General features: G+C 67.3%; 56 protein-coding genes, 1 tRNA gene, 1 rRNA gene and 2 pseudogenes (1 of these 60 cut by a window edge). 37 read left to right on the forward strand and 23 right to left on the reverse strand.

Features of this window, described 5'->3' with window-relative positions:
* Positions 1-108: ribosomal RNA gene (gene rrf / locus ACUYTF_RS08105) — 5S ribosomal RNA — on the forward strand; the annotation flags it as partial.
* 244 nt (positions 109-352) lie between these two features.
* Here rrf and ACUYTF_RS08110 read toward each other — a convergent pair.
* Positions 353-1,198 (reverse strand): hypothetical protein, encoded by an 846-nt coding sequence (locus ACUYTF_RS08110; RefSeq protein WP_449279594.1) that lies wholly within the window; start codon positions 1,196-1,198, stop codon positions 353-355.
* Here ACUYTF_RS08110 and ACUYTF_RS08115 point away from each other — a divergent pair.
* The 21 genes and pseudogenes from ACUYTF_RS08115 to ACUYTF_RS08215 all read left to right on the forward strand — a co-directional run bounded on the left by ACUYTF_RS08115 (position 1,184) and on the right by ACUYTF_RS08215 (position 23,825).
* Positions 1,184-2,233, forward strand: a complete 1,050-nt coding sequence (locus tag ACUYTF_RS08115) for a hypothetical protein (RefSeq protein WP_449279595.1) — start codon at positions 1,184-1,186, stop codon at positions 2,231-2,233. The genes ACUYTF_RS08110 and ACUYTF_RS08115 overlap by 15 nt on opposite strands.
* Entirely contained in the window at positions 2,233-3,273 is a 1,041-nt protein-coding gene (locus ACUYTF_RS08120; RefSeq protein WP_434142214.1) for an HAD-IIA family hydrolase, read from the forward strand. The genes ACUYTF_RS08115 and ACUYTF_RS08120 overlap by 1 nt, the downstream gene beginning before the upstream one ends.
* 4 nt (positions 3,274-3,277) lie before the next feature.
* The gene (locus ACUYTF_RS08125; protein ID WP_434142216.1) at positions 3,278-3,484 is read left to right on the forward strand and encodes a hypothetical protein; all 207 of its coding nucleotides are present in this window, start codon (positions 3,278-3,280) and stop codon (positions 3,482-3,484) included.
* Positions 3,477-4,352, forward strand: coding sequence for an SAM-dependent methyltransferase (locus ACUYTF_RS08130; RefSeq protein WP_434142217.1), 876 nt, complete (start codon positions 3,477-3,479; stop codon positions 4,350-4,352). Before ACUYTF_RS08125 ends, ACUYTF_RS08130 begins: the two co-directional genes overlap by 8 nt.
* Before the next feature lie 123 nt (positions 4,353-4,475).
* Positions 4,476-5,372 (forward strand): NAD kinase, encoded by an 897-nt coding sequence (locus tag ACUYTF_RS08135; RefSeq protein ID WP_434142763.1) that lies wholly within the window; start codon positions 4,476-4,478, stop codon positions 5,370-5,372.
* Positions 5,369-7,060: a DNA repair protein RecN gene (gene recN, locus ACUYTF_RS08140; RefSeq protein WP_434142220.1), complete on the forward strand. Its 1,692-nt coding sequence runs from the start codon at positions 5,369-5,371 to the stop codon at positions 7,058-7,060. The genes ACUYTF_RS08135 and recN overlap by 4 nt, the downstream gene beginning before the upstream one ends.
* Before the next feature lie 50 nt (positions 7,061-7,110).
* Positions 7,111-8,391: an AI-2E family transporter gene (locus ACUYTF_RS08145; RefSeq protein WP_434142222.1), complete on the forward strand. Its 1,281-nt coding sequence runs from the start codon at positions 7,111-7,113 to the stop codon at positions 8,389-8,391.
* A 54-nt stretch (positions 8,392-8,445) separates the two neighbouring features.
* Positions 8,446-10,140: a CTP synthase gene (locus tag ACUYTF_RS08150; RefSeq protein WP_434142225.1), complete on the forward strand. Its 1,695-nt coding sequence runs from the start codon at positions 8,446-8,448 to the stop codon at positions 10,138-10,140.
* A 4-nt stretch (positions 10,141-10,144) separates the two neighbouring features.
* Positions 10,145-10,807: an NUDIX domain-containing protein gene (locus ACUYTF_RS08155; protein WP_449279596.1), complete on the forward strand. Its 663-nt coding sequence runs from the start codon at positions 10,145-10,147 to the stop codon at positions 10,805-10,807.
* Positions 10,807-11,775 carry a tyrosine recombinase gene (locus ACUYTF_RS08160; RefSeq protein ID WP_434142228.1) on the forward strand — a complete coding sequence of 323 codons (969 nt, stop codon included), beginning with the start codon at positions 10,807-10,809 and terminating at the stop codon, positions 11,773-11,775. Before ACUYTF_RS08155 ends, ACUYTF_RS08160 begins: the two co-directional genes overlap by 1 nt.
* A gap of 296 nt (positions 11,776-12,071) precedes the next feature.
* Positions 12,072-13,166, forward strand: a complete 1,095-nt coding sequence (locus ACUYTF_RS08165) for a DUF1648 domain-containing protein (RefSeq protein ID WP_434142231.1) — start codon at positions 12,072-12,074, stop codon at positions 13,164-13,166.
* Positions 13,167-13,171: 5 nt separating this feature from the next.
* Positions 13,172-14,581, forward strand: coding sequence for an FAD-linked oxidase C-terminal domain-containing protein (locus tag ACUYTF_RS08170; RefSeq protein ID WP_434142233.1), 1,410 nt, complete (start codon positions 13,172-13,174; stop codon positions 14,579-14,581).
* A 266-nt stretch (positions 14,582-14,847) separates the two neighbouring features.
* On the forward strand, positions 14,848-15,702 hold the full coding sequence (locus tag ACUYTF_RS08175; protein WP_434142236.1) for an AAA family ATPase: 855 nt from the start codon (positions 14,848-14,850) through the stop codon (positions 15,700-15,702).
* 24 nt (positions 15,703-15,726) lie between these two features.
* Positions 15,727-16,551, forward strand: a complete 825-nt coding sequence (locus tag ACUYTF_RS08180) for a segregation/condensation protein A (protein ID WP_434142238.1) — start codon at positions 15,727-15,729, stop codon at positions 16,549-16,551.
* Positions 16,544-17,260: an SMC-Scp complex subunit ScpB gene (gene scpB / locus ACUYTF_RS08185; RefSeq protein WP_434142764.1), complete on the forward strand. Its 717-nt coding sequence runs from the start codon at positions 16,544-16,546 to the stop codon at positions 17,258-17,260. Before ACUYTF_RS08180 ends, scpB begins: the two co-directional genes overlap by 8 nt.
* Before the next feature lie 106 nt (positions 17,261-17,366).
* Positions 17,367-18,194 (forward strand): annotated as a pseudogene (locus ACUYTF_RS08190) (pseudouridine synthase); the annotation flags it as partial.
* 489 nt (positions 18,195-18,683) lie between these two features.
* Positions 18,684-19,172 carry an Lrp/AsnC ligand binding domain-containing protein gene (locus ACUYTF_RS08195; RefSeq protein WP_434142240.1) on the forward strand — a complete coding sequence of 163 codons (489 nt, stop codon included), beginning with the start codon at positions 18,684-18,686 and terminating at the stop codon, positions 19,170-19,172.
* Positions 19,173-19,197: 25 nt separating this feature from the next.
* Entirely contained in the window at positions 19,198-20,286 is a 1,089-nt protein-coding gene (locus ACUYTF_RS08200) for a prephenate dehydrogenase (RefSeq protein ID WP_449279597.1), read from the forward strand.
* On the forward strand, positions 20,271-21,029 hold the full coding sequence (gene cmk / locus ACUYTF_RS08205) for a (d)CMP kinase (RefSeq protein ID WP_434142245.1): 759 nt from the start codon (positions 20,271-20,273) through the stop codon (positions 21,027-21,029). Before ACUYTF_RS08200 ends, cmk begins: the two co-directional genes overlap by 16 nt.
* Entirely contained in the window at positions 21,026-22,555 is a 1,530-nt protein-coding gene (gene der / locus ACUYTF_RS08210) for a ribosome biogenesis GTPase Der (protein WP_434142247.1), read from the forward strand. The genes cmk and der overlap by 4 nt, the downstream gene beginning before the upstream one ends.
* Before the next feature lie 373 nt (positions 22,556-22,928).
* A complete protein-coding gene (locus ACUYTF_RS08215; RefSeq protein ID WP_434142249.1) occupies positions 22,929-23,825 on the forward strand; it encodes a DUF817 domain-containing protein in 897 nt (298 codons plus the stop codon).
* 49 nt (positions 23,826-23,874) lie between these two features.
* Here ACUYTF_RS08215 and ACUYTF_RS08220 read toward each other — a convergent pair whose 3' ends face one another.
* From ACUYTF_RS08220 to ACUYTF_RS08230, 3 genes are all read right to left on the reverse strand, one after another.
* Positions 23,875-24,276 (reverse strand): DUF4190 domain-containing protein, encoded by a 402-nt coding sequence (locus ACUYTF_RS08220; protein ID WP_434142252.1) that lies wholly within the window; start codon positions 24,274-24,276, stop codon positions 23,875-23,877.
* A 130-nt stretch (positions 24,277-24,406) separates the two neighbouring features.
* Entirely contained in the window at positions 24,407-25,978 is a 1,572-nt protein-coding gene (locus tag ACUYTF_RS08225) for an MFS transporter (protein WP_434142254.1), read from the reverse strand.
* Entirely contained in the window at positions 25,975-26,664 is a 690-nt protein-coding gene (locus ACUYTF_RS08230) for a TetR family transcriptional regulator (RefSeq protein WP_434142256.1), read from the reverse strand. Before ACUYTF_RS08230 ends, ACUYTF_RS08225 begins: the two co-directional genes overlap by 4 nt.
* A 187-nt stretch (positions 26,665-26,851) precedes the next feature.
* Here ACUYTF_RS08230 and rraA point away from each other — a divergent pair, with 187 nt between their 5' ends.
* Entirely contained in the window at positions 26,852-27,331 is a 480-nt protein-coding gene (gene rraA, locus ACUYTF_RS08235) for a ribonuclease E activity regulator RraA (RefSeq protein WP_434142259.1), read from the forward strand.
* 74 nt (positions 27,332-27,405) lie between these two features.
* Here the strand turns inward: rraA and ACUYTF_RS08240 are convergent, their stop codons facing one another.
* Positions 27,406-28,305: an NUDIX domain-containing protein gene (locus ACUYTF_RS08240; RefSeq protein WP_434142260.1), complete on the reverse strand. Its 900-nt coding sequence runs from the start codon at positions 28,303-28,305 to the stop codon at positions 27,406-27,408.
* A gap of 209 nt (positions 28,306-28,514) precedes the next feature.
* Here ACUYTF_RS08240 and ACUYTF_RS08245 point away from each other — a divergent pair.
* Together ACUYTF_RS08245 and ACUYTF_RS08250 are read left to right on the forward strand one after the other, a co-directional pair.
* Positions 28,515-28,588: transfer RNA gene (locus ACUYTF_RS08245), tRNA-Pro, on the forward strand.
* Between the two features lie 608 nt (positions 28,589-29,196).
* Positions 29,197-29,319, forward strand: coding sequence for a hypothetical protein (locus ACUYTF_RS08250; RefSeq protein ID WP_449279598.1), 123 nt, complete (start codon positions 29,197-29,199; stop codon positions 29,317-29,319).
* Positions 29,320-29,561: 242 nt separating this feature from the next.
* Here the strand turns inward: ACUYTF_RS08250 and ACUYTF_RS08255 are convergent, their stop codons facing one another.
* From ACUYTF_RS08255 to ACUYTF_RS08265, 3 genes are all read right to left on the reverse strand, one after another.
* Positions 29,562-31,643: a HelD family protein gene (locus ACUYTF_RS08255; protein ID WP_449279599.1), complete on the reverse strand. Its 2,082-nt coding sequence runs from the start codon at positions 31,641-31,643 to the stop codon at positions 29,562-29,564.
* 275 nt (positions 31,644-31,918) lie between these two features.
* Positions 31,919-32,740, reverse strand: coding sequence for an ABC transporter permease (locus ACUYTF_RS08260; protein WP_449279600.1), 822 nt, complete (start codon positions 32,738-32,740; stop codon positions 31,919-31,921).
* A gap of 2 nt (positions 32,741-32,742) precedes the next feature.
* Complete coding sequence (locus tag ACUYTF_RS08265; protein ID WP_449279601.1) at positions 32,743-33,672, reverse strand: ATP-binding cassette domain-containing protein; 930 nt, start codon at positions 33,670-33,672, stop codon at positions 32,743-32,745.
* A gap of 143 nt (positions 33,673-33,815) precedes the next feature.
* On the opposite strand from ACUYTF_RS08265, the gene ACUYTF_RS08270 reads away from it, so the two are divergent.
* Positions 33,816-34,571, forward strand: a complete 756-nt coding sequence (locus ACUYTF_RS08270) for a TetR/AcrR family transcriptional regulator (RefSeq protein ID WP_449279602.1) — start codon at positions 33,816-33,818, stop codon at positions 34,569-34,571.
* A gap of 1,031 nt (positions 34,572-35,602) precedes the next feature.
* Here the strand turns inward: ACUYTF_RS08270 and ACUYTF_RS08275 are convergent.
* From ACUYTF_RS08275 to ACUYTF_RS08285, 3 genes are read right to left on the reverse strand one after another with little or no spacing between them, the layout of a single operon-like run.
* Complete coding sequence (locus ACUYTF_RS08275; RefSeq protein WP_449279603.1) at positions 35,603-36,013, reverse strand: DUF3224 domain-containing protein; 411 nt, start codon at positions 36,011-36,013, stop codon at positions 35,603-35,605.
* Positions 36,014-36,043: 30 nt separating this feature from the next.
* A complete protein-coding gene (locus ACUYTF_RS08280; protein ID WP_449279604.1) occupies positions 36,044-36,787 on the reverse strand; it encodes a phosphotransferase in 744 nt (247 codons plus the stop codon).
* A 13-nt stretch (positions 36,788-36,800) separates the two neighbouring features.
* Complete coding sequence (locus ACUYTF_RS08285) at positions 36,801-37,352, reverse strand: helix-turn-helix domain-containing protein (RefSeq protein ID WP_449279605.1); 552 nt, start codon at positions 37,350-37,352, stop codon at positions 36,801-36,803.
* A gap of 57 nt (positions 37,353-37,409) precedes the next feature.
* Between ACUYTF_RS08285 and ACUYTF_RS08290 the strand changes: the two genes are divergently transcribed.
* Positions 37,410-37,769, forward strand: coding sequence for a hypothetical protein (locus ACUYTF_RS08290; protein ID WP_449279606.1), 360 nt, complete (start codon positions 37,410-37,412; stop codon positions 37,767-37,769).
* Positions 37,766-38,083, forward strand: a complete 318-nt coding sequence (locus tag ACUYTF_RS08295; protein WP_449279607.1) for an ATP-binding cassette domain-containing protein — start codon at positions 37,766-37,768, stop codon at positions 38,081-38,083. Before ACUYTF_RS08290 ends, ACUYTF_RS08295 begins: the two co-directional genes overlap by 4 nt.
* Before the next feature lie 24 nt (positions 38,084-38,107).
* Here the strand turns inward: ACUYTF_RS08295 and ACUYTF_RS08300 are convergent, their stop codons facing one another.
* Genes ACUYTF_RS08300 through ACUYTF_RS08315 form a run of 4 tightly spaced genes read right to left on the reverse strand, consistent with a single transcriptional unit; the run spans position 38,108 to position 40,848 of the window.
* On the reverse strand, positions 38,108-38,443 hold the full coding sequence (locus ACUYTF_RS08300) for an integrase core domain-containing protein (RefSeq protein ID WP_449279608.1): 336 nt from the start codon (positions 38,441-38,443) through the stop codon (positions 38,108-38,110).
* Positions 38,424-39,773, reverse strand: coding sequence for an IS30 family transposase (locus ACUYTF_RS08305; RefSeq protein ID WP_449279836.1), 1,350 nt, complete (start codon positions 39,771-39,773; stop codon positions 38,424-38,426). The genes ACUYTF_RS08300 and ACUYTF_RS08305 overlap by 20 nt, the downstream gene beginning before the upstream one ends.
* A complete protein-coding gene (locus ACUYTF_RS08310) occupies positions 39,713-40,522 on the reverse strand; it encodes an IS3 family transposase (RefSeq protein WP_449279609.1) in 810 nt (269 codons plus the stop codon). The genes ACUYTF_RS08305 and ACUYTF_RS08310 overlap by 61 nt, the downstream gene beginning before the upstream one ends.
* Before the next feature lie 11 nt (positions 40,523-40,533).
* A complete protein-coding gene (locus ACUYTF_RS08315; RefSeq protein ID WP_449279610.1) occupies positions 40,534-40,848 on the reverse strand; it encodes a transposase in 315 nt (104 codons plus the stop codon).
* Positions 40,849-40,913: 65 nt separating this feature from the next.
* Here ACUYTF_RS08315 and ACUYTF_RS08320 point away from each other — a divergent pair, with 65 nt between their 5' ends.
* The 5 genes and pseudogenes from ACUYTF_RS08320 to ACUYTF_RS08340 form a co-directional block, all read left to right on the forward strand.
* Positions 40,914-41,204, forward strand: a complete 291-nt coding sequence (locus ACUYTF_RS08320; protein WP_449279611.1) for a hypothetical protein — start codon at positions 40,914-40,916, stop codon at positions 41,202-41,204.
* Positions 41,205-41,477: 273 nt separating this feature from the next.
* Entirely contained in the window at positions 41,478-42,509 is a 1,032-nt protein-coding gene (locus tag ACUYTF_RS08325; protein ID WP_449279612.1) for a DUF4238 domain-containing protein, read from the forward strand.
* A gap of 67 nt (positions 42,510-42,576) precedes the next feature.
* A complete protein-coding gene (locus tag ACUYTF_RS08330) occupies positions 42,577-44,688 on the forward strand; it encodes a restriction endonuclease (RefSeq protein WP_449279613.1) in 2,112 nt (703 codons plus the stop codon).
* 389 nt (positions 44,689-45,077) lie between these two features.
* Positions 45,078-45,965, forward strand: a complete 888-nt coding sequence (sigJ, locus tag ACUYTF_RS08335; RefSeq protein WP_434142337.1) for an RNA polymerase sigma factor SigJ — start codon at positions 45,078-45,080, stop codon at positions 45,963-45,965.
* Positions 45,966-46,065: 100 nt separating this feature from the next.
* Positions 46,066-46,305: pseudogene (locus tag ACUYTF_RS08340) on the forward strand (alcohol dehydrogenase catalytic domain-containing protein); the annotation flags it as partial.
* A 54-nt stretch (positions 46,306-46,359) separates the two neighbouring features.
* Here ACUYTF_RS08340 and ACUYTF_RS08345 read toward each other — a convergent pair.
* Positions 46,360-46,632 (reverse strand): hypothetical protein, encoded by a 273-nt coding sequence (locus tag ACUYTF_RS08345; RefSeq protein ID WP_434142338.1) that lies wholly within the window; start codon positions 46,630-46,632, stop codon positions 46,360-46,362.
* A 77-nt stretch (positions 46,633-46,709) separates the two neighbouring features.
* Between ACUYTF_RS08345 and ACUYTF_RS08350 the strand changes: the two genes are divergently transcribed.
* The 3 genes from ACUYTF_RS08350 to ACUYTF_RS08360 all read left to right on the forward strand — a co-directional run bounded on the left by ACUYTF_RS08350 (position 46,710) and on the right by ACUYTF_RS08360 (position 48,038).
* Entirely contained in the window at positions 46,710-46,937 is a 228-nt protein-coding gene (locus tag ACUYTF_RS08350) for a zinc-binding dehydrogenase (protein ID WP_434142339.1), read from the forward strand.
* 62 nt (positions 46,938-46,999) lie between these two features.
* Positions 47,000-47,437, forward strand: coding sequence for a carboxymuconolactone decarboxylase family protein (locus tag ACUYTF_RS08355; protein WP_434142340.1), 438 nt, complete (start codon positions 47,000-47,002; stop codon positions 47,435-47,437).
* A 148-nt stretch (positions 47,438-47,585) separates the two neighbouring features.
* On the forward strand, positions 47,586-48,038 hold the full coding sequence (locus ACUYTF_RS08360; RefSeq protein ID WP_434142341.1) for an SRPBCC domain-containing protein: 453 nt from the start codon (positions 47,586-47,588) through the stop codon (positions 48,036-48,038).
* 9 nt (positions 48,039-48,047) lie between these two features.
* On the opposite strand, the gene ACUYTF_RS08365 is transcribed toward ACUYTF_RS08360, so the two are convergent.
* Positions 48,048-48,404 carry a DUF2200 domain-containing protein gene (locus tag ACUYTF_RS08365; protein WP_434142342.1) on the reverse strand — a complete coding sequence of 119 codons (357 nt, stop codon included), beginning with the start codon at positions 48,402-48,404 and terminating at the stop codon, positions 48,048-48,050.
* A gap of 101 nt (positions 48,405-48,505) precedes the next feature.
* On the opposite strand from ACUYTF_RS08365, the gene ACUYTF_RS08370 reads away from it, so the two are divergent.
* Complete coding sequence (locus ACUYTF_RS08370) at positions 48,506-49,492, forward strand: diaminopimelate dehydrogenase (protein ID WP_434142344.1); 987 nt, start codon at positions 48,506-48,508, stop codon at positions 49,490-49,492.
* Between the two features lie 258 nt (positions 49,493-49,750).
* On the opposite strand, the gene yczE is transcribed toward ACUYTF_RS08370, so the two are convergent.
* The 6 genes from yczE to ACUYTF_RS08400 form a co-directional block, all read right to left on the reverse strand.
* Complete coding sequence (gene yczE, locus ACUYTF_RS08375) at positions 49,751-50,356, reverse strand: membrane protein YczE (protein ID WP_434142345.1); 606 nt, start codon at positions 50,354-50,356, stop codon at positions 49,751-49,753.
* Entirely contained in the window at positions 50,353-51,093 is a 741-nt protein-coding gene (locus tag ACUYTF_RS08380; protein ID WP_434142346.1) for an aspartate/glutamate racemase family protein, read from the reverse strand. The genes yczE and ACUYTF_RS08380 overlap by 4 nt, the downstream gene beginning before the upstream one ends.
* Positions 51,094-51,198: 105 nt before the next feature.
* Positions 51,199-52,662: an NCS1 family nucleobase:cation symporter-1 gene (locus tag ACUYTF_RS08385; RefSeq protein ID WP_434142348.1), complete on the reverse strand. Its 1,464-nt coding sequence runs from the start codon at positions 52,660-52,662 to the stop codon at positions 51,199-51,201.
* 58 nt (positions 52,663-52,720) lie between these two features.
* Positions 52,721-53,959, reverse strand: a complete 1,239-nt coding sequence (locus ACUYTF_RS08390; protein WP_434142350.1) for a hydantoinase/carbamoylase family amidase — start codon at positions 53,957-53,959, stop codon at positions 52,721-52,723.
* An 11-nt stretch (positions 53,960-53,970) separates the two neighbouring features.
* Positions 53,971-55,353: a dihydropyrimidinase gene (hydA, locus tag ACUYTF_RS08395; RefSeq protein WP_434142351.1), complete on the reverse strand. Its 1,383-nt coding sequence runs from the start codon at positions 55,351-55,353 to the stop codon at positions 53,971-53,973.
* Between the two features lie 28 nt (positions 55,354-55,381).
* Positions 55,382-55,573 carry the 3' portion of an N-carbamoyl-D-amino-acid hydrolase gene (locus ACUYTF_RS08400; protein ID WP_449279614.1) on the reverse strand. It continues 753 nt past the right edge of the window, so 192 of the gene's 945 nt are visible here — the last part of the coding sequence; its start codon lies off the right edge, out of view — the gene reads right to left on this strand; the stop codon is at positions 55,382-55,384.

Here is a 55,573-nt window from a genome sequence, read left to right on the forward strand (position 1 = left end):
TATAGCGTCAGGGAAACGCCCGGTCACATTCCGAACCCGGAAGCTAAGGCTGACTGCGCTGATGGTACTGCGAGGGGGACCTCGTGGGAGAGTAAGACACCGCCGAACTCCTTTTGAAGAGAGGGGTCGTATCTACGGGACGCCAGTGATGGCAGCTCGTATGGTACGGCCCCTCTCGCATTTCCGCCCTCACTTATATGAACAGCGATAGAATTCCGAAGCGTATGCCCGGTCATACGCTCGAACGCCACGGGCCCTGGAGGCAATTAGTATGAACGAACGCTCATCGCGCGATTACTCGTCGGATCGCGGACCCCGCCAGGGCGGTCACGGACCCCAGGACCGCAGCGGATCAGGCCGAGGCAGCTACCGCCCCGAGAACGAGCGCCGGGATCGGGAGCAAGGCCGTGACCGCGGCTATCGCAGCGGCGATCGTTACGACCGCGGCCAGCGCGGCGACGGCGGCACCCGCGGCGACCGCGAGCAGAACCGCGATGGCGGTTACCGCGGCGATCGAAACCGCGGTGACTTCCGTAGTGATCGTCCGCGCAAGCAGTACGGCCGCGACGATCGTCAGCGGCCGGCTTCCGAGGGCCGCGAGGATCGGGGCGCCCGTCGCCCCTACGAATCCCGCGACGACCGTCCGCGGAAGAACACCGGCGCAGGCCGTGAAGGGCGTGCCGGCTCCGGCGAGCGCACCGGTGGCCTCCGCAAGCCCTACGCCAATAGGAATGATCGCTCCGCGGGGCGGGGAGCCGGTGACCGCGATGAGCGTCCGGGCAAGCGCTACGACGACCGCGCCGACGGCGCGCAGCGCCGCGGCTTCGGCGGTCGCGATGACCGCGAGCGCCGTCCGTACTCCGGCCGCGACGACCGCGCTGGTCGCGGTGAGCGCGACGATCGGCCGCGCCGCAGCTCCGGCGACCGTTACGAACGCGATGGCGGCCGCGGCTCGTACGGCGACCGCCGGGGCAGCGACGATCGCGGCTCCGGTGGACGCCAGCAGCGCGACGAGCGCGGCTCGAACGGCCGCGGCTCCTACGATCGCCGCTCGAACGATCGCGGCGCGCAGGATCGCGGCCCCCAGGGGCGCGGCGGCACCCGCGGGGGAGGCCGGAGCGACCGCGGCGGCGCAGGTCGCACGTTCACCGAGGCCGAACGGCTGCAGCACGAACTGCGCCCGGTGCGCTCGGAGCATCAGGATCCCTGGATCCCTGAGGAGATCGAGCCCAAAGATCTGTACCCCGCAGCCCGCAACGAGCTCAAGACGCTGCAGACCGACGTACAGGAGCGCGTCGCACGTCACCTCGCGACGGCCCTGATGCTCCTCGACGAGGATCCGGCGCTCGCGCACGAGCACGCGCTGTCGGCCAGCCGCCGCGCGGGCAGGATCCCGGTCGCTCGCGAGTTCCTCGCGATGACCGCGTACCGCACCGGCGACTTCGCGCTCGCCCTGCGCGAGCTGCGCACCTACCGCCGTCTCAGCGGCCGCGACAACCACGTCGCCCTCATGGTCGAGTGCGAGCGCGGCCTCGCGCGGCCCGAGAAGGCCGTCGAGACCGGCCTCGAGATCGACGCGTCGAAGCTCGAGACCGAGCAGCGGGTGCACCTCGCCATCGCGATGTCGGGCGCGCGCCTCGACCTCGGCCAGACGCAGCAGGCGCTCTTCGAACTCGAGATCCCCGAACTGAACCCCGACCGCGGGTTCTCGTGGAGCCCCGAGCTCTTCGCCGCGTACGCAGCCGTGCTCGAGGAGCTCGGCCGGGCCGACGAAGCCGCCGTATGGACGGAGCACGCGCTGCGCGCCGAGCGTGCGCTCGAGCAGCACTTCGGCGGCTCCGACGAGATCGACGTGATCGAGATCGTCGAATACGAGTCGGCGACCGAGAGCGAGTACGGCGGTGGACCCGACGCCCCAGAACCGTCCGAGAAAGCGGAAGGTGCGAGCGGATCCGCTGAACCGGCCGAAGCGGTCGCCAGCGAGGCCGGTGCAGACGAGGCGCCTGCGGAGGGCGCGGAAACCGTCGCGACCGTACCCGACACGCTGGCGGAGCCCGCTGGCGCGCCCGTGACCGGGGCCGCGACCCCGCCCGAGGGCGATACCGCGGAGGAGCCCCAGTCGTTCGACGCCGCGATCGCCGCGGAGGTCGACGAGCTGCTCGCCGAGGCCGGTATCACCGACGACGGCTCCGACGATGGGCGCACGGACGCGGAGGAAGGGAAAGCGGACTGATGGGTCTCTTCGGGAGGAAGCGCGATGAGACCGGGCCCGCGCCCATCGACGGTCGCGAGCTCGTGCTCGCCGACCTCGACGGCGTGGTGTACCGGGGCGAAGGGGCGATCCCTGGAGCCATCGAATCGTTGAATCTCGCGGCCGAGAGCCTGCGGGTGGCCTATCTCACCAATAACGCGTCGCGCACCGATCATACGGTCGCCGAGCACCTGCAGCAGCTCGGGCTGCGCCCGACGGCGGAGGACATCGTGACCTCGCCGCAGGCGGCGGTCGCGCTGCTCGCGGAGTTCGCGCCCGCGGGATCGAAGGTGCTCGTCGTCGGCGGCGACGGTCTCATCGACGAACTCGAGAAGGCCGGCTACTCGTGGACGCGCACCGCGGAAGACGGCTTGGCGGCCGTGCTGCAGGGATTCGCGCCGCACGTCGGCTGGGAAGACCTGGCGGAGGCGTCGTACGCGCTCGCCGAGGGGCCGAACGGCGAGCAGCTGCCCTGGATCGCAACGAACACTGACTGGACGATTCCGCGGGCGCGCGGCATCGCCCCGGGCAACGGCACGCTCGTGTCGGCCGTGCATACCGCCGTGCAGCGCCTCCCGGTGTTCGCGGGCAAGCCCGAAACGCCGATCTACGAGGCCGCGTTCGACCGCTTCGGCACGCGCAACGCGCTGATGGTCGGCGACCGCCTCGACACCGACATCAAGGGCGCCGTCGCAGCCGGCATCCCGTCGCTGCAGGTGCTCACGGGCGTCGATCGCCCGAAGCAGCTCCTCGCGGCGTCGAAGGACATGCGGCCCGACTTCATCGTGCCGACGCTCGCCGAGATGCACGAGCCGTACCCGGTCGCCGAGACGCTGCGCGATGGCACCGTGCGAGTGGGGTCGGCGAAGGTGCGCATGGACGGGCATATCGTCGTCGTGGTCGCCGAGGGCGAATCTCCCCTCGACCTGCTGCGCGCCGGCTGCCTCGCGATCTGGGCATCCGGGCTGGCGATCTACGGGCTGAAGGTGCCCGAGATCCTCATCGAGGACCACTGGCGCTGAGACCATGGGCGAGACGCAGATGAACGACGACCGGGCCGATAACGGTGCGCAGGCCGACAGCGGCGCACGGGCCGACGGGCGCGGCGAGGGCGAGCTGCTCGGCCGCATCGAGCTCATCGAGTCGCAGCCGCTCGCGCAGCGCGCCGCCGGCTTCGAACAGGTGCACGACGAGCTGCTCGCCGAGCTGCAGCGCAGCGATCACGATGGCTGACAGTGCCGCGGGCGCGGCACCGGCCGTGCGATGGCAGGGATCGCCGGAGCGCCTCGACCGGGTCGTCGCCGAGACGGGGCTCGCGCGTTCGCGCAGCCGCGCCGCCGAGCTCATCGCGGCAGGCGAGGTGCGCGTCGACGGCCGGCCCGTCACGAAGGCCGGAACGAAGGTGCCGAGCGGCGCGCTCGTCGAGGTCGCCGTCGCCGACCGCTACGTCGGCCGCGCCGCGGGAAAGCTCGTCGCAGGGCTCGACCGCTTCGGCATCGACCCCGCGGGCCGGCTCGCCCTCGACCTCGGGGCGTCGACCGGCGGCTTCACGCAGGTGCTGCTCGAGCGCGGCGCACGAGCGGTGCAGGCGATCGACGTCGGCCACGACCAGATGGTGCCCGAGCTCGCCGCGGACCCGCGCGTGCACCTCGTGGAAGGCTGCAATGCGCGCGAGCTCGACCGGACCCTGCTCGAAGCGCGTACCGGCGAGACCGAGGCTCCGAGCCTCGTCGTCGCCGATCTCTCGTTCATCTCGCTCACGCTCGTGCTCCCCGCGATCGCGCGCTCCGCGGCCGCCGATGCCGACCTGGTGCTGCTGATCAAGCCGCAGTTCGAGGTCGGTCGGGTGAAGGACGGGGTCGTCACCTCGCCCGAGCAGCGGGCGGAGGCGATGCGCAGGGTACTGGCGGCGGCGGCGGCCCACGGGTACGACTGCCGGGGCCTCGAAGCCTCACCGGTCGTGGGCGGCGCGGGCAATCGCGAGGTTCTTGCGCACTTCGCGCGCGGCGCATCGCCGGATCCGACACAATGGGAGGGGCGGATCGCTGAACTGCGCGGGCCCGACGGCATCGTCGGCCCGACCGCGAACCGCACGACCTGACGGAGGAGACGCATGAGCGACGTGCACGACGCAGACGGCAGCGAAGAACGCGCAGCGCTCGACCGGCCCGCGGTCGCCGATGCAGCGGAGCCCTGCGCCGCGCGGGAGCCGTCTTGCAGGCGCATGCTCGTCGTCTCGCACGCGCACCGTCCGGAGGCGATCGCCGCGACCGTCGAGGTGGTGCGCGCCCTCACCGAGGCCGGTGTCGTGCCGGTGCTCGACGCGGAGGACCGCACGGCTTTCGAACCGCACTTCGACATCACGCGAACCGAGACGCTCGGGCGCGACATCGCGGTGGTCGACCTCGAGGTCGCGTTCGTACTCGGCGGCGACGGCACCATTCTGCGTGCTGCCGAGATGCTGCGCGGCTCGGAATGCCCCATCGTGGGCGTGAATCTCGGCCATGTCGGCTTCCTCGCCGAGATGGAGAGCCACGACCTCAGCGCCACGATCGAGCGCGTCCTCGCCCGCGACTACACGGTCGAGGAGCGGCTCACGGTCGACGTGCAGGCGATCTCGGCGGAGGGCGAGACCATCGCCGACACCTGGGCGCTCAACGAGGCGAGCGTCGAGAAGGGGCGGCGCATGCTCGAGGTCTCCGTCGGCGTCGACGGGCGGCCCCTCACCAACTTCGCCTGCGACGGCGTCGTGCTCGCGACTCCGACCGGCTCCACGGCGTACGCGTTCTCGGCCGGCGGGCCCGTCGTCTGGCCGGGCGTGCAGGCCATGCTCATGGTGCCCATCGCGGCGCATGCGCTCTTCGACCGGCCGATCGTCGTCGATCCCGAATCCGAGCTCACCGTCACGATCCTGCCCGAGAACATCGGCCCGGGGGTCTTGTGGTGCGACGGCCGCCGGCGCACCGAGCTGCCGGCCGGCTCCGTGGTGCAGGTGCGCCGCTCGGCGCTCACAGTGCGGCTCGCTCGACTCGACCGGGCCGTCTTCTCGGAGCGCCTGGTGCGCAAATTCAAGCTGCCGACCACGGGGTGGCGCGGGGAGCGCGGCGGAGGCATCGCGTGATCGAAGAACTCCGGATCAGGGACCTCGGGGTCATCGCCGACACGACGCTGCCGCTCGGGCCGGGGTTCACCGCGATCACGGGCGAGACCGGCGCCGGCAAGACGATGGTCGTGAGCGCGCTCGGCCTGCTCATGGGCGAGCGCAGCGACGCGGGCGCGGTGCGCGGCGGGGCGGCGCAGGCACGCGTCAACGGCATCGTGCAGACCGCCGACGCCGAGGTCGCCGAGATCGTCGCCGATGCAGGCGGTGACATCGAAGACGGCGAGCTCGTGCTCGGGCGCACCGTGAGCGCCGAGGGGCGCAGCCGCGCGATCGTCGGGGGAGCGAGCGCTCCGGTCGGCACGCTCGGGCGGCTCGCGGGCCGTCTGTTCGCAGTGCACGGCCAGGCCGATCAGCTGCGGCTGCGGTCGGCGGGCGAGCAGCGCGATACGCTCGATCGTTTCGGCGGCCCCGCCCTCGCGGAGGTGCTGACCGAGTACCGGGCCTGTCACGCGGAGCGCGGGGCGCTCGCCACCCGGGTGGCGGAGCTGACCGCCGCGCTCGATGAGCGCGCCGCCGAGGCGGTGCGCCTGCGCGCCGAGCTCGAGGAGATCGCCGCGGTCGACCCGCAGCCCGGTGAGGAAGCCGAGCTGCAGCAGCGCATCGAACTGCTCGGCAACCTCGAGGCGCTGCGATCGGCGACGTCGACGGCGCACGACGCGCTCGAGAGCGAATCGGACGACCCGTTCAGCCGGGACGCGACCGGCCTCGTCGATGCGGCGCTGCAGGAGCTCGATCGGGTGAGCGGCTATGACGCGCGGCTGGCAGGGATCGCCGACGTGCTGCGCGCCGCCGCCTTGCAGCTCGCCGAGGCCGCGCGCGAGCTCGCGGTCTACGCGGGCGACCTCGATGAAGACGGCCCGGGCGAGCTCGCCGCCGCCAATGAGCGTCTCGCCGCGCTCGCTCAGCTCTTCCGGGTGCACGGCGGAGACGCGGAGAGCGTCCAGGCGTACGCCGAGCAGGGGGCGAGGCGCCTCACCGAACTCGACGGCGACGATGACACCGTCGCCGCACTCGCCGACCGGCTCGATGGGCTCACGGCCCGCGAAGCGGACCTCGCCGCGCAGCTGTCGCAGCTGCGGCATGAGGCGGCCGCCGAGCTCTCGCGCCTCGTGACCGTCGAACTGCGCCAGCTGGCGCTGCCCGATGCGGAGTTCGTCGTGCAGGTGACGCCGCTGGACGCGCTCGGTTCGAGCGGGGGAGACGAGGTGCAGCTGCTTCTGAGCCCGCACCCCGGTTCGGCGCCGCGCCCCATCGCGAAGAGCGCCTCCGGCGGCGAGCTGTCGCGCGTCATGCTGGCACTCGAGGTCGTGGTCGCGGGCGTCGACCCGGTGCCGACCTTCGTGTTCGACGAGGTCGACGCCGGCGTCGGCGGCGCGGCCGCCATCGAGATCGGCCGACGGCTGGCGCGGCTGGCGCGCACCTCGCAGGTGATCGTCGTCACCCACCTGGCGCAGGTCGCGGCCTTCGCCGGCAACCACGTGCGCGTGCTGAAGGACACGGCGGGGGGCTTCACCGAGTCGAGCTGCGTCGTGCTCGACGGCGATGACCGTCTCGCCGAGATGGCGCGGCTGCTGTCGGGTCTCAGCGACTCGGGGAGCGCTCTCGAGCACGCCGCCGAACTGCTGGCGCTGCGCGAGACCGCATAGCCGGTGCGCCGCCGTTCCCCGTGTCGGGGGCGAGTGCTACTCTCGCCAGCATGGCGAAGATTTTCGGGCGCAGGCGGTCCGCCGCCGACGGCGCCGTGACGACCGGCGAAGTGCCGGCCCTCGATGACAGCCCGACGGTGAAAGCCGCGTACCTCGAGGCGCATCCCGACGTCGTGCACGCCGACCTCGAGCAGATGGACGCCGAGACGCGCCAGATGTACCGGGACGCCCGCGAGGCCGCCCAGGACGCGGCGGAGGAGCGGTCGCAGTCGCGGGCACGGGAGTTCGTCGTGCAGCATCCGTTCCAGCTCGGCTTCACGGTCACGCTGGGCGTGCTGACCGCCGTGCTCGTCGGGGCGATGATCGACCAGCTGAGCACCATCATCATGTACGTCGTGGCGGCGCTGTTCGTCGCGCTCGGCCTCGACCCCGTCGTGCGCATGCTCGAGCGCAAGGGGCTGAAGCGGCCGCTCGGCATCGGCGTCGTCTTCGGCGGATTCGTGCTGCTCATCGCGACGCTGCTCGCCATCATCATCCCGATGCTCACGAACCAGATCGCGCAGCTCGTGCGCAGTGCCCCGATGCTCTTCAGAGACATCACCCATCAGGACTGGTTCATCGATGTCAATTCGCGCTTCGGCCAGTTCGTCGACTTCGACGGCCTGCTGAAGACCGGGCAGGAGCTCGTGGGCAATCCCGAGAACTGGGCATCGGTCGCGGGCGGCGTCTGGCAGGCGGGCGTGGGCATCGCGAACGGGCTCACTGCGGCGCTCATCGTGCTCATCCTCAGCCTGTACTTCCTCTCCGCGCTGAAGACGATCAAGCGGGCGTTCTACTCGCTCGTGCCGCGCTCGGGGCGCGCGAAGGTGATGGACATCACCGAGCAGGTCACGAAGTCGGTCGGCGGCTACGTCAACGGTATGGTCGTGCTCGCGTTCATCAACGCGGTGCTCGGCTTCATCATGATGTCGATCGTGGGGGTGCCGTTCGCGGGCCTCGTCGCCGTCGGCGTCTTCCTGCTGGCCCTGATCCCGCTCATCGGATCGGTGCTGGCCACCGTGCTGGTCGGCTTCGTCGCCCTCTTCGACTCCCCGATGACCGCGGTGATCGCGGTGGGCTACTACCTGATCTACATGCAGATCGAGTCGTATCTGCTCACCCCGCGCATCATGAACCGCGTCGTCTCCGTTCCGGGCGCGCTCGTGGTGATCGGCGCGCTCGCGGGCGGCACCCTGCTCGGCCTGCTCGGCGCGCTGATCTCGATCCCTGTGACCGCCATGGTGCTCATGATCATCAAGCAGGTGTGGGTGCCCCGGCAGGAGCTGCGCTGAGCCGCCCGCCGAAGCCTCGACGTCGACGAATGGCACCTGATAGGATTGAAGCCCGTGGGAATAGAGCAGAGCGCCGATACGTCAGGCACGACCAAGCACATCTTCGTCACGGGGGGCGTCGTCTCCTCTCTGGGTAAGGGGCTGACCGCCGCGAGCCTCGGAAACCTGCTGACCGCGCGGGGCCTCCGCGTCGTCATGCAGAAGCTGGATCCGTACCTCAACATCGATCCGGGCACCATGAACCCGTTCGAGCACGGCGAGGTCTTCGTTACCGACGATGGCGCCGAAACCGATCTCGACATCGGTCACTACGAGCGCTTCCTCGGCATCAACCTGTCGCAGGCCGCGAACGTCACCACGGGCCAGATCTACTCGGAGGTGCTGCAGAAGGAGCGCCGCGGCGACTACCTCGGCGCCACCGTGCAGGTCATCCCGCACATCACCAACGAGATCAAGCGCCGCATGCGCCTGCAGGCCGAAGAGGATCCGCGCCCCGACGTGATCATCACCGAGATCGGCGGCACCGTCGGCGATATCGAGTCGCAGCCCTTCCTCGAGGCCGCCCGCCAGGTGCGCCACGAGTACGGCCGCGACAACGTCTTCTTCGTGCACGTCTCGCTCGTGCCATACATGGGCGCCTCGGGCGAGCAGAAGACCAAGCCGACCCAGCACTCGGTCGCCGCCCTCCGCTCCATCGGCATCCAGCCCGACGCGCTCGTGCTGCGCAGCGACCGGCCCGTCACCGAGGACAACCTGCGCAAGATCGCGCTCATGTGCGACGTCGACGAGGATGCGGTCGTGAACGCCGTGGATGTGAAGAGCATCTACGATCTGCCGCGCCTGCTCAGCGACCAGGGCCTCGACCGCGCGATCCTCGACCGCCTGCGCATGGAAGGCCGCGCCGGCGAGATCGACTGGAGCGGCTGGCAGCCCGTGCTCGACGCCGTGCACGAGCCGAAGGGCGAGGTCACGATCGCGCTCGTCGGCAAGTACATCGACCTGCCCGACGCGTACCTCTCGGTCACCGAGGCGCTGCGCGCCGGCGGCTTCGCCCACGCGACCAAGGTCAACATCAAGTGGGTGCCCTCCGACTCCTGCGAGACCCCCGAGGGCGCACGTGCGCAGCTCGGCGAGGTCGATGGCATCTGCGTGCCCGGCGGCTTCGGCATCCGCGGCATCGAGGGCAAGCTCGGCGCGCTGCGCTTCGCCCGCGAGAACGGCCTGCCGACGCTCGGCCTCTGCCTCGGCATGCAGTGCATGGTCATCGAATACGCACGCAATGTCGCCGGGCTCGCATCGGCGTCGTCGACCGAGTTCGACCCCGAGACCGCGCAGCCGGTCATCGCGACCATGGCCGAGCAGGTCGACATCATCGACGGCGGCGACCTCGGCGGCACCATGCGCCTCGGCCTGTACGAGGCGAAGCTCGCCGACGGATCGCTCGCCGCGGAGCTCTACGGCGCCCCTTCGGCCTCCGAGCGCCACCGCCACCGCTACGAGGTCAACAACCGCTACCGCGACCAGATCGCGGCCGCCGGGCTGAGCTTCTCGGGCACGAGCCCAGACGGCGAGCTCGTCGAGTACGTCGAGCTGCCCCGCGAGCGGCACCCGTTCTACATCGCGACCCAGGCGCACCCCGAGCTGCGCTCGCGCCCGGGCACGCCCCATCCGCTGTTCGCCGGTCTCGCCGCTGCCGCGATCGAGCGCCGCGACGCCGCGCACCTGTTCGAGGTCGAGGAGGCCGAGTAGCGCCATGACGCTCGGGCATCAGGCGGTTCCGGGGCGGCTCGCCGACGAGGTCGCAGACGATGTGCGGGTGATCGAGAACGAGAAGCTCGTCACCGGGCGGGTCTGGGATATCAGGCGCGATCGGTTCGAGCTGGGCGGGCACGAGATTGTGCGCGACTACGTGGATCACACCGGCGCGGTCGCCGTGCTCGCGCTCGACGAGGCGGGGCGCGTGCTGCTCATCAAGCAGTACCGCCATCCCGTCGCGCACCGCGACTGGGAGATCCCTGCCGGCCTCATGGATGCGCCCGGCGAGAGCGGCCTGGTGTCGGCGCAGCGCGAGCTCGCCGAGGAGACCGACCTGCAGGCCGCGCGCTGGGACCTGCTGCTCGACCTGTTCCTGTCGCCCGGCGGTTCGAGCGAGGCCATGCGCATCTTCCTTGCCAGGGATCTCTCGCCCCTCGAGCACGACTACGTGCGCACCGAGGAAGAGGCCGAGATCGAGCCCCGCTGGGTCGACCTCGACGAGGTCGTGGCCGCCGTGCTCGACGGCCGGGTGCAGAACGCCGTCACCGCCGGCGCGGTGCTCGGCGCTGCGGCCGCACAGGCGCGGGGCTGGGACACGCTGCGCGACCCGCTGCTGCCCTGGACGGGGCGGGAGGCCGTGCGCGGCGAACGGTCGCGCTGATGGCCCTCGCGCCCGCGGCCGGCATCGAACGGTACCTCCGCCACGTCGCTCTCGAACTCGGACTGTCGCAGAACAGCCAGGACGCCTACCGGCGCGATCTGGGCGCGTACGCCGCCTGGCTCGAGCAGCGCGGACTCGAGGCACTCGACGACATCGTGCCCGGCACCCTCGCCGAGTACGTCGCCGGCCTCGGGGGCGCGGACGGCGAGACCGCCCGGCTCGCCCCCGCCTCGATCGCCCGGCGCCTGTCGACCGTGCGCAGCATGCACCGCTTCCTCTACGACGAGGGGCTGCTGGCCTCGAACGCCGGTAGCGCCGTGCGCACCCCGAAGCGGGCGCAGCGGTTGCCGAAGGCGCTGCCCATTGCAGACGTCGAAGCGCTGCTCGCTTCCGCCAGCGGCGACGACCCCGTGTCGCTCAGGGATCGCGCCCTGCTCGAACTGCTCTACGCCAGCGGCGCGCGCGTCAGCGAGGTCACCGCCCTCGACCTCGACGACCTCGTCAGCGGCACCGAGCACGGCGACGCCCTGCAGCACCCGCTGGAGGCGCTCGGCGAGGGCGGGTTCCTCCGCGTGCTCGGCAAGGGATCGAAGCAGCGCTTCGCCCCGTACGGCAGTTACGCGGGCCGCGCTCTCGCCGCCTATCTCGTGCGCGCGCGTCCCGGCATGGTCGCACGCGGTAGGGGCACTCCGGCGCTCTTCGTCGGCCCGCGAGGCGCCCGGATGTCGCGCCAGAGCGTGTGGCTCGTGATCCGCGCCGCCGCCGAGCGTGCCGAGATCACGGCGGAGGTGTCGCCGCACACGCTGCGCCACTCCTTCGCCACCCACCTGCTCGCGGGCGGCGCTGACGTGCGCACTGTGCAGGAGCTGCTCGGTCACTCCTCGGTCACCACCACCCAGATCTACACCCAGGTCACCGCCGACACGCTGCGCGAGCACTACCTGACGGCGCATCCCCGGGCCCGCTGAGATCCGCAGTGGTGCGGCGGTACGGCGGTGCGCCCGTGCGGCTCCGCGGCGGTGCGCCCGCGCGGTGCGTTGCGCTCTCGTGCCGCGGATCGTGCGAGGTGTGGAGTCGTATGCACCATCAGCCCGACCCGGGTGGTGCATTCGGCTCCACGCCAGCGGGTATGTGAGGCGGGGCGGAGAAAAGATCGAGCGCGATGAGTTCCTGGCGAGAGACGTGCCGGGTTGTGCGAGTCGTGAGGCCGCCCCGATAGCTTGGAAGGGCACATGCAGTCCAAAAGCGAGGAGCTTCGCCCGACATGACCCCGATTCAGCCACTGCCGGCACCGGTGCTCACCGAGGTGCAACGGGCGGATCTCGCCCGTGCGAAGCGTGCCGCGAGGTGGCTCGGAATCATCGGGCCGCTCGGGGTGATTACGATCGGCGTCATCGTGCTTCTGGCGTGGCTGCCGCGGATGCCCGACCCGGCGGGTACCCACTGGGGGTTCAGCGGCGGCCCCGACGGCTTCGGCGCGCCCGCGACCTTCGTGTGGTTGCAGGCAGGCGTCGGCTACGTCGTCGTGCTGCTCATGGGAGCGATGGCGGCCGTCGGCCCGATGAAATCCGGGCAGCCCGTGTGGGGCGGCTACCAGCGCTTTCTGGCGGCCTTCGGCGCGGGGTTTGCCGTCTTCACCACGATCAATAACCTCACGAGCGCGGGCGTGCAGCTCGATGTGGCGGATGCGGCGAAGGCCCCTGGCATCGGCGGCATGATGGCCGTGAGCTTCGTATCGTGGGTGGTCGTGGGCGCGATCGTGTGGTTTGCGCAGCCGGGCGTCACCGTGCACCCTGCGCGCACCGCAGCGCAGTCGGCGGCACAGTCGGTCGATGCGGTTGATGCAGGGGCGCATCCCAGCGCAGAAGCTGGCGCGGTCGATGCCGCCTGGCAGGGCAGGGTGAATCCCAGCCGAGGCTACCTGTGGCTTGTCGGAGGCACAGTGGCGCTGCTTGCGGCCGTCACGGTGCTCGTGGTCGTTCTGCCGGGCAGTGAACGCGTGGCCATGGCGATCTCCGCGGCCGTGCTCGTGATCGTGGTGGCGCTGCTCGCAACGATGTCGTGGTTCACGGTGCGCATCGACGCCTCGGGGCTCGAGGCGCGCTCGAGGCTCGGCTGGCCGGTGTTCAGGCTGCCCGCGGACGGCATCGCGAAGGTCGAAACGCAGCACATCTCGCCGTTCGCCGAGCTTGGCGGGTGGGGCGTGCGCGTGGCTCCCGGCCGCTTCGGTATCGTGATGCGCGACGGGGCGGGCATCGTCGTCACCCGCGAGAACGGCAAACTCTTCTTCATCACGCTCGACGACGCAGCGGCCAGGCTCGCAGAGGCTGCTGCGGCGGCGCACCACGAGAAGGGCTGACGCACATGGCGCACCGAACGGCGATCAACACCGCGATGAACACCTCGCTGAACAGCGCGCTCCGAGAAGCGCTGTCGGGCGACACCTCGCGGCTGGTCATCGAGGCCGAGGCGCTGCGCGCGCACGAGAGCGACCGGTCGCTCCAACGACAGGGCTCAGCGGCAGCGCTGGTCGTACCGCTCACGACAGCAGAGGTGCAGGCCGTCGTGCGCGCGGCCAGCGCCCACGCGGTGCCGATCGTGGCGCAGGGCGCTCGCACCGGCCTCGCCGGCGCAGCCTCGGCCGCCGCAGGCGCGATCCTCATCGACTTCTCGCGCATGAACCGCATTCTGCGCATCGACCCCCTCGAGCGGCTCGCCGTCGTGCAGCCCGGCGTGATCGTCTCGGACCTCGCGGCGGCCGTGGAGGAGGAGGGGCTCTTCTACGCGCCCGACCCCGTGTCGGCGCAGTGGGCGACGGTCGGCGGCACCATCGCCACGAACGCGGGCGGCATGCGCTGCATCAAGTACGGGGTGACGCGCGATTCGGTACGATCCCTCGAGATCGTGCTCGCCGACGGCAGCGTCGAGCGCACCCGCCGCGACACCGTCAAATCGGTGACCGGCCTCGACCTCACCTCGCTCATCGTCGGCTCGGAGGGCACGCTCGCGCTCGTCACCGAGATCACCGTGAGCCTGCGCTCGGCGCCCGGACCCGCACGCGGAGTCGCGGCCATGTTCCCCGACCCAGAGTCGGCGCTCGCCGCAGCGAACACCATCGCGGCGGGCGCCGCACTGCCCGCCGTGCTCGAAATGCTCGACGATGTGGCCCTCGACAGCATCCGCCGCACCGCCCCCGAGGCCTCGGCACCCGCGGCAGCGCGCGCCTGGCTGCTCGCCGTCACCGATGCCCGGGTCGGCGCCGACGACGAACTCGACGCGTTCGAGCGGGCGTTCGCCGATCACGGCGCGATCTCCACGAGCCGCGCCGACACACCCGATGCGCTCGAAGAGCTCTTCGCACTGCGCCGTCTGCTGCAGCCCGCCATGCAGGCCTACCGCGGCGACGCCCACCACGGCGACATCGCGGTACCCCGCGCGGCCCTCGGCGAAGTAGTGCGCCGTGCCGACGAGATCGCGCGGCGCCTGGACGTCATCATCTCGATCGGCGGTCACGTCGGCGACGGCAACCTGCACCCCATCATCGCGTTCGATCCGCACGATGCCGAGCAGGTGCGTCGCGCGCACGAGGCGCACGACGAACTGCTCGCCGCCGTGCAGCAGCTCGGCGGCACCGTCTCGGGGGAGCACGGCATCGGCACCGAGAAGCTCGCGGCCCTCGACGGCGAACTCACCCCGCGGGTGCGCGAACTGCAACGGGCGATCAAGACCGCCTTCGACCCGCAGGGCATTCTGAACCCCGGCCGCAAGCTGTAGGTGACCGGGGCCCGGCCCCGCGCTCGGGGCCCGGCCCGAGCTTCGACCTCGCGCCCGCCCGAACTTCGACCTCGCGCTCACCCGAACTTCGGCTCTCACCCGAACTTCGGATGGAAAACGCGGTTCTGCTCCGAACGACGGGTGAGAGCCGAAAATCGGGTCGCGAGGTCGGCTTCGCGATGGTGCGGATCGAGGAGCTCCGCTCCTCTCCTGCCGCACGCGCGATAGGATGGGGCGTTAGCGACGGCGAGCGGTAAGGAGCGGGAATGGCGGACACTCTCTTCGAGTTGGGCCCGACCGGGCGACCCGAGCGCATCATTCCGGCGCCGAAGAAGCTCGACCGGCACGGCCCGGCGCGCATCATCGCGATGTGCAACCAGAAGGGCGGCGTCGGCAAGACGACTTCGACGATCAACCTCGCGGCGGCGCTCGCGCGCTACGGGCGCCGGGTGCTCGCCGTCGACTTCGACCCGCAGGGCGCGCTCTCGGCCGGCCTCGGCGTCACGGCGCACGACGTGCCCACCATCTACGACCTCATGCTCGGCAAGGTGAAGGATCCGCAGGAGGCGATCCAGAAGACCGAGACCGACGGGCTCGACGTGATCCCTGCCAATATCGATCTCTCGGCCGCCGAGGTGCACCTCGTCACCGAGGTCGCCCGCGAGCAGATTCTCGCCGGCGTGCTGCGCAAGGTCTCGGGCGACTACGACGTCATCCTCGTCGACTGCCAGCCGTCGCTCGGCCTGCTGACCGTGAACGCCCTCACCGCCAGCCACGGCGTGCTCATCCCGCTCGCCTGCGAGTACTTCGCGCTGCGCGGCGTCGCCCTGCTCGTCGAGACCATCGACAAGGTGAAGGATCGTCTGAACCCGGCGCTCGAGCTCGACGGCATCCTCGCCACCATGTACGACGCCCGCACCCTGCACGCGCGCGAGGTGCTCGAGCGCGTCGTCGACACCTTCGGCGACAAGGTCTTCGACACCGTCATCGGCCGCACCGTGAAGCTGCCCGACGCGCAGATCGCCGCGAAGCCGATTCTCGACTACGCGCCGGCGAACCCGGCGTCGGAGGCCTACCTGAAGCTGGCCCGCGAGCTGGTGCAGCGCGGTTCGGTCGCCTGATGAACGGCCCGGAGCGCGAGAGCCATGGCCACCGCGACTGACCCGGCACCGGAAGCACCCGAGAACAGCGGGTTCCATGTCTCGCTCGACATGTTCGACGGGCCGTTCGACCTGCTGCTGAACCTCATCGGCAAGCACGAGCTCGACATCACCGAGGTGTCGCTCAGCCTCGTCACCGACGAGTTCATCTCGTACCTCGACACGCTCGAAGGGGAGGGCATCGGCCTGCTCGACCGCGCCTCCGAGTTCCTCGTCGTGGCGGCGACGCTGCTCGACCTCAAGATCGCGAGCCTGCTGCCCCAGGGCGAGGCCGTCGACGCCGAGGACATCGCGCTGCTCGAGGCGCGCGACCTGCTCTTCGCCAGACTGCTGCAGTACCGCGCCTTCAAGCAGGCGAGCGCCTGGTTCCGCTCGCGCTTCGACACCGAGAGCGCACGGCACCCGCGGCTCGTGCCGCTCGACACGAAGTACCGCGAGCAGGCGCCGGAGCTCGTCTGGCAGCTCACTCCGGAAGATTTCGCCGCCGTCGCGATGCTCGCGTTCGCGCCGCGCGAGATCCCGACCGTCGGACTCGAGCACCTGCACGCGCCGCTCGTGTCGATCCGCGAGCAGGCCGCCGTCGTGGTGTCGATGCTGCGCACGGGGAGCGCTCGCAGCTTCCGCGAGCTCATCGCAGGAGTGTCGGAGCGCGGCGTCATCGTGGCGCGCTTCCTCGCCATCCTCGAACTGTACCGCCGCGCGGCGGTCACCTTCGACCAGGCCGAACCGCTCGGCGAACTGCACGTGCAGTGGAGCGGTGAGAGCTGGTCCGACGACGAACTGGCTACGCTGGGCAATGACTATGACTGAAGAGCACGAACCGATCGCGGCGGCAGCGGGGGCAGGGATCCCTGTCGATGCCGCGCCCGACGAGACCCCCGAGACCGCGCTCGAGGAGGCGCCCGGCACCGAGGCGCCCGACACCGAGCTTAGTCGCGCCCGTGACGCCCACACGCTGCAGCAGCAGCTCGAGGCGCTGCTCATCGTGGCCGATGAGCCGCTCAGCGCGGTGGCGCTCGCGACGGCGACGGCCCGGCCGATGCGCGAGGTGCGCGCCGCACTGGCCGCCCTGATCGCCGACCTCGACGGCGCGGGCACCGAGCTCGGCAGCAGCACGAACCCCCGAGGCTTCGAGCTGCGCGAGGTCGCGGGCGGTTACCGCTTCTACGTGCGCGAGAGCCTCGACCCCGTCGTCGCCGATTTCGTGCAGCAGCAGACCCCGTCGAAGCTGTCGCAGGCGGCGCTCGAGACGCTCGCCGTGATCGCGTACCGGCAGCCGATCTCGCGCGGAGCCATCGCCTCGGTGCGCGCGGTCAACGTCGACTCGGTCGTGCGCACTCTGCTCGGCCGCGGTCTCATCACCGAGGTCGGGCACGACCCCGAGACGACGGCGACGCTCTACGGCACGACCGAGGCGCTGCTCGGCCACCTCGGCATCGGCGACGTGTCGGAGCTGCCGCCCATCGCCCCCCTCCTCGATGACGGATCGGAAGGATTCGAGCATGAATCATTCGCATGACCGCGACCGCGACCGCGCCCGCGCCCGTGACCGCGACCGCGACGCGGGCGGACGGGCCGGGAGCGGCGGGAGCTTCGAAGTCGATGGTCGGGCGATCGAGATCGACATGGCGGAGTGGGGATGGGACCGCCCGGTCGCGGCCGCGAGCTCCGAGGCCCCGGAGGAGGACGACGGCCGGGTGCGGCTGCAGAAGGCGCTCGCACATGCCGGTGTCGCTTCGCGCCGCGCGTGCGAGGCGTTCATCACCGGCGGCCGCGTCACCGTGAACGGCGAGGTGCAGCGCGAACTCGGGTCGCGCATCGACCCCGAGCGCGACGATGTGCGCGTCGATGGCGTCGTCGTGCAGCTCGACGTGTCGAAGCGGTACTTCGTGCTGAACAAGCCCCGCGGCGTCGTCTCGACGATGCACGACGAGAACGGGCGCCCCGACCTGCGCGAGTTCACGAACTCGGTCGAAGATCGGCTTTACAACGTCGGTCGCCTCGACACCGACACGAGCGGACTGCTCATCCTGACGAACGACGGCGAGCTCGCGCATCGTCTCGCGCACCCGAGCTTCGGCGTGCAGAAGACCTACATCGCGAAGGTGCGGGGGCGCATGACGCCCGCGACGATCCAGCAGTTGAAAGACGGCGTCGAGCTGAAGGACGGCCCGATCAAGGTCGACCGCGCGAAGCTCTTGCCCGGCGGCGCGAGCAAGTCGCACTCGCTCGTGGAGGTCACGCTGCATTCGGGGCGCAACCGCATCGTGCGGCGCATGCTCGCCGAGGTCGGGCACCCGGTCGACGAGCTCGTGCGGCGCCAGTTCGGGCCGCTGCATCTCGGCACGCTGCGCGTCGGCGAGATGCGCGAGCTCTCGGCCGCCGAGCGCGGTGCGCTCTTGAGCGCCGCGGAGGACGGCGGCGCCGGCGACGCGAAGACCGGGGCCGGCGATGCCGGTGCCGGCAAGGACAGTAAGAACGGCAAGACCGGGGGAGCGAAGCGCGGTCGCGGCGCGGTCACCGGCGGAAGGCCGGGCGACGGAGTCGGCGCCCGAGGCATGCGCGGGGTCGCCGCGAAGGGAAACCCGCATAACCGTCGCGGCGCTGCCGCGGGCGGGAAGCGGCGGAAGCCGCGCCCGCCCGCGAATTCGTAGGCCGTCGGGCTGCGGTGGGCCGCACTGCGTGACGCCACCGAGGAAGTCTCGAAGAGCGCGCTTGCGCGGTATCGACGTGCGAGCGGGGTGGTGCTCGGTGTTGTCTGCCGATGCGACCGGGGTGCTGGTCTCTCGGCGTCGCTCGCGCCTGGTGCGGCGGTCTGCGGTGAGAAGCGGTGTGGTGTTCGCTTCCTGATGATCATTTAAATAGTCTCGAGCGAATCGCACAAACGACTACTCTTAGATTGAGCATTTTGCATAGTGAAGCCTCGAGGGGAGTGGCAGAAAATGGACAAAGTGACGGAGCTCGACGGCATCGACCGGAGAATCCTCGAGCAGCTCGATATCGATGCCCGCATGCCGGTCGCGATGATCGCCCAGAAGCTCGGTCTCGCCCGCGGCACGGTGCAGGCCCGGCTCGACAAGATGCAGGAGCGCGACGCGCTGCGCCCCCACAGCGCCCGGGTGAAGCCGGCCGCCCTCGGCCGCCCTGTCGCGGCGATGGTGCAGGTGCAGCTCGACCAGCACCTCATCGCCGAGGCGGTGCGCGCGCTCGCCGGCATCCCCGAGGTGCTCGAGTGCTTCGCCCCCGCCGGCGACACCGACCTGCTGCTGCGCGTCGTCGCGCGCGACCCCGACGATCTGTACCGCGTGAGCGAGGAGATCAGGCTCTGCCCGGGCATCAATCGCACCTCGACCAGCCTCTACCTGCGCCAGGTCATCCCGTACCGCGTCACCGGACTGCTGCGCGAGGGGGCCGGAGTACGGCAGAATTGAACCGGCACGGCGGGAAGGGCGGTCTATGAACGAGCTGCAGGCGCGCACACAGGGATCGATCCACATCATCGGCTCCGGACTGCTCGGGGCGAGCATCGGCCTCGGCCTCCGCGAACGCGGCGTCGACGTGACGCTCGAAGACCTCTCGCCGACGACCGTCGCGCTCGCCGCAGACTACGGCGCGGGCCGTCCCCGCGCCGCCGACGACGCCCCGCCCGCCCTCGTGGTCGTCGCGACGCCGCCCGACGTCGTCGCGGACGTCGTCGAGCGCGCGCTCCAGGCCTACCCCGACGCGATCGTCACCGATGTCGCCAGTGTGAAGCTCGCCCCGTACCGCGCGCTCATGGAGCGCGGCGTCGACCTCGTGCGCTACGTCGGCTCGCACCCCATGGCCGGGCGCGAGCGCGGCAGCGCGATCATGGCCCGCGCCGACCTCTTCGTCGGCCGGCCCTGGGTCATCTGCCGCGACGGCGAGACCCCCGCGGCCGCGCTCGCCCTCGTCGAGGGCATCGCGCTCGATCTCGGCGGTGTGCTGCTCGAGATGACGCCCGAGGAGCACGACCGCTCGGTCGGGCTCGTCTCGCATCTGCCGCAGGTCGTGTCGAGCCTGCTCGCCGGCCGCCTCGTGCCCGCGAGCGAGCCGGCGATCGCGCTCGCCGGCGCCGGCCTCCGCGACACGACGCGCATCGCCTCGAGCGACCCGGAACTGTGGGTGCAGATCCTCGCCGCGAATCGCGAACCGATCGTCGGGCTGCTCGATGCGCTCGCCGCAGACATCGCCGGGTTCACGGAGGCGCTGCGCGACCCGTCGCAGGCGGGCGCGAAACGGCGCATCGCCGACCTGCTCTCGGCCGGCAACCGCGGCGTCTCGCGCATCCCGGGCAAGCACGGCTCCTCCGAGCGGTTCGCCACGATCTCCGTCATCGTCGACGACCGACCCGGCCAGCTGGCGCGCCTGCTCACCGAACTCGGAGAACTGGGCATTAATATGGAAGACTTGCGCCTCGAGCACTCGCCGGGCGCTCAGATCGGTTTCGCGGAGATCGCGGTGCTGCCCGAGGTCGCCGAACGCGCTGTCGCCGATCTCGCTGATCGCGGATGGAGGACCTTGTGAATGTTGCGCATGCGGCCGATGCCACGGCCGGCGCCGTCGCGCCCATCCTCGTCGCGATCGACGGGCCCGCGGGCAGCGGCAAATCGAGCGTATCCCGCGAGGCCGCTGCGCGCCTCGGGTTCGGCATTCTCGACACCGGCGCGGCGTACCGCGCGCTGACCTGGGCCTCTGCGCATACAGGGATCGACCTCGACGACGAGGCGTCCGTGGCGGGCCTCATGGAGCGCTGGAACTACCGGACGACGCTGCTCGGCGAGCAGCGGGTCGGCGTGCTGCTGCCCGGTGGGCGCAGTGACGAGACGCACGACCTGACGGCGGCGATCCGCGACCCCGAGATCAGCGGGCAGGTGAGCCGCGTGTCGAAGCACCCCGAGGTGCGCGAGCGCCTCAACGCGATGTTCCGCGCCATCGTCGCGGAGTCGGGGCTGCCCGGCGTCGTGATCGAGGGGCGCGACATCACGACCGTCGTGGCCCCGGACGCACCCGTGCGCATCCTCATGACGGCATCGCCCGAAGTGCGGGCGCAGCGCCGCGCGGGGGAGCTCGACGGGCTGTCGCACGAGCAGGTGCTCGCCGACATCGTCGCACGCGACGCACGCGACGCGCTGGTCGTGGACTTCTTCAACCCGGCGCCGGGGGTCGAGCTCGTCGATACGAGCGACATGGATTTCGAGCAGTCGGTTCAGGCTGTGGTCGACATCGTAGGAGCGGCGCAGCGCGCCGCAGAAGAGAGTAAGAGATGAGCACCGAGCACACCGAGGCGGAGTTCCCCGGCGACGACATCATCGAGGGCGAGGGCTTCGACGCCGCGCTCGCAGGCGATGACGTGACCGACGAGGAGCGCCTGCGCGCCATGCGCTCGAGCCTGGACGGTTTCGATCTCGAAGAGGACGATCTCGCGATCATCGGCGAGAACGGCGAGTTCTTGGGCTTCGAGCACGCCCTCACCGAGGCGCTGCCGGTCGTCGCGATCGTCGGCCGCCCGAACGTCGGCAAGTCGGCGCTCGTGAACCGCATCCTCGGCCGCCGCGAGGCCGTCGTGGAGGATGTGCCGGGCGTGACGCGCGACCGTGTGAGCTACCCTGCGGAGTGGAACGATACGCGCTTCACCCTCGTCGATACGGGCGGGTGGGAGCCCGACGCGAAGGGCATCGACGCGTCGGTGGCACTGCAGGCCGAGGTCGCCATCGAACTCTGCGACGTCGTCTTGTTCGTCGTCGACTCGCGCGTCGGCCCGACCGCGACCGATGAGCGCGTCGTGCAGCTGCTGCGCCGCACGAAGAAGCCGGTCTTCCTCATCGCGAACAAGGTCGACGATGCCGCGTTCGAGCCGGAGGCGGCGCAGCTGTGGTCGCTCGGTCTCGGCGAGCCGCACGCCGTGTCGGCGCTGCACGGTCGAGGCGTGGCCGATCTGCTCGACCGCGTCATCGACGCGCTGCCCGAGGAGTCGGCGGTCGCGCAGCCGAAGCTCGCCGGCCCGCGCCGCGTCGCCATTCTCGGCCGCCCGAACGTCGGCAAGTCGAGCCTGCTCAACAAGGCCGCCGGCGAGGAGCGCGTGGTCGTGAACGACCTCGCGGGCACCACGCGCGACCCGGTCGACGAGCAGGTGGAGATCGCGGGCAAGGTGTGGACCTTCGTCGACACCGCCGGCATCCGCCGCCGCGTGCACCTGCAGAAGGGCGCCGACTTCTACGCGTCGCTGCGCACCGCGACCGCGCTCGAGAAGGCGGAGGTCGCGATCGTCGTGCTCGACGTCACCGAGGAGATCAGCGACCAGGATCTGCGCATCATCGATCTCGTGCTCGAGTCGGGGCGCGCGCTCGTGCTGGCGTTCAACAAGTGGGACCTGCTCGACGACGATCGTCGCCGCTACCTCGAACGCGAGATCGACCAGGATCTGGCGCACGTCGCCTGGGCGCCGCGAGTGAACATCTCGGCGCGCACCGGCCGCCACCTCGAGAAGCTGGTACCGGCGCTCGAGGTCGCGCTCGAGTCGTGGGATACGCGCATCTCGACGGCGAAGTTCAACGCGTTCATCGCGGAGCTGACGCAGGAGAACCCACACCCGCTGCGCGGCGGCAAGCAGCCCCGCATTCTCTTCGGCACGCAGGTGCAGAACCGCCCGCCGACCTTCGTGCTGTTCACGAGCGGCTTCCTCGACCCCGGCTACCGCCGATTCGTGCAGCGCCGCCTGCGCGAGAACTACGGTTTCGAGGGCACCCCCATCCAGATCAACATGCGCATCCGTGAGCGCAGGCTGCGGCGGTAGCCGCGGCCCGCGCTCCGAAACAGCGATTTCTCGCTGTTTCGAGGATGCGGAGCAGTCGTCTCGACTGCTCTGAGCGCTGCGACGGGCGCGGCCCGGAGCAGCTCCCGCTTTTCCATGAGCGGCGTCTGCGTCGCTGACGCCGCTCCTCGGAGGCCATTTCTGGCCTCCGAGAGGATGCGCCGCGCGGCTCTGCTCGCGCGGTGAGCATCGCGTAGCGATTCCGTAGAACCGTGAGCGCAGGCTGCGGCGGTAGCCGCGGCCCGCGCTCCGCGATCCCTGTCGAGCCTCGCGTGCCCGATCTGATGCACAATCGCACCGGAATTCCGCACTATTTCCTGCATTCGGTCAGGGAGGCCCCCGTTACTCTCGGAGCATGGCCGAGGAACCCCGTGAACTGACCCGCCTCGAACAGGCGATCGACCGGGCGGCGCACCGCATCCTCGCGGGCCGGCCCGAGAGCGGCCCCCGGGCCGTCGCGATCGAGTGCGCGGTGTTCGTGCTGAAGCAGGCGTGGGCGTGCGTGTTCGGCGCGCTGCTGCTCGCGGTGATTGTCGCGGCCAGGCTCTGGTACCCGGACGACGCGGTGCTCGCCCGCAACGACGCCCTCACGATCGCGGCGATCGCGATCCAGATCGGCATGCTCGTGTTCCGGCTCGAGAGCGGCCGCGAGCTGTGGGTGATCGTGCTGTTCCACATCACCGGCACCGTGATGGAGCTCTTCAAGACCGACGTCGGCTCGTGGAGCTACGGCGTCGAGGGGGTGCTGCGCATCGGCGCGGTGCCGCTGTTCAGCGGGTTCATGTATGCGGCGGTCGGCTCGTACATGGTGCGCGTGACACGCCTGCACGCGCTGCGCTTCACGCGGTATCCGCCGGTATGGGCGACGGCGCTCGTCGCGGCCGCCATCTACGCGAACTTCTTCACGCACCACTTCACCGTCGATCTGCGCTGGGCGCTGCTCGCCGCCGTCGTCGTGCTGTGGGCGCGTACGACGATGGTGTTCCGGGTGTGGCGGTCCGAGCTGCGGGTGCCGCTGCTCGCGGTGTTCGCGGGCGTCGCCGTGTTCATCTGGTTGGCCGAGAACATCGCGACGTGGGGCGGGGCCTGGCTCTACCCGCACCAGCAGGGCGGCTGGGAGCTGGTGTCGCCGCAGAAGCTCGTCTCGTGGTTCCTGCTCATGATCATCTCGGTCGTGCTCGTCACGTTCGTCTACCCGCCGCGACCGCCCGCGGTCGGGCAGGCGCCCGGCGGCGCGCGGCGGTCCCGCTGAGGCGAGCACAGAGATCGCGCCCAGCGGGACCGGGGAGAACGGCGGCCGGTCAGCTCGCCGCGAGCGGCAGCGCGATGAGGCCGAAGCCGACGACGGCAATGACCGCGACGATCGCGATCGCGACGAGCGCGAGCAGTACCCCGTTCAGCCAGACGCCCCAGAGGGCCAGCGTCCGTTCGGCGGTGCCGCGACGCAGGGCGAGCATGCCGAGCACGAACCCGACGATCGGCACGAATAACGACCAGCCGGCGGCGATCGAGACGATTCCGATGACGAAGCTCGCGAGAGCGAAGGAACTCGCGCGCGACTCATCGGCCGCGGGGGTCTGCGTCGCGGCGGGGGCGGGGGCGGGTGCGGGTGCGACGGACGCGTCCGGTGCGGCCGAGCGGTTCTGGAGCTCCAGTTCGACGGTCTGGTCGGGGAGGATCGCGGTCACTGCGGTGGTGGTCATGTCGACGCCTTTCGTGCAATCGCAGGGCACTGGGTGCGGCCCCTGCGTGATGATTCCACGTTACGAGCGTGCGGCATCCGGGCGCGTCCTGCCCCGGTATCGGCCGGGTGGTACCGCGGTACCGTCTCGCTCAGACTGCGCGCGATGCGGTATCGGGCAGTGCGGATGCCGCTTCCGCTTCTTCGGCCCCCGACACGTCGGTGCCCTTCGGCGTGACGCAGAAGACGAGCACGGCGACGGCCACCATGAGCAGCCCGCCGACGATCCCCGTGAGCTGCAGCGAGCGGGTGAACGCCTCGCCCGCCGAGGCGATGAGCTCGGGGGATGCGGCGTGCTCGCCGATCGCCACCGCTGCGCCGAGCGATTCGCGCGCCTGCCGGGCGAGCTCGGCGGTCAGCCCGTCGAGCGATGCGCCCGCCGCGAGCTCGGTGCGGTAGACGAGCGCCGAGACGCTGCCGAGGATGGCGACGCCGAGCACCGACCCGAGCTCGTACGAGGTCTCCTCGAGCGCTCCGGCACTGCCCGCCTTCTCGAGCGGCGATCCCGACATGATCATCGCCGAGCCGATCGCGAGCGACCCCATGCCGATGCCGATGAGGGCGAGCGACAGCAGCACCGCCACGAGGTTCAGCCCGCCGGGAACGACCCCGAGCACGAGCATGCCGAGCCCCGCCGTCGCGACGCCGCCCGCGAGCACGGCGCGCGTGCCGATGAGCCGTGCGAGCGGGGGAGCGGCGAGCGACCCGAGTGCGCTCGTGATCGCGATCGGCAGCATCTGGATGCCCGCCTCGAAGGGAGTGGCTCCGCCGACGAGCTGCAGCCACTGGGCGAGCAGCAGCATCGCGGCCGCCATGGCGAACATCGAACCGAGGGCGGCGATGATCCCTGCCGAGAAGACGCGGCTGCGGAAGAGCGCGAGGTCGATGAGCGGATGCGTGCTCCTCGCGCAGCGCGCCCCGAACCAGGCGAGCAGGGCGAGGCCGATGAGCCCCGCGACCCAGGCGGCGGGGTCGGCGAGCGTCGCCAGCTTGCCGAACGTCTTCACCGACCACACGGTGAGCGTCATGCCGCCGAGAGCGAGGGCCGCCGCGACGAGGTCGAGGGGGCCGGGGTGCGAGACCCGCGACTCGGGCAGGATGACGATGCCGGCGACGAGCGCGACGAGCATGAGCGGCACGTTCACGAGGAACGCGGCGTGCCACGAGAAGTGCTCGAGCAGGAAGCCGCCGAGCAGCGGGCCGGTCGCGGCGCCGAGGCCCGACACCGCCGCCCAGATCGAGAGCGCCGTCGCGCGTTCGCGCGGGTCGGTGAAGATGACGCGGATGAGGGAGAGCGTCGCGGGCATGATCATCGCGCCGCCGAAGCCGAGGAAGGCGCGCACCGCAATCACGGCCCCGGCGGTCGGGGCCCACAGCACGAGGAGGGATGCGACGCCGAAGATCGTGTAGCCGAGCAGCAGCATGCGCTTGCGGCCCCACCGGTCGGCGACCGCGGCGAGCGGCACGAGGAGCCCTGCGAGGATGAGGGAGTAGACGTCGATGATCCAGAGCTGCTGGTCGGAATCGGGGTGCAGCTCGGCCGCCATCTCGGGCAGCGCGATGTTCAGGATCGTCATGTCCATCATGATCACGAGCAGGCTCGCGGTGAGAACGGCGACGGCGCTCCAGCGGCGGGCGCGGCTGAGCTGGTTCGCGGGGGTCATGGTCGTGCTCCGGTAGTGGGTGCGGGGTCGTGCATGGTGAGGATGGCCTGCAGAGCCGTGGTGAGCTCGTCGCGGCCGAGGGGTTCGTCGTTGATGCCGGCGTGCACGGTCGCGCCGTCGAGATAGACGGTGACGGCTGCGGCGCAGGCCTGGCCGAGGTGCGGGGCGAGCATGGCGGTGAGGCGGTCGTTCCAGCGGCGGGCGAGACTGCGCATGCGCGGGTCGACGGTGGCGCTCGAGATGAGGGCGAGGTCGGCGGCGACGGCGCGGCGGTCGAGGAGGAAGTCGTGCAGCGAGTCGACGAACCGGTCGAGCGCGATGCCGGTGGCGGCCTCGGGGTCGCGTGCGGTGCCTGCGGCGGTGCCGGCGGCGGTGCCTGTCGTAGTGTCGGTGGCGGTGCCGGCCGCGGTGCCGGCGTCGATGCGGGGGAGCAGCGCCTGCACCTCGGCGAGCTGCTCATCGACATCGTCGGCGAGCAGCTGCAGGGCGAGCTCGCGCAGCTCGTCGAGCGATGCGAAGTACTGCGTGGTCGAGCCGAGCGAGACGCCGGCGCGTTCGGCGATGCTGCGGTGCGAGATGCCGGCCGGGCCGTTCTCAGTGATGAGCTCGGCGGCGGCGCGCACGATGGCGCGTTTGCGGCCCTCGGGGTCGCGGCGGCCGGGCGACGGGAGCGGTGCGGCGGTCATGGTGCTTTCTCGACAGGGATCATCGTGTACAAACGTACATGTACATTTGTACACGAGTTCGTTCGCGTGGGCAATCCGCGGGTCCGGGCGCGCCGGAGCAGGGCCGAATATTACGGGCCGCATCGCGCAATGTCAGCGGCGGCATGTAGCGTTACTCGGACGCAAGCAACCTCCGAAGGAGCACCCCATGGTTCTCACCACGCCGCTCAGCACCGCCGACCTCTACGACGAGCGGGGCAGCGAGCTCGACTCGGTATCGCTGCAGTTCCTGGATCTCGGGGGAGTGACCGCGTTCAGCGGCCCGGTGCGCACGGTGCGCTGCTTCCAGGACAACGCGCTGCTCAAGAGCATCCTCGGCACGCCCGGCGACGGCGCTGTACTCGTGATCGACGGCGGCGGCTCGCTCGAGACCGCGCTCGTCGGCGACATCATCGCGGGCCTCGGCGTCGACAACGGCTGGGCCGGGCTCATCGTCAACGGCGCCATCCGCGACCGCGTCGCGATCGGCACCCTGCCCATCGGCGTGAAGGCGCTCGGATCGAACCCGGCGAAGTCGACGAAGACCGGCGCCGGCGAGGCCGACGTCACAGTCACGATCGGCGGTGTGGATTTCACTCCGGGGGCGACCGTGTGGGCCGATGAGGACGGTATCCTCGTCGAGCGCTGAGCTCGTGCCCCGCGCAGGCGAGCGCGCCCTGCCGGCGCCGATGAGGACTGTCGAACGGCGATCCCTGGCGAGCGCTACGAGACGCGACCGAGCTGCTTCAGCAGCTGCTTCGAACCGCGCACCCCGGTGACGCCGGCGGAGAGGCAGCGTGCCCGCAGTTCGGCATCGCTCGTGGCGACCGTGACGCTGCGGCCGCGGGCGATCTCGGCCTGCGCCTGAGCGACGATCTCGTCGTCGCCGATCTCGACCGCGTCGACCACGCGCACGTGCGGGGTGCTCTCGATGCCGCGAGCGACGCCCTCCGTCACGAAGATCCAGCTCGGGAAGGCCCGATCGAGCCCCGGTACCACGGTGGCGGGCAGCTCGACGAACCCGGCGCGAATGCCCTTCCCGGTCGCCGCACGCTTCTCGATGCGGTCGCGCAGCTTGGCGGCCGCGCCGCGACGATCCTTCCACCACCCGTCGGGCACCGCGCCCACGACGTTCGCGGCATCGACCACCACGGTCGGGCGGGCGGCGAGCAGCGGGCGCAGCAGCGGCCAGCTCGCCGCGAACGCCGGGTGCAGCTCGCGCCCGTCGACCTCGTCGACGCGCACCCACTCGAGCGCGTGGCTCTCGGCATCCGTGATCTCGGGCTCGAACGGCTCGACGACCTCGGCGATGAGGGTCGTGTACGTCCAGCCGCCACGGTCGAGCACATGCGTGAAGAGCGGTTCGACGGCGCCGTCGGGCACCCCCGCCTCCTCCTGCGATTCGCGGATCGCGCCGACGATCGCGGCCTCGCCCTCATGCCGCGCACCGCCCGGGATGCCCCACGTGTCGCCATGGTCGCTCCAGGTGACCCGATGCTGCAGCAGCACGGCGTCGAGGTCGCGGTCGTAGGCGATCATGCCCGCCGCGCCGTAGCGGCCCCAGTAGCGAACCCCGTCGTCGGCCGTCACCCATGCGTCGCCGGGGTCTCGAAGGTCGCTCATGGGCTCCAGCGTAGCAACGCGATTTCGTGGGTCACATGTATCTTCCGGGCGCGATCGACCGAGTGGTCATTCGCGCCTCCGAAGTATGAGTAAGATAGAGGAGTTGTCTCGCAGAGGCGTGATGGCAACGGGCTGTGGCGCAGCTTGGTAGCGCACTTGACTGGGGGTCAAGTGCGGTAACGACTCGGTACGGCTCGAAAATAGAACAACGGGATGTGGCGCAGCTTGGTAGCGCACTTGACTGGGGGTCAAGGGGTCGCAGGTTCAAATCCTGTCATCCCGACAGAAAAGCCCAGGTGAGAGCAGATTTCTCACCTGGGCTTCGTCGTTTCTGTTGTCCTTTTCGGAGGGGTTTATGGAAGCATCCGGCCGCGGGCGCTGATGCCTTCCGGGACGCGTCGATTGCGGCCGTTGTGACGAGCCGGGACCTGGCCGGGACCTGGAGCCCGTTTTGGGCCGCGATCGGCCGCGTTTTCATCGCCGGGGTGCCGTCGCCCGACTGGACGGTGCGGGGCTGTCACGCTCGGGGTTTTCGTGTCCGTCGAGGAATGCGTTGGCGCGTGTGGCGGCGGAGGTGAGGTACCGGGTATCTGGGTGCAGGTAACCGCGGGTGGTCTCGATGGATTTGTGTCCGACGATGCATTGCGGCACGTGCAAGGGGATGCCTGCGTCGGCCCATCCAGGTCGCGCCGGTGCCCGTTTGTGCTGAGGATTGCGAGTTCATCGAGCCAGGGCATCAGTAGCCCGACCTTCTCCTCACCCAGGCGGATCACGCGGGCAGGGTCCGTGGTTCGGGTATCGAGGAATCTCTGGGCGTCGAGGCGGCCAGAGAACACAGTGGCGTACTGCCAGAAAACCTGGTCAATCAGATAATCGTTGTCGACATAGAGCGTGGTCATCGTGACCCATGGCTCCGGCTCGACGCCAACCAAGGTGAAAGGGCGTGATCAGCACAGCGTCGCCGCGATTGAGGTAACGGTGGCCGAACTCGCCGAACAGGATCGCAGCCCCTGACCGCAACACCGCGAGCTGTGCGCAATCAAAAGCGTGAGGCGGTTTCGCTCTATGGAGCGAACGTGTCCTCGCAGTGATCGGCGAGTAGTCCTCGTTGCGAGGGGGTGTCTCCTTCGTCGTTGCTTGGGTCACGACCGAGTCTCATTGCGATCTCGGCCAGCGGCGGGCGATGATTCTCGTCCCGTCGAAGCCGTCCTGGAAAGTGGCAGCTACCTCCCAGGACGGCTTTACTCGGTCCCGGCTCACACCGCCTCGTTCCTGGTTCCGTCGAGGAGGACGCTTGCGAGGTGTTTGGTTGCTCGGGTTTGGGCGACGTAGAGGTCGCGCATGCCTGCTTCGCTCGCGGCCTTGATCCCGGTGGGGTCGATGATGACGACGGTGTCGAACTCCAGACCGCGTGCGTCTGGCGCGGGAACGATCGTGGCCGTGCGGGCCCACTCGAGGCTCTCCAGTGTGAGGGCGCGTTCGGGGGTCGCAACGACGCCGATCAACTCGTGTGGATGATCCCGCGCGAGTTCACCGATCAGGTCCGCCACCTGGCTGGTGAGGTGCTCTTCGCTCGTAGTGAGGGTGCGTGGTTGTTCGCCGTGCCGGATGGATTCGGAGAGTTCCTGGTCGGGCGCGATCTGAGCGAGCAGTGGCCGGGTGGATTCGAGGATCTCAGCGGTGGTGCGGTAGTTGATGGTGAGGCGGCGATGAACGAACCGGTCTCGCACGAACGGGGCCAGTGCGTCATCCCAGAACCTGATGGTCGTCGTGGGCCCTGCTTGGGCGAGGTCTCCGACAATCGTCATGGACTTGCCGGGGCAGCGACGCATCAGCATGCGCCACTGCATCTCAGAGAGCTGCTGCGCCTCATCGACCACGATGTGCCCGTAGATGCTCTCCGGGACGCCGTCGATCAGGGCGTGTGCTTCATCGAGGAGCGCGAGGTCAGCGTGACTCCACCCACCCACCGTGCCTGACATCATCAGCGCCACCTCCTCCTCAGAGACGTCGGGAAGGACGGCCGTGAGCGTGTCGTGGTCGTTCAGGAAACGGCGGACCGCATCGACAGCGTCGAGGCGAGGCCAGACGCGGGTGACTGCCTGGTCGATGGCGGGGTCGTCGAGGAGGTCGTCGCGGATGCTGTCCCAGTCGATGTCGAGTCCGTCGGATGCTTCCGTGGTGTTGTGGTGATCTCGGGGGCCGTATCGGTCGAGGTTGATACCCAGCAGGGTCTCGATCTCTTCCTCGAAGTCGTCGAGTTCCTTGGTGGTGCGATGTTCGAGTTCGTTTACGAGGTCATCGACGATGTACTCGATGAAGAGTTCACGGCCACAGTTGTGACCGGTATCGCCCTGCAATGCCTGCCTGCGAGCGGCATCGACAATCGATGCGTCGAGGACGACCGTGTCGTGTGAGGTTTTCAGCTCCAGCGCCACACCGTGCGGCTGATGGCGCTGCACCCAGCGGGCGAGGCCCTCGGCGATGAGGGCGCGGCCCTTGATGCGTGCCACTGCGTCCGGTTCGCTTCGTGTGGCTTGTGCGCCGACGAGGTCGGGCATTGTCGCCAGTTGCACGTCGTTCTCGCCGAGGGAGGGCAGCACGTCGGAGATGTAGGTGAGGAACCGCTGGTTCGGTCCGAAGACCAGCACGCCGCGCTCAGCGATGGACTCGAATGCATACAGCACGTAAGCGGCGCGGTGCAGCGCCACAATCGTCTTACCGGTACCGGGTCCGCCGTCGACGACCATGACTCCCCGATGATCGGAGCGGACGATCTCGTCCTGCTCGGTCTGCAGCGTCGCGGCGGCCTCGTGCATCTTTCCCGTTCGGGCAGCGCTCAGGGCAGCCACCAGGGGACTGTCGCCGACGAGGTCTCCCTCTCTTGGGGAAGTGCCGTCAAGGATCTCGTCGTTGACATCAATCACTCGACGCCCGTCGAGACGCAGATGCCGGCGGCGGCGTACCCCCATCGGAGCGGCCATCGTCGCCGAATAGAACGGGCGGGCGGCCTCTGCCCGCCAATCAATCAGCAGGAGGTTTCCGTCGTCGGTGCGCAAACTCACCCGGCCAATATGAAAAGCGTCACCTTCGGTGGAATCGATACGTCCGAAGCACAAAGAATGCTCCGCCGACCGCAACCGACCGATTCCCTCGTTCAGATGCGCGGTCTCGATGTCCTTTGCATATCGGTCGCTCGGGTCCTCGATCGGCCGGGCCAGCACGCGCTCCCGCGTGGCGAGCTTCGCAGCCACTTCCTCATCGAGCCGCGCATACATCACCCCCACCAAATGCTGCTCTTCGTCGACCTGTCCTGCCTTATCAAACTGGTTGCTCATACCCCTCGTCTTCCCTTGACCGACGTCCACTATGAAGACTCAAATCGGCAAAGACAACGTTGATCTTTGCGTCAAAACATGGCCTCGAACTATCGCTGTCATCGCCTGAGTATGCTCCCCGAACGTGCGCGTCGGCGGGTCTTATGTCGCCCTCCTCAACGTTCTCGGAAGCTCGATCTGCTGTTTCGCATGTCACTGTGCGCCGGAGTTCAGTGAATACGCCGAACTCCGGCGGCGGGAGGGTGGCTATGCGCTTCACAGCCGAAGGAGGTCCTTCACTTGCCTCCGCGCCGGAACCTGCGCGCGGTCAGCGGGAGGTAGACCAGGGTGAGCAGCACGGGCCATCCGATAGCGAGGGCCAACGCGTGTTCTCCTGCAAAGCTCAGCGCCTCCCAATGCCTACCGCCGAGGAGCTGACGTACTGCGGTCGCCGTTGCTGAGATCGGGTTGAACTCGACGACTGCACCGAGCCAGGTGGGCATGGTGGCCGGATTGACGAAGACGCTCGACAGGAAGGCCACGGGCCATGTGAGTATCTGAATGTAGGCGACTGACTCGACGGACTTGGCGCCGTAACCGATGAAGATGCCGAACCACAGGAGAGCGAACCTTAGCAGCAGCAGCAGCGCGAGTGCCAGCAGCACTCGATCGATGCTGAGGTCGGGACGCCACCCAATCGCGAACGCGAAGGCCACCATCAAAGCCAGACTGATGAGCGAACTGAGCAGATCCGCAAGTGCGCGGCCGAACACGATCGCTATGCCGCTGATGGGATAGGAACGCAGGCGATCATTGATGCCTCGGGTGGCGTCAGCTGCTGCGGAGAGTGTTGTCGTCTCCAAGCCGAACAGCATGGTGACGGCCAACATGCCGGGGACCAAGAAGTCCACGTATGTCGATCCATCTGGGACATCGATCGCTCCGCCGAACAAGCCGAGGAAGAGCAGGGTTGTGAACACTGGAAAGAGCCAAACCGTGGCTGTTGCGCCGATCTGGCGGGGCCATGAACCTACGGTCCGTCCGGCGATGATCCACGACGCGGACAAGAGGTTGGGAGCAGGTACTTCCGTGTGCATCGTTGCGGAATTCGTTGTCATCGTCAGTTCTCCTCGGTGTCACGGTGGTCGCCGGTCAGTGCCAGGAAGACCTCATCGAGCGACGGCCTCCGGAGCGTCACCTCGGCTGGTGAGATCCCAGCGGATGCCAGCTCAGCGATAACCTCACCCAGAACTGTCGCCGATGCGCTCGGCAACGTGACAGTGGTCGTGTTCTCATCCAGGTGCGATTCAGCGGAGATTCGACTCAGAACGCCCAGCGATCTCTTGGCGTCGTCGGCGGTTTCAAAAATGGCCTGAATGACGGGAGGTCCGACCAGCGTCTTGAGTTCGTTCGGAGTGCCCTGCGCTGCGACCCTGCCGCGGGCAAGTAGGACGATCCGATCAGCGAGCTGGTCGGCCTCTTCGAGGTACTGGGTCGTCAACAGGATCGTGGTGCCGCCGCGGACCAGTGCTCGCAGTGACTCCCATAGGTCTTGACGCGCTGCGGGATCGAGCCCAGTTGTTGGCTCGTCCACGAAGAGAACTTGAGGCGGAACGACAAGGCTGGTCGCGAGGTCCAGTCGGCGGCGCATCCCGCCAGAGAAGCTGCTAACGGCCCGATTCTGCGCTTCGCTCAGGCCGAACTCCGCGATCAACTCGTCAGCGCGTTGTCCCGCCACCCGACGCCCCAGCCCTCGGAGTCGCCCGAAGAAGCGAAGGTTCTGCCCTGCGGTGAGCTGCTCGTCCACGGCGGCGTACTGCCCTACGAGCCCAATGCGTTCCCGCACGCGAGCCGCCTCGGTGGATACGTCGTGCCCACCGACCCGTGCCGTTCCTCGGTCGAAGGGTACAAGCGTGGAGAGCCCTTTGACTGCCGTTGTCTTCCCTGCACCGTTGGGTCCGAGAAGCGCCAAGACCTCGCCTTGGTTTGCATGCAGGCTCAGCTCGCGCAGGCCGCTCTCGCCGTCGCGCGACCGGTAGACCTTGCTCACGCCCTCGGCTTCTATCACTGGTCTCACAGGCAAACCCCTATCCATACACGGTTCCGTACACTGTTCCGTACACTGTTCCGTACAGTGTAGCGTAACATAGTATGGACAGGAACTATTCCCGCCGATCGCAGGAGGTGGCCGAGGTGACTGAGCGCACAGGAACCGGGGACCCACTACAGAGCATCGCGCTGCTCTGGCGCACCAACCCGAAGACAGGAAGATCGAATCTGACCCTCGACGCGATCGTGGAGGCCGCGATCAACGTCGCGACAGAGATCGGAATCGACAAGCTATCGATGCGCAAGATCGCTGGCAGCGTGGGCGTGGGCGTGATGTCCCTTTACCAGCGCGTCCCCGGAAAGGGCGAACTGATCGATCTCATGGTCGATCACGTCAATGGCGGCGTCTACGACTCGGCTACAAGACCGGACGCCACAAACGGATGGCGCTCGGCGATAGAGGAGATTGCTGCCCAGAATTGGCAGTTGTTCTCACAGCACCCCTGGCTCCTCGGGATCGACACAACCAGACCTCCACTCGGCCCCGGCACGACTGCCAAGTACGACCTAGAACTCGCCCCGTTGGTCGGAATAGGGCTGAGCGACGTGGAAATCGACCAAATCCTCGCGCTCGTACTCGATCATGTCAAAGCAGCGGCCAGGGTTCTCCTCGGCGTGGCAGAGACGGCTGAGAAGACCGGAAGCGACGACCATGACTGGTGGACCACGGCAGGCCCCCTCCTCGCCGCGCTGATCGATGAGAAGCGATTCCCGAATGCAACACGGATTGGAGCCGCATCGGGAGCGCAGTACGACTCCGCAGTGGACGGTGAACTGCAATTCCAGTTCGGATTGCGAATGATCCTCGACGGGGTGGAGAAACTCATCGCGAGCAAGTAGGGCGCTCGTCAGCACTGAAGGACCGTCTGCTGGCTCAAAGCCACAGCTTCGAGTGCAGCGTGAGCTTGTAGTGCCAGTACACCGTTGCCCAGCGCTGTGACCTGCTGATTTGACCTCAGGCTGTGTGATTCGGCCGTCACCCACCCCTGAGGGAGTCCCATGAGCCATTCGACGAACTCAGGAGTCGCGCGTGGTCCGACCCTTTCGCCAACGAGCGCGGGTGTGGGTGCGGCTCTGCTCGTGACGTGCTCCCAGCAAACTATGGCGTCGGCGTATTGTCCCCATCGTTGAAGATGGTCTCGATCAGTGACCGGGGGTCGCAGGTTCAAATCCTGTCATCCCGACGGAAAAGCCCAGGTGAGAGCAGGTTTCTCACCTGGGCTTCGTCCTTTCTGTTGTCGTTTTCGTAGGGGCTTATGGAAGCATCCGACCGCGGGTGCTGATGCCTCCCGTGATGCGTCGGTTGCGGCCGTTGTGACGAGCCGGGACCTGGCCGGGACCTACAGTCCGTTTTGGGTCGCGATCGGCAGTCTCATTCATCGCCGAGGTGCTGTCGTTGGGCTGGACATGACGGGGCTGTCGCGGTCGTGGTTCTCGTTTCCGTCGAGGAACGCGTTGGCGCGTGCGGCGGCGTCGGTGAGGTGCCTGGTGTCGGGGTGGAGGTAGCCGCGGGTAGCCTCGATAGACTTATGGCCCGAACTCAGTACACGTCGAGAACGGAACGAAGTCCGGCCGATTCAGTGCGGGCCGTGGAAGTCGCTTGTCTCCTTGACCTTTTTTCCGCGCTTTAGGGACCTCTCCGCGGTATGCCTTGCGGCTTCAGACCCAGCGTTCCGGAACCGCTTGCAGAGCTGTTCGGGAGACGAAGCGTGCACTGCTTCCCAGAATCCTGACGGGAACATCGATGCTCATGCCCATGGCATCCCGGCCGAGAAGGTCAGGTTCTCACCGATCGAGCACGACTCCTGACGACACGGGGTCTCTGCGTTCGGTGTGAGCACCAGCTTTGCTCAACTACCGTCCGGATCCGCTCAGGCGGGGAGCTGATAGTCGAACCAAATGCGGTGCGTCCCATCCGCGTCGACTGCGATTCCGCCTCCGCCCGAGATTCCTGTCAACTCCCCAGTGCCGCTCGAGGGGATAATGACCAACGACTCGTCACTCCGGACATCTCCGACCGTCGTTGCCGAATGTGAGAAATTGAACGTACCCGACCGGCCGCCGAGCACGCCTTCGAAAGACTCCATTGCGACATACCCGCCGACGTCGGTGGCCGCGTCAAGAGCGTACGTGAATACCGTCACCGAGCGTCCGGCGACATCTCCCGTGAACTGCTTCTCCATTCTCATTACCGCCACGGAGGTGGCAGTCACCGGCCCGGTATCCATGTGCGGGTCGACGGGGGAGAACGCTTCTACAGTGAAGGTCCCTGATGCTTGCATGTTGCTCCTTTGATTCCCTGAATTCTATAGTCACGCCCGAAGCAGGAACGCGGCGTCACGGTCGTATTCGTCGGCTTCGTCGCGCAGCTCAGGCTTGCTCAGTTCGTCGGCTTTCGCGCGTGAGAAGTCGGCAAGCTGGTAGAGCCGGCGGATCGCCACCTGAACGACGGCGTCGACGGTGAGAGGGATGCTCCCGGCATCCGGCCCGTAAGCGTCGATCAGCAACTGGATGCGTCGTGACACGTCGCGCCCGGTCGGCGCCCCGACCGGTGGTTCGCCCGTGAGTGGAACCATGCGCGTGGCGAAATAGGCGATGTCCCAGATTCGCGGGCCGGGCGAGCACATGTCGAAGTCGATCGCACCGACGATCGTGCCGTCGTCGAACGCGAGATTGTGCGGGGAGAAATCGTTGTGGCAGATGACCTCCACGGGCACCTTGGTCGCCGACTGCCAGACGCTCTCATCGAGCGGGAAGCCGATGGATGCATCGTGCAGTCGGCGCAGCATCCGTGCCCCCTGCTCAAGTGCCGCATCCGTCCACACCCAGTTCGGCAGGGGATAGGCGGGGACGAACGCGTCGATGAAGCTCAGCGTCTCGTGCGTTCCATCGAAGTCGATCGGCTCCGGCGCCCAGTCGATCCCTCCGCGCTTGAGGTAACGCAGGTAGCGGTGCACGGTCGGTGTCCACGGCCCGCCCACGCGACGGACCGTGTCGCCGTCGCGTACGACGGTGTTCATGTTTCCGCCGGACATCGCCTGCTGCATGTCGTTCATGATGTTTCCTCTTCTAGTCGTCGGTCTCGGGGATGAGCACGGTCGCGAGCGCTATTCGGCGCTGCCCTTCCTTGCGCTTCTCCAGATAGGGCGTGAGCACGTCCATGAGCTCAGCCTGCAGTTTCTCCAGGTCTTGAGTGTCGAGGTGGAGTACCGCGCGGGCGAACCCCAGAGAGCCCCGCATGTCCACGCGGTCGTCGTCGAGGAGCCGCTCGAAGTCATTCGAGAGTCCGCTGAGGAACATCGTGAACGCCGACCGCAGTTGCACCGCATCCATCGCCTGCAGCTCGCCGTGGCCCACATGCGCCAATCGGTCGCCGAGTGCGAGCGTGCGCTCGGTGGCACCGCGGACATGTCGTTCCTCGACGACAGCCAGGATGTCGGCCTCGAGCAGCGCCGCGACGTGCCGATACAGAGTGGCCTGCTTGACCTCGGGCAGCGCTTCACGCAGCCGAGTCGTCGTCATACTGCGACCCCCGAGCTGCTGAATGATCTTCATGCGCACCGGATGGAGGACGATGTCAGCGATCTGCTGCTCTTCAACCACGAGTGTTCTCCCAACCATTCTCACCATGATAATGTTCTCATCACGACAACAACCATTGAAGCAGAGGTGAGCGCGATGACGCAGGTGAGCTACGGGCCAGAGGGAGTGGACATCAGATTCCCGGGCTGGGAAGCGACGATGGCCGGCCGGGGCTTCCTGCGCGTGCCGCTCTCCGCCCTCCTGTCGGCTGGGGTCGAGCCCGGTTGGACGTCGGAGATCCTGGGCATGCGCTCAGGGCTCGTCGTGTCGGGCTACCGCAAGCTCGGTACCTTCACGCATCCCTCCGGGGTGCGTCGGCTGGTCTCGATGAAACGCGGCCTGCCGCTGCTGCGGCTGAGCACGGTCAGAGGCGAAACCGGATTCGACGAGATCCTGCTCAGCACTGAAGACGCGGGCCGCATCGCGCAGGCGATCTACGGGAGCGTCGCCCGATGAGCGCCGCACCGATCGAGATCACTGGGCTTGCCAAGCGTTTCGGCACTGTCGACGCCGTCACGGATGCGACCTTCAGTGCGGCGCCGGGGCGCGTCACCGGTTTTCTCGGGCCGAACGGCGCCGGAAAGAGCACCACACTGCGCATGCTGCTCGGCTTGATCCGTCCGTCCGAAGGGACAGCGCTCATCCTGGGGAAGCACTATCGGGATCACCGCCGTCCGGCCCGCCTCGTCGGAGCGGTGCTCGACATCGCCGGTGCGCACCCGAGGACGACCGCCAGGCAGCACCTCCGCACATACAGTGCGCTCTGTTAAGTGTCGTGTTTGGTAGAGGGTGTTTTACATGGATTCGGGTAGAGAGAGTTGGAATGTTCTGGTCGCCCAGTAGTCGGTCTCGACCTCGGCGGGCGGGCGCTGGTCGAGCTCGCCGTGGAGCCGGCGCTCGTTGAACCAGTCCACCCATTCCGCGGTCGCGATCTCGAGATCGTTGATCGACTCCCAGGGGCCGAGGTTCCGAACGAGTTCGGCCTTGTAGAGCGAGTTAAGCGCCTCAGCCATCGCGTTATCGTACGAATCGCCCTTCGAACCGACCGAAGCGACCGCGTCACACTCGGCCAGCCGGTCAGCGTAGCGGACGGCTCGATACTGGGCGGATTCAACCGGTCGATGCAACACCGGGTTGTTGGAGCGATTGTAGCTGCTCGGCGAATACCTCTGCCGGGGTTCTCCAGCCAAGAACTTTGCGCGGCCTGTTATTGAGGGCGAGGGCCACCGCCTCGAGATCCGTGGCCGACCACCGCGACAAGTCAGTACCCTTCGGGAAATACTGCCGCAGCAGACCATTGGTGTTCTCGTTCGTGGGTCGCTGCCAAGGCGAGTACGGATCGGCGAAGAACACCTTCGTACCGGTATCGAGGGTGAACTGCGCATGCCCGGAGAGCTCTTTCCCGCGATCCCAGGTCAGCGTTTTGCGCAGCTGGATCGGCAGGGATGTGATCGATGAAGCCAGCGCGGCGTTCATCGCGACAGCACCATATCCGCCGAGCGAGGCCCCGTTCTTCACGACTGGTGTCTTGCCCCACCCCTCCAGACGGGGCAGGTGAACCAGCAGCGTGGAGCGGCTGGAGCGCTCGATGAGCGTGCCGATCGCGGACCGGCCCGTGCCGATGATCAGATCACCCTCCCAGTGCCCGGGAACGGCACGATCATCGGCCTCGGCCGGCCGCTCGGAGAGCACGACGTCCTCGGTAACGTGCCCCTGCGGCTTGTTCCGTGAACGCTCCCTGGGCTGGCGTAGTGCCCGCCCAGTGCGCAGACACGCGACCAACTCCCGCTTGAGCGCGCCACGGCCCTCGATGAACAGCGACTGGTAGATCGCTTCATGACTGATGCGCATGGACCCATCATCGGGGAAATCGATCTTCAACCGGTGAGAGATCTGCTCAGGACTCCAGGCCAGCGACCACCGTCGGTCAGCCCGATGCGGCTTGTTCAGCCCCTTCCACGCAGGCGGCGTCGGCCCCTCGACCACGCTCCCGTCGGGACGTCGGACGGTCCCGGCAAGTCGTTCCTGCACGTATTCGCGCAACAGGTCGTTCGTGACGAGTTTCGCGACCTTCGGGCGCCTCGCAGCTTGCTGCGCCTTCCACTGCGCCACTAATGCCCGATACTCCTGCTTCCCGCTCCTGGTCGCGGCGTTGCGGCGCAGCTCTTGGGAGATCGTGCCAGGGTCACGCCCCAGCTCGCGGGCGATCTCCCGCACGCCTTTATCCTTGGCGCGCAACAGCGCGATCTCCTCACGTTCCTCGAACGAGAGATACCGGCCTGACGGCGCGTCCAAACTCAACGGTGCCATACCGCCAGCGTGACGGAACCACCGCGCCCCGACCGGCACAGACACGCCCACTTTCAGCGCCGCTTCAGCTGACGTGATACCAGTCGCGATCAGCCGCCAGAACTCCCGCTGCACCGCCCGAGAGGGCTCGGGCCGCCCTGGCGAGCGCATCGGCGGCCGTAACGCCCGATCCGCGCGCCATTGCCGCCGCACTCCCTCGGGCACATCGCTCGTCTTCGCGATCCAGTCCTTCCTCGCCACTCGTGCACACCTCCATACTCTGGGTGTTGCGACGACCAGTTGAATCCGCCCTGCACGCCCCGGTCGGAGTGATGGATCAGCCCGGTCAGGTACTGGCCTTGCCGCTGACGTCGCCAGATCCCCATCCGGAGCGCGTCGAGCGCGAGATCCGTGTAGAGCCGGGTGGAGACCTGCCAGCCGACGATCATGCGCGAGTACACATCGAGCACGAACGCGACGTACACCCACCCCGAGAACGTACGCACGTAGGTGATGTCGGCGACCCACAACTCGTTCGGTCGGGTCGCGATGAACTGGCGGTTCACCAGATCGAGGGGACGGCCGGTCTCGGGTGCCGGCTTCGTGGTCCGTGGGCCTTTCGCCCGCGAGATACCACGCAACCCGAGCTTCCGCATGAGCCGCCGCACCGTCGATTCCGCGGCCCGTTCGCCCGCGCGTCTGAGCGCGGCGTGGATCTTCCTCACCCCGTACACGCCGTAGTTATTCTCGTGGATGCGGGCGATCTTCTCGCAGAGGTCACGGTCGCGTAGTTCACGCTCCGAGGGCGGCCTGTTCTTCGCGGCGTAGTAAGACGACAGAGCGATCTGGGCGGGCGTGTCTTCCCACGCGGTGATGATCGGTTCGACTCCGTACTCGGCCTTGTGCTGATCGATGAACATGATCCGGTCACTCATCGGGATGGGCGGTCGAACTCCGCCGCGAAAAAAGCCGCGGAGGACTTCAAGACCGCGTTGGCCCTGCGCAGCTCGCGCACCTCGCGTTCGAGTTCCTTGACCCGCTCGGACTCCTGCGTCGTGACGCCGGGGCGCAGGCCCTCGTCGGTTTCGGCTTGCTTGACCCAGCTCCGCAGCGCTTCGGGATGCACATCGAGTTGCTTCGCGATTCTTGCGAGCGCGCCTTGGCGGGCATCGGGGTTTTTACGGGCATCGACGGCCATCCGGGTCGCGCGTTCGCGGAGTTCTGCGGGGTACTTCGAGGTTCCCATGGGTAGGGTCCTTCCGGGTTGATTCACTCTCTATCAAACCCGACACGCTTCATAGTCCCGAGCAAATGGGCGCCTGGACCCAGAGGTCCTGGCACAAGGCCTGGGATGAAGCGCCGGGTATGTCCCATTTCCGTGAAGCCATGGTAGACAAGCTCGTCGACGGCGCAAAATGGGAAGTCAATGATCTGACTGACCTGATGTACCTGTGTACTGCAGCGGCGTACGCTGACCATGTGGTGGGTGAGCGTCGCACGATCGCACTTCTCCGGCAGGCATCAAGACGGCTCGGGTCCCCTGTTCATCTCCACACAGATCTGGTGTCGCTGGAAGAGTCGCTTAACCTGACGTCCTCGTAGTTCAGGGCCCAATTCCTAGCGGAGCAAAAGCACTCACTAATGAGGTGATCTGGTTTGACTAAAAGTCCGCTCGGACCACTCTGGCCTGTTACCGATGGTTTGACCTAATCTCAGGCCGCGCCAGGCGGTGCCTCCTGAGAAGCGATGACCGGTGCCTCTTTGAAATGAAAATGTGTACTTGGAACGGGGACAACTATGCGCTAAGGATCAGGCCCAAACAAGGCGCTTATCGGTATCGGTATGAATGTCGGAGGCCGCTGAGATGATCTATTTATGGCGAGGGGCAATACTGCGAAACTGCATCATTACGTTCCACAGGGATATCTACGTGGGTTTGCTACTGTTAAAAGTCGCATTGGGGTACGTCCGCTCGACAAGAGCCGTAAGTCATTCATATCCAGTACGAAGAACGTCGCCGCGCAGTCGCACTTCCACACACTCGATGATGCCCTCGAGCCCGATGGCTTCGAGAAGAATCTGAGTGAGCTTGAATCCCAAGCGATCGACATCATCCGGCGCCTTGGTCAAGGCGAGGTGCCGCTGCCAGAATATGACAGATACGCGCTATCCTATTTCATCGCTTTGCAGTCGGCGAGAGGTCCTGAAACACGGCGCACACTGGACCAACTTCGCGCACATGTTGTACGCGCCGAAATCGGTAAGGGCGGACGGAAGAATGTCGGTAATTGGGTGAAGAGCCGCGCGGGGTTCGAACCAACGGAAGAGGAAGCTGAACGCATTTGGAATGACGCAATCCAACCGGGAGGCCCGTCGCTCCAACTCTCTAATCGGCGGCAGATCGAGCACGTGCTGCATATCGCGCAGGTGGTAACGCAATACATCTTCTTGCGCCCATGGTCTATCGTTCAGTTCAAGAAGCGAGGACTTCTCACCTGTGATTCTCCAGTTTCTCTTGTGCCGCATGAAAACCATGAACCTTGGATGGGGGTCGGATTCCAGACCGCATGGGGTATCTCTTTCCCGCTCTCACGCCGGTGCGGACTCTTGATGTCGGATCCGGTTCCGATGCTTGAGACGGTTGATGATGAAGACCTCGACCGGGTGCGACAAGGTATCGCTGAAGGACGAGCCGACCGCATACAGCAAGGGACAGCCGTGCTGGAAGGATTCTTCAATCACAATACGGTCTACAACTCCCGGGAATACATCTACTTCCACCCGGACGACGGAGCCTTCGTGCCAGATGACCTCCCTGAACCTGAACTCACCAACATGAAAGCCGATGTATTCGGTGATTGGGAATTCGACGGGGAGCCTGTCTTCAAGAATTCTGGTCGTTCGTGAATGGAGCATCCGGTCCATACATAAGTTGGATCAACGGGATATTAGGTTCCTTGGATACGATTTTACTATGTCACAGCCCCAAGACGCCAAGCCCGTGCATAGCTTTAATGATCAAATTGCAGTCTGGCGTCGTCAGTCAAATTCGATACCTGGGCTCTTAGGTGGCAAAGCTGTTTGGGTTCCGCTTGTTCTGAAACTCGTTGAACTCCTCGGGGACGCGGAAGTTATCGATCTCGATTCGTCGCCGAAGATCCCCGAAGAAATCTTCCTGAGCGTGCCTGCGCTAGGGGGTGCTGAACCTGGTCAAGAACCTGCTACATGGCGACAGTATCTTCCATTCCTCCGCGGCGTCGGGCTCGCAAAGAATGGGGCAACCGGTCTTACGCTCACAGCAATTGGGCGCGAACTGCTGGCCGACCCGAGACCTGCGCTACTGGGGAAAATACTTGCTGACAAGGTTCGACTGTTTGCCGAAACTCTTGCCTTTATTGCAACGGAACCGATGACCATTGAAGATGTTCACGAGGGAATCCAAACGCAGTATCACCCTTCATGGAAAAACCTCGGCGGCACTCGGTCCCGCATGGACTGGCAGGAGAAACTTGAACTAGTCACTCCGATTTCAAATCGGAGATGGGAAGTCACTGCGGCGGGACAAGCGCTTCTGGTGAATCGTATTCTTGTTTCTCCGGATGCATTCGAATCGTTAGAGGACGTCGCAGTCGAGCTCACGCCAGCTCCGCTGGAGATTTCAACTTTGCTTGATGAACTTCGTGAGTCTGTCCGGGAACATCAATCTCGCAGCACCTACAACATTTGGGCCCCTAGCCCACCGACGAGCCCAAACAAAGTCGAGAATCTCAGAACGATCATTAATGCGGCGCTCACAAGGATAGAGCGTTCGGAGCTTTTCGCTTTTATCTGCGAGACCTTCTGCCTGAAGCGCAGTAGCGCTGAGTCGATGATGCCGTTTTTGCGTGCCTCCGGTGTGCTCGTGGAAGTTGGTCGCGGCGTTTACGAGGCGACTGCTGCAGCGAAAGCCTGGATTGAGTCCGCAGATGACATTAACTTCATCCGCATACTCCATGCCCACATGAGGTTCGTAGGCGAAATGGTCTTGGTGGTCGAACCTGGCATCGAGAGAAGCCAGATGTATGAGGCTGGGAAGCAATACGGGCTCAACGTGGAAAAGTGCCGGTGGATCGCCAGCTTCCTTCTGAATACTGGACTGATTGAAGAACCTCGGTACGGGAGTCTCCGCGCAACTTCGGCCGGCATCGCACTGCTCCAAGAACTGCCTTTGAGCGAGGCACCTAAGCTAAACGGCTCTGAAGTAATTCCGGAAGTCGCTGACAGACCTCGAGAGAATCGATCCGTTGAAGAACCGTTAAAAGCTCGCCTCATGCGCCTGTCACAGGATCCTCAGCCCAACGGAACCAAGCCAGGCAGTGCCTTCGAATATGCGGTCAGAGATGCTTTTCGGGAGATGGGTTTTCAGGCTCGTGTTATTAGTGGTTCTGGCGACACTGATGTGCTTGTTCAATGGCAAGGGGATGATGGGACTCTTGTATCTGCAGTAGTTGAAGCAAAATCGCGCTCAAACGGTCACGTTTCGCATACTGATATCAGTGATGTTGCTTTAGAAACTCACAAGGGACGTCACAACGCAGAATTCATCGCTGTTGTCGGATCGGCTTTCAGCGGAGATACCATTCGCAACATGGCTGATCAGCGAAACTGGAGCCTTATCGAAGCAGAACGCCTCGGAACACTTGTCGAAACGGTAAATGCTTTGGGACTTCGCCCTTGCGAAGCGGCATCGATTTTCAGATCAACGAAAGGCTTGTCTGAGCTGGATGATCTGATTGCTGAACGAACTAGAGAACTTGATGTTGTGTCTTTCATTTTCACAAAGCTCGAAGAGGAAGTCGGAGAAGGCGGCGAGGCAATTTCTGCACGAGACATCTCGCGAGACGGACGTAAGACAGACCTAGCGCCTAGCGTTACAGAAGTAGCTGCTGGCATTGAGCTTGTTGCGGGCCTTCAAGTCGGTGCGTTCAAACAGATTGATGCAGCAGAACGACCTGAATATGGAACATATGTGATCGGTGATGTGAGTGCGAGCGTGAACCGATTACGTGCGTTCGCGAATGCAATCGAGCGACGGTCGGCCGGGTAAGCTCTGTTCCTCTTTTGGTCCCATAAACCCGCCTAAAACACCCGCCACAGACCGCAGTCAACCGGCTACACTCGTACTAAGCGAACCGCCCGGTTCCCTGTAAACACAAGGGAATCCGCGAGTTCTCGAGATGATCGGCGGAGACCGGAAATTGCCCGGATCCTCCAAGGGGTCGCAGGTTCACACCCTGTCAGCCAGACAGAAAACTCTGATGAGAGAAAATTCTCGTCAGAGTTCTGTCGTCTCTGCAGCTTCGAAGACTGGTTATGCGCAGCGCCCGGTACGGCAGGTGCCCGGCGCCATTGGTTCAGTTCTTCGCGGCCCAAACGCGCGACTTAATGAGAAGCTGGTGTCATCAGCGCGGTGTCGTATCGGAGAGTAGAGGCGTGATGGCGGGACCAGACCGAGAAGCCGAGGCCGCACGCGAGCATCTCATGCGCGTCGCGTTCCGCATGCTCGGCACGGTCGCCGAGGCCGAAGACGCGGTGCAAGAGGCGTACGTGCGTTGGGTTCGTCTGAGTGACGATGAACGCCGGGGCATTCGCAATCCGGCCGCCTGGCTCACCACGGCAACGACCCGTGTCTGCCTCGATATGCTCGGGTCGGCTGCCCACCGCCGCGAAGCCTATGTCGGGCCGTGGCTGCCCGAAGCGCTGCCGGTGCGCACGCCGCTCGTCGACGGCGGCGACCCCGCCACTCGGGCGCAGCTGCGCAGTTCGGTGAGTACGGCATTGCTGCGGCTGATGGAGCAGATGACCCCGGCCGAACGGGTGGCGGTCGTGCTGCATGACGTCTTCGGGTACTCATTCGCCGAGATCGGCGAGATGCTCGCGCGCTCCGCCGGTGCCGCACGCGAGCTCGCGTCATCGGGGCGCAAACACCTTGCGGCTCACAAGCGGAACGACGTCGACGCGAAGCTGCACCGCGAAACCGTCGCGGCCTTCCGCGGTGCCTCCGAAAGCGGGGATGTTACCGAGCTCGTGCGGCTGCTCGACCCGCGGGTCGTGCTCACCTCGGACGGCGGCGGGCTGGTCCGCGCAGCGCTCAACCCGATCCACGGCCCCGACAAGGTCGCGCGCTTCCTCCTCGGTGTCGCCCAGCGCCGCCCGGATGTGCGCACCGCGCTCGGCGAGACCGCCGACGGCGCCGCGGTCCTGTTCATCGACGGCAGCGGCGTGAGCGCCGTCGTGAACTTCGAGGTCGGCGAGGCGGGCGTCACGCAGGTGTGGATCCAGTGGAACCCGCGGAAACTGGGGGAGTGGGCGAAGCGAACCTGACATTTCCTCCGGCTGCGTCGTCGAAACAGTGACGGCACATTTCAGAAGGAGACCCATGCAGGCAATCATCGTCACCGACCGAGAAGCGGGTACGGAAGGGATGCGGCTCGCCGAGCGCCCGCATCCCCACGCCGCTGAGAACGACGTCGTCGTGCGCGTCAGAGCGGCGGGCTTCACGCCTGGCGAGCTGTCGTGGCCGGGCACCTGGGAAGACCGTGCCGGCAGGGATCGCACCCCGTCGATCCCTGGACACGAAGTCGCCGGGGTCGTCACAGAACTCGGCTACGGGACCACCGGCCTCAGCATCGGGCAGCGCGTCGTCGGGTTCACCGATTGGACCCGAGACGGTTCGCTCGCCGAGTACGTCGCGGTGGAGACCCGAAACCTGACAGCGCTACCGGCCGACATCGACTTCGTCACCGGCGCGAGCCTGCCGATCTCCGGACTGACCGCCTGGCAGGGGCTCTTCGTGCACGCGGGAGTACAGCCCGGGCAGAGCATCATGATCCACGGGGCGGCCGGCGGGGTCGGTTCGGCCGCCGTGCAGCTCGCGCGCGAGGCCGGCGCCTACGTGATCGGCACCGGGCGCGCCCGGGACCGCGAGACGATCCTCGGTCTCGGCGCCCACGAATTCCTCGACCTCGGCGCCGAAGACTGGCAGACGCACGAACCCGTCGACGCCGTCTTCGACGTGATCGGGGCGCGATCGGCGAGGCCTCGCTCGCGCTCATCCGCACGGGCGGCGTGCTGGTCACGATCGCCGCGCCGCCACCCGGGCGCCCCGAGGGCGGCCGGGCGGTGTTCTTCGTGGTCGAGCCGAATCGGCATCAGCTGCAGCAGATCATCGAACGCGTACGCGCGGGCCGGCTCCGCGTCGCCGTCGGAACCGTGGTCCCGCTCGCCGAAGCCGCCTCCGCATTCACGACCGGTAGCCGCGTGCCCGGGAAAACCATCATCGGTATCGATTTGTAGACCCCGGCAGCCAGCAGCCGCATCCCCTCACGAAGAAGAACAGAGAAGAAGGAACATCAGCAATGAACACCGTGAACATCACCAAGCTCAGCCCCGCCGCCTACCGCAAGGTGCTCGAACTCGACGGAGCGGTCGGCGAAGCGATCGCCGCAGCGGGCCTCGACGAGAAGCTCGTCGAGCTCGTGAAGATCCGCGTCTCGCAAATGAACGGCTGCGCGTTCTGCCTGCGCATGCACACGCGCGACGCGATCGCGAAGGGCGAGACCACCGATCGTCTCGCGGTCGTCGCGGCCTGGTGGGAGTCCCAGTACTTCACGCCCCAGGAGCAGGCCGCGCTCGCGCTCGCCGAAGAGGTGACCGGGCTGCCGCGCCCGGCGCGGGCCGAGTGGGACGACGGATCCCTCACGCCCGAGCAGGTGTCGGCCATCAGCTGGCTCGCGATCGTGATGGGAGTGTGGAACCGCGTCGCGATCCGCAGCCACTACGCGGTCGCCCCTTGAGCTGACCGGTGTCGGCAGCTTCGAGGAGGCGGGTCGCGACGCATTCGACAGCGGTCAGCGCCGGACCTCTACGCGTCGCACAAGGGGAGCGCGCTGAAGCTGATCGAGGCGCTGGTGCACGGCGACCCGGGCCGGTAGGTTTGAGCGCATGACAGGGATCACCGACGACGGCATCCGGATCGACCGCGAGATCGCGGCCCCGCCCGAGGCGGTGTTCGCCGCCCTCACGACGGCCGATTCGTTCGCTCGCTGGTTCGGCGGCGACGCGGTGCAGGTGCCCGCCGACCGGCTCGACTACCGTGCCGAGGCCGGGCGGGGTTGGGCGGCCGTCATGGTGCTGCCCGATGGCGGCACCATGGACTGGGCCGGAACGTTCATCGAGGTCGACGCGCCGATGCGCCTCGATATGACGATCACCGACCAGCCCGACGCCGAGAACGGCGCCCGGCTGACCTTCGAACTCGCGGCCGCGGCAGACGGGGAGGGGACTCGGCTCATGATGACGCAGCAGGCGCCGGGCTTCTCAGACGAGCAGAAGCACGCCACCATCGCAGGGTGGCAGGGCTTCCTCGACGTGCTCGCGCAGATCGCCGCGGCCTGAACGCCAGGGCTACGCGCGCAGGATCTTCTCCATCGGGCGCCCCTTCGCGAGCTCGTCGATGAGCTTGTCGAGGTAGCGGATCTCGCGCATCAGCGGGTCCTCGATCTCCTCGATCCGCACACCGCAGATGACGCCTTTGATCAGGTCGCGCGACGTGTTCAAGAGCGGGGCCTCGCCGAAGAACTGCTCGAGGTCGACCGGGTTGCCGGGAGCGATCAGCTCGTCGAGCTGCGCCTGCGTGTAGCCGGTGAGCCAGCGGATGATCTCGTCGACCTCCGCCTTCGTACGCCCCTTGCGCTCGGCCTTCGCCGTGTAGTTCGGGTAGAGATCCGAGAAGGCGAGCTTGTAGATGCGATGTCCGGCCATGAGCCCAGCATAGATCGGATCCCTGTCGATGCCCCGACCGCATCGCTAGAATTGTCGCGTCACGCCCGCCAGGGCATCTTCTCGGCTGAAAGGCAGCATTCGTGAGCGCTCCGATCCGCATCGGCATCGTTGGTTACGGCAACCTGGGGCGCGGCGTCGAAACCGCGATCGGCCTGAACCCCGACATGGCGCTCGTCGGCGTCTTCAGCCGCCGCGACCCCGCGAGCGTCGCCACCGTGCACGAGAGCACCCGGGTGTTCTCCATCGCCGATCTCGACAGGGATCGCGACGACATCGACGTGCTCGTGCTCTGCGGCGGTTCGCGCAGCGACCTGCCCGAGCAGAGTCCCGCGCTCGCCGCACGGTATTCGATCGTCGACAGCTACGACAACCACGCCCACATCCCCGAGCACTTCGCCGCCGTCGATGCGGCGGCGACCGCCGCCGGTACCGCGGCCGTCATCTCGACGGGCTGGGACCCGGGCATGTTCTCGCTGAACCGCGTCTTCGGCGAGGCGCTGCTGCCGCAGGGATCGACCTACACGTTCTGGGGCCGCGGGCTGAGCCAGGGCCACTCCGACGCGCTGCGCCGCGTGCCGGGCGTCGCCGGGGGAGTGCAGTACACGCTGCCGTCCGAGGACGCGATCGCGCGGGTGCGCGCCGGCGAGAACCCCGAGCTCTCCACCCGCGAGCGGCACACTCGCGAGTGCTTCGTCGTGCTCGAAGAGGGCGCCGACGCCGAGTCCGTGCGCGCCGAGATCGTGGGCATGCCCGACTACTTCGAGCCCTACGACACGACCGTCCACTTCATCTCGGCCGAAGAGCTCGCCCGCGATCACCAGGGCATGCCGCACGGCGGCTTCGTGATCCGCAGCGGCCGCACCTCCGACGCACAGCGGCAGGTGATCGAGTACCGCCTCGCGCTCGATTCGAACCCCGAGTTCACCGCGAGCGTGCTCGTCGCCTACGCGCGTGCCGCGGCGCGTCTCAGCGCCGCCGGTCAGCACGGGGCGAAGACGGTCTACGACATCGCGCCGGGGATGCTGTCGCCGAAATCGGCGGAGGAGCTGCGCGCCGGCCTGCTGTAGGCCGGCATCTCCGGTGCGCTGTAGGCCGGCACCTCCGGCGCGCTGTAGGCCGGAACCTCCGGCGCGCTGTAGACCGGCACCTCCAGCACGCTGTATAGCTTTCGCACGACCGTGTAGGCGAAGCGCGGTGATCGGGCTACACGGCGGTGCTTCGCCTATACACCGGGCAGGTGCCCGGGCCGGCACCGAGCCGGCACCGGCCCCGCTGCCGGAGCCGGCACCGGCTCGTGTGCGTGCGGGCATGCAGAACCCCGGGCCCTACACCCCCTTGACGGTGAAGATCTTCAAGAAGTACTGGCAGAGCGGCCCGATCGTGAAGACGAAGACGACGGTGCCGATGCCGACGAGCCCGCCGAGCAGCCAGCCGACGGCGACGACGCCCACCTCGAGGGTCGTGCGCACGACCCAGATCTGCAGGCCCGTGACCCGGTTGAGCCCGGTCATGAGCCCATCGCGCGGGCCCGAGCCGAACTTCGCTCCGATGTACATGCCCGTCGCGGCTCCGAGCAGTACGAGCCCGATGAGGTAGTAGAGCACCTGCACCCACAGGTTCGGCGCCTCCGGGATGAGGAGCAGCCCGACATCCGCCGACGGCCCGACGAGCAGCGCGTTCAGCAGGGTAGCGATGCCGGGTCGCTCGCGCAGCGGGATCCAGAGCAGCAGCACGATCACCGAGACGACGACGTTCATGACGCCGAAGGTCAGCGGGAAGTGGTTGATGAGACCGAGGGTGAGCACATCCCACGGGGCCGCTCCCAGCTCGGCGACGACCATGAACGCGATGGCGATGCCGTAGAGGAAGAGCCCGAGCAGCAGCTGCACGATGCGGCGGGGCAGCTGCCGATGGGCCCGCGGCCCGGTCAAGCGCCGAACGCTCTGCTGAAGTCGGGCATGCCCACGTACTCCTTCGCGGGCGGCGAGGAGTACGACAGCACCTTGCTGGTCGAGACGCCGTAGCCGATGCACGCCTCGGCGAGTTTGACCGCGCACCCGCAGCCGTCGAGCACCGGCACCCCGAGGCGGGCCTGCAGCTCTTTGTCGAGGGGGCCGAGCCCGGCGCATCCGAGCAGAATGGCCTCCGCGCCGTCCTCCTCGATCGCCCGTCGCGACTCCTGCTCCATCGCGGCGAGCGTGGCGTCGATATCCTCTTCGAGCCCCAGCACCGAGAGATCGATGGAGCGCACCGAGGCGCAGCGGTCGGCGAGCCCGGACCGGTCGATCGTCGCGGCGATCTGGTGCTCGAGTCGGCGCATGACGGTGACGACCGAGAATCTGGGGGCGACGAGCGCCGCGAGGTGCGCCGCCGCCTCTGCGATGCCGATGACCGGTACGTCGACGATCTCGCGGATCGCCATCAGCGCCGGGTCGATGAAGCAGGCGACGATGATGGCGTCGTATCCGTCCTCCCGGTGCTTCAGCACCGCATCGATCGTGGCCGCCGCCGCGATGGCGTCCTCGGTATGGGTCTCGATCGATCGGGGGCCGTACTCCGGCGAGATCGCATCGATGATCGTGCCGGGAGCGGCGACCTTGCGGCATTCCTCGGCGATCGCCGCGGTCATGCCGGCCGAGGTGTTGGGGTTGATGACGAGAAATCTCATGCCGTCCTCATCGTCGGTGCGGGTATTGACAGGGTCGTGTGCGGGGAGACCGGCGACGGCGTCTGCCGTCCGTGCAGGAACGGCAGACGCCGCCGTACCGAGCCGTCAGATGACGACGTTGATCTCTTCGGTCACGGTGCGGGCCTCATCGACCGAGATGCGGTCGTTGCGGCTGAGCAGGTAGTACACGCCGCCGGAGACGATGACACCGACGGGCCAAGCGAACGGCGCGACCATCGAGATCGCGGGAATGATGCTCATGATGATGGTGAGCACGCCGCCTACGATCAGTGCGGCGATCGCGCGCGGGTTGTAGCCGCGCCGGTAGTAGTAGCGACCGCGCGGGTCTTCGGTGAAGAGATCGCTCTTCTTGAAATGGCGTCCCTGGATGAAGTAGTAATCAGCGACGACGATGCCGACGAGGGGGCCCATCAGGGCTCCCACGCCGCCGATGAACTGATTGACGAGCACAGGGTTCGAGAACAGGTTCCACGGCAGGATGACGATCGACAGGATCGCGACGACGGCGCCCGACGTTCGGAACGTGAACGCCTTCGGCCACACGTTGATGATGTCGTACACCGGCGACACGTAGTTCAGGATGATGTTGATTCCGGCGGTCGCGATGCTCACGGCGATGATGGCGATGAGCAGCAGTGCGACGCTGTCGATATCGCCCATGAGATGGATCGGATCCTTCAGCGCATCGCCGTAGACCTTCAGCGAAGCCATGGCGATGACCACCGAGATGATGCCGAACGCCGTCGCGTTGATCAGCAGGCCGAGCGCATTGCCCTTGCGCACCATGGCTTCGCTCGGCGCATTGCGGGTGAAGTCGGCAAAGTTCAGCGTGGGGCCGGCCATGTAGGCGACGGTCAGGAAGACCGCGGCGAGCATGCCGTAGGTCTGCAGGCCCGGCGACACGCCTTCGGAAAGCCGTGCGCCGAGGTCGATGGACCAGTCGGCCCTCGCCAGCATCCAGATGGCGAGGGCGAACATCGCGATCCAGATCGTGGGGCCGGCGAAGTCCGACAGCCGGCGCACCGACTCCATGCCGAGCATGAGCACTGCGAGCTGGACTGCGGAGAGCGCGAGGAAGCAGATCCAGCCGAGCGCCGAGAGGCCGAGGAAGCTGTTCTCCGCCATCCCCGCGGTGCCGGGGAACACCTTCACGATCAGCAGCATAACTGCGGCCGAAGCGAGGTAGGTCTGGATCCCGTACCAGGCGATCGCGACGATGGCGCGCAGAATCGCTGGGATGTTTGCGCCGAAGATGCCGAAGGAGCCGCGAGCGAATACCGGGAACGGTACTTTCTCCCGCTGTCCGGCCGTACCCGTGAGGTTGTTCACGAAGTAGAGGATGAGCACGCCGATTGCGAACGCGATGATGACTTGCCAGCCGGAGATGCCGAAGACCAGCAGGCCGATGGCCATCGTGTAGCCGCCCAGGCTGTGCCAGGCCGACATCCACCAGTTGAAGAGGTTGACGGTTTTCCAGGTACCGGTCGCGGATTCCGGTGTGAGTTCGGTGTTGTACAACCTCGGTGAACGAGGATGGCGTTCGGACATTGAAATACTCCTTCGTATTCAGGCGAATGGGCCGGTGTTCATGAGACTAGCGAGAGAATTACCGCAGGCGGTCGATTTCGACCAGGGATCCCGCGAGCATCGCCGTGCCCGCGGAGATATCGGCGAGGTCGGTCCATTCGTCGGGGCAGTGGCTGCGGCCGGCTGCGGACGGGATGAAGATCATGGCGGAGGGGACCAGGGCGCCCATGATCGCCGCATCGTGCTCCGCGCCGCTGTAGAGCTTGGAGGCGGTGAGGTCGAGGTGCGCGGACGTCGCCTCGATGGCCTGCTGCAGCGGCTCGGCCATAGGCACCGGCGCCTGGGTGGGCAGCCAATCGATGGCGACATCGACGCGGCGCTTAGCGCCCTCGGCAGCCGCGGCCTCCTGCAGCTGATCCTGTGCGAAGCTCAACCACTCATCATCCGGGCTGCGGAATTCGCCGGTGATCAGCGCCTCCTCCGAGACGACGTTGACGGCGTCGGGCGTGAACAGCACCTGCCCGGTGGTGCCTCGGCCTGTTTCGTGGGCGCCGGCGATGCGCTCGACCGCGAGCACGACGCCGGCCGCCGTGCAGCCGGCGTCTCGACGGTCGAGCATGCTGGTGGTGCCGGCATGGTCCTGCCGCCCGCGGAAGAGCGCCTCGAAGCGGGTGACGCCCGTGATCGAGGTCACGATGCCGACCTGGCTGCCGACGCGCTCGAGCACCGGGCCCTGCTCGACGTGCAGCTCCACGAACGAGCGGAGGTTCGAAGCCTGCAGATACGCATCGACCCCCAGCATGCCGCTGGGGTCGATGCCGACCCGCTGCAGCGCGTGGCCGAGCTTCTCGCCCTGCTGGTTCTCCCGGTCGAAGTAGTCCTTCGGCAGCGCGCCGGTGAGGGCGCGCGAGCCGAGGCAGCTGGTGCCCCACGAGTTCGGCTCCTCGTTGAAGAACACGATGATCAGCAGATCGTGGTTGAGGCGAATGTCGTTCTCGCGCAGCATCCGCACGGCTTCGAGGGCGCCGATCACTCCGACGATGCCGTCGAAACGGCCACCGCCTTCGACGGTGTCCGTGTGCGAGCCCGTGGCGATCGCCCCGAGCTCCGGATGACGGCCCGGAAGGCGGCCGATGATGTTGCCCGCCGCATCCTCATGCACTTCGAGGCCCTCGGCCCGCAGCTGATCGGCGGCCCAGTGGCGGCCGACGATGTCGAGCTCGGAGAACGCCGCCCTGGTCCATCCGGGCATCGAGGTGTCCGTCATCGTCGCGAGCGACTCGAGGTCGTGCGAGATGCGTTCGGTGACTGGTTGCATGGCCCGGCCCCTCAGTAGCCGCTGCGGTGCAGGTACTGGCCGTGGCCCGCTCTGCCGACGAAGTTGCCGTTGTCCGCGACCAGGGCGCCGCGCGAGTAGACCCGTTTGATCCTGCCCGGCAGCGACCAGCCCTCGTAGAGCGTGTAGTCCATGTTCTGGAACTGCGTCTTCGCCGAGATATCCGTCGTGCCGTTCTCGTCGAAGACGACGATATCGGCGTCTGCTCCGACACCGATGTGGCCCTTACGCGGGTACAGCCCGAATTGCTGGGCCGGGGTGGTCGAAGTGAGGTCGACGAACCGTTCGATGGTCAGTTTGCCGTCGGCGACACCGCGGGCGTATACCACCGACATGCGATGCTCGACCCCGGGACCGCCGTTCGGGATGGTGCGGAAATCGTCGCCGCCGAGCTTGCGCTTGTCTTCGAAGCAGAACGGGCAGTGGTCAGAGCTCACGACGCTCAGGACTCCGGAGTTCAGGCCGCGCCAGAGCGCCTCGCGGTGCTCGAAAGTGCGCAGCGGCGGTGTCAACACGGCCTTTGCGGGTTCGAAGCCGGGCTCGTCGTAGATGGAGCGGTCGAGAGTCAGATAGTGGGTGCAGGTCTCGGCTGCGACCGGCTGGCCCACTGCGCGGGCGGCTGCGACCGCTTCGACCGAGCCCTCGGTCGAGAGATGCACGAAGTAGATCGGCGCCTCTGCGATGTCTGCGATGCGGATCGCCCGTTCGACCGCCTCGACCTCGGTCTTCGGGGGCCGCGAGATCTCGTGGTACCCCGGCCCGATCTTCCCCGCTGCCGCGAGGTCGGCCGACATCCGGTCGATGATGTCGCCGTTCTCGGCGTGGATGCACACTTGGCTGCCGGTCTTCTTCGCGCCGCGGAGCACGTCGAACAGCTCCCCGTCGTTGATCATGAGGCTGCCGCGGTAGGCCATGAACACCTTCAGGCTGCTGACCCCCTCCTCCTTGATCGTCGAAAGGTCTTCGATCGCGCCCTTGTACAGGTTGTTCACGACCATGTGCATGCCGTAGTCGATCGCGGCCTTACCGGCCGCCTTGTCGCGGTGCGCCTGCAACGAGTTCGGCAGTGTCTCGTCGGGCAGCTGGGAGGCGAAGTCGACGACGGTGGTGGTGCCGCCCATGGCCGCGGCGATCGTGCCGGTCTCGAAGTCGTCGGCGGTCGTGGTGTTGAACATCGGGGCATCGAGATGCGTGTGCACGTCGACGCCGCCGGGCAGGAGCAGCATGCCGGTGCAGTCGACGATCTCGGTGTTCTCGGGAGCGACTCCCGGAACCTCGCCGACCGCGATCACGGTGCCGTTCGATACCAGAACGTCGGTGCGGGTCTTGCCCGTGCTGCTGACAACGGTGCCGCCGCGGAACAGGGTGTAGGTCATGTGTTTCTCCTCGTCGCAGTGCTGGGGGCTAGAATCCGGGGACCGGGAGCGGTTCTCCGCGGCCTGTGCGTTCGGTGATGAGCGAGTAGAACTCTGGGCGGCGATGCGCCGCGAAGTCGAAGACGCTCTCGCGGAACGGGGTCGATAGGTCGAGATCGATATGCGAAACGAGCACTTCGTCGCCGTCGGAGATCGCCTTCGCCACGATCTCGCCGCTCGG

The sequence above is a fragment of the Leucobacter sp. GX0328 genome (genome assembly GCF_053567315.1).

Excerpts from the sequence above, each read along its gene's own strand:
- ACUYTF_RS08110 (WP_449279594.1), bottom strand. The coding sequence starts at position 1,198 with ATGCTCCGAGCGCACCGGGCGCAGTTCGTGCTGCAGCCGTTCGGCCTC.
- ACUYTF_RS08120 (WP_434142214.1), top strand. The coding sequence starts at position 2,233 with ATGGGTCTCTTCGGGAGGAAGCGCGATGAGACCGGGCCCGCGCCCATC.
- ACUYTF_RS08125 (WP_434142216.1), top strand. The coding sequence starts at position 3,278 with ATGGGCGAGACGCAGATGAACGACGACCGGGCCGATAACGGTGCGCAG.
- ACUYTF_RS08130 (WP_434142217.1), top strand. The coding sequence starts at position 3,477 with ATGGCTGACAGTGCCGCGGGCGCGGCACCGGCCGTGCGATGGCAGGGA.
- ACUYTF_RS08135 (WP_434142763.1), top strand. The coding sequence starts at position 4,476 with ATGCTCGTCGTCTCGCACGCGCACCGTCCGGAGGCGATCGCCGCGACC.
- ACUYTF_RS08145 (WP_434142222.1), top strand. The coding sequence starts at position 7,111 with ATGGCGAAGATTTTCGGGCGCAGGCGGTCCGCCGCCGACGGCGCCGTG.
- ACUYTF_RS08155 (WP_449279596.1), top strand. The coding sequence starts at position 10,145 with ATGACGCTCGGGCATCAGGCGGTTCCGGGGCGGCTCGCCGACGAGGTC.
- ACUYTF_RS08160 (WP_434142228.1), top strand. The coding sequence starts at position 10,807 with ATGGCCCTCGCGCCCGCGGCCGGCATCGAACGGTACCTCCGCCACGTC.
- ACUYTF_RS08165 (WP_434142231.1), top strand. The coding sequence starts at position 12,072 with ATGACCCCGATTCAGCCACTGCCGGCACCGGTGCTCACCGAGGTGCAA.
- ACUYTF_RS08170 (WP_434142233.1), top strand. The coding sequence starts at position 13,172 with ATGGCGCACCGAACGGCGATCAACACCGCGATGAACACCTCGCTGAAC.
- ACUYTF_RS08175 (WP_434142236.1), top strand. The coding sequence starts at position 14,848 with ATGGCGGACACTCTCTTCGAGTTGGGCCCGACCGGGCGACCCGAGCGC.
- ACUYTF_RS08180 (WP_434142238.1), top strand. The coding sequence starts at position 15,727 with ATGGCCACCGCGACTGACCCGGCACCGGAAGCACCCGAGAACAGCGGG.
- scpB (WP_434142764.1), top strand. The coding sequence starts at position 16,544 with ATGACTGAAGAGCACGAACCGATCGCGGCGGCAGCGGGGGCAGGGATC.
- ACUYTF_RS08195 (WP_434142240.1), top strand. The coding sequence starts at position 18,684 with ATGGACAAAGTGACGGAGCTCGACGGCATCGACCGGAGAATCCTCGAG.
- ACUYTF_RS08200 (WP_449279597.1), top strand. The coding sequence starts at position 19,198 with ATGAACGAGCTGCAGGCGCGCACACAGGGATCGATCCACATCATCGGC.
- cmk (WP_434142245.1), top strand. The coding sequence starts at position 20,271 with ATGGAGGACCTTGTGAATGTTGCGCATGCGGCCGATGCCACGGCCGGC.
- der (WP_434142247.1), top strand. The coding sequence starts at position 21,026 with ATGAGCACCGAGCACACCGAGGCGGAGTTCCCCGGCGACGACATCATC.
- ACUYTF_RS08215 (WP_434142249.1), top strand. The coding sequence starts at position 22,929 with ATGGCCGAGGAACCCCGTGAACTGACCCGCCTCGAACAGGCGATCGAC.
- ACUYTF_RS08220 (WP_434142252.1), bottom strand. The coding sequence starts at position 24,276 with ATGACCACCACCGCAGTGACCGCGATCCTCCCCGACCAGACCGTCGAA.
- ACUYTF_RS08225 (WP_434142254.1), bottom strand. The coding sequence starts at position 25,978 with ATGACCCCCGCGAACCAGCTCAGCCGCGCCCGCCGCTGGAGCGCCGTC.
- ACUYTF_RS08230 (WP_434142256.1), bottom strand. The coding sequence starts at position 26,664 with ATGACCGCCGCACCGCTCCCGTCGCCCGGCCGCCGCGACCCCGAGGGC.
- rraA (WP_434142259.1), top strand. The coding sequence starts at position 26,852 with ATGGTTCTCACCACGCCGCTCAGCACCGCCGACCTCTACGACGAGCGG.
- ACUYTF_RS08240 (WP_434142260.1), bottom strand. The coding sequence starts at position 28,305 with ATGAGCGACCTTCGAGACCCCGGCGACGCATGGGTGACGGCCGACGAC.
- ACUYTF_RS08255 (WP_449279599.1), bottom strand. The coding sequence starts at position 31,643 with ATGAGCAACCAGTTTGATAAGGCAGGACAGGTCGACGAAGAGCAGCAT.
- ACUYTF_RS08260 (WP_449279600.1), bottom strand. The coding sequence starts at position 32,740 with ATGACAACGAATTCCGCAACGATGCACACGGAAGTACCTGCTCCCAAC.
- ACUYTF_RS08275 (WP_449279603.1), bottom strand. The coding sequence starts at position 36,013 with ATGCAAGCATCAGGGACCTTCACTGTAGAAGCGTTCTCCCCCGTCGAC.
- ACUYTF_RS08280 (WP_449279604.1), bottom strand. The coding sequence starts at position 36,787 with ATGAACGACATGCAGCAGGCGATGTCCGGCGGAAACATGAACACCGTC.
- ACUYTF_RS08285 (WP_449279605.1), bottom strand. The coding sequence starts at position 37,352 with ATGGTTGGGAGAACACTCGTGGTTGAAGAGCAGCAGATCGCTGACATC.
- ACUYTF_RS08290 (WP_449279606.1), top strand. The coding sequence starts at position 37,410 with ATGACGCAGGTGAGCTACGGGCCAGAGGGAGTGGACATCAGATTCCCG.
- ACUYTF_RS08295 (WP_449279607.1), top strand. The coding sequence starts at position 37,766 with ATGAGCGCCGCACCGATCGAGATCACTGGGCTTGCCAAGCGTTTCGGC.
- ACUYTF_RS08305 (WP_449279836.1), bottom strand. The coding sequence starts at position 39,773 with ATGCGCTCGCCAGGGCGGCCCGAGCCCTCTCGGGCGGTGCAGCGGGAG.
- ACUYTF_RS08310 (WP_449279609.1), bottom strand. The coding sequence starts at position 40,522 with ATGTTCATCGATCAGCACAAGGCCGAGTACGGAGTCGAACCGATCATC.
- ACUYTF_RS08315 (WP_449279610.1), bottom strand. The coding sequence starts at position 40,848 with ATGGGAACCTCGAAGTACCCCGCAGAACTCCGCGAACGCGCGACCCGG.
- ACUYTF_RS08320 (WP_449279611.1), top strand. The coding sequence starts at position 40,914 with ATGGGCGCCTGGACCCAGAGGTCCTGGCACAAGGCCTGGGATGAAGCG.
- ACUYTF_RS08325 (WP_449279612.1), top strand. The coding sequence starts at position 41,478 with ATGGCGAGGGGCAATACTGCGAAACTGCATCATTACGTTCCACAGGGA.
- ACUYTF_RS08330 (WP_449279613.1), top strand. The coding sequence starts at position 42,577 with ATGTCACAGCCCCAAGACGCCAAGCCCGTGCATAGCTTTAATGATCAA.
- sigJ (WP_434142337.1), top strand. The coding sequence starts at position 45,078 with ATGGCGGGACCAGACCGAGAAGCCGAGGCCGCACGCGAGCATCTCATG.
- ACUYTF_RS08355 (WP_434142340.1), top strand. The coding sequence starts at position 47,000 with ATGAACACCGTGAACATCACCAAGCTCAGCCCCGCCGCCTACCGCAAG.
- ACUYTF_RS08360 (WP_434142341.1), top strand. The coding sequence starts at position 47,586 with ATGACAGGGATCACCGACGACGGCATCCGGATCGACCGCGAGATCGCG.
- ACUYTF_RS08365 (WP_434142342.1), bottom strand. The coding sequence starts at position 48,404 with ATGGCCGGACATCGCATCTACAAGCTCGCCTTCTCGGATCTCTACCCG.
- ACUYTF_RS08380 (WP_434142346.1), bottom strand. The coding sequence starts at position 51,093 with ATGAGATTTCTCGTCATCAACCCCAACACCTCGGCCGGCATGACCGCG.
- ACUYTF_RS08385 (WP_434142348.1), bottom strand. The coding sequence starts at position 52,662 with ATGTCCGAACGCCATCCTCGTTCACCGAGGTTGTACAACACCGAACTC.
- ACUYTF_RS08390 (WP_434142350.1), bottom strand. The coding sequence starts at position 53,959 with ATGCAACCAGTCACCGAACGCATCTCGCACGACCTCGAGTCGCTCGCG.
- hydA (WP_434142351.1), bottom strand. The coding sequence starts at position 55,353 with ATGACCTACACCCTGTTCCGCGGCGGCACCGTTGTCAGCAGCACGGGC.